At 41.4% G+C, this 55,816-nt stretch carries 68 protein-coding genes (1 of these 68 cut by a window edge); 5 read left to right on the top strand and 63 right to left on the bottom strand.

The features are described 5' to 3' along the window. From purF to BUB93_RS08610, 3 genes are all read right to left on the bottom strand, one after another. On the bottom strand, positions 1 to 1,279 hold the 5' portion of the coding sequence (gene purF / locus BUB93_RS08620) for an amidophosphoribosyltransferase (RefSeq protein ID WP_073271124.1). It extends 119 nt beyond the left edge of the window; only the first 1,279 of its 1,398 coding nucleotides appear in the window; its start codon is at positions 1,277 to 1,279; the stop codon falls past the left edge of the window. A gap of 15 nt (positions 1,280 to 1,294) precedes the next feature. Beyond that, positions 1,295 to 1,996: a phosphoribosylaminoimidazolesuccinocarboxamide synthase gene (purC, locus tag BUB93_RS08615; protein ID WP_073271123.1), complete on the bottom strand. Its 702-nt coding sequence runs from the start codon at positions 1,994 to 1,996 to the stop codon at positions 1,295 to 1,297. A gap of 255 nt (positions 1,997 to 2,251) precedes the next feature. After that, positions 2,252 to 6,019: a phosphoribosylformylglycinamidine synthase gene (locus BUB93_RS08610; protein ID WP_073271122.1), complete on the bottom strand. Its 3,768-nt coding sequence runs from the start codon at positions 6,017 to 6,019 to the stop codon at positions 2,252 to 2,254. 128 nt (positions 6,020 to 6,147) lie between these two features. Between BUB93_RS08610 and BUB93_RS08605 the strand changes: the two genes are divergently transcribed. After that, entirely contained in the window at positions 6,148 to 6,831 is a 684-nt protein-coding gene (locus tag BUB93_RS08605) for an MBL fold metallo-hydrolase (protein WP_084117162.1), read from the top strand. Here BUB93_RS08605 and BUB93_RS08600 read toward each other — a convergent pair. The 12 genes from BUB93_RS08600 to purR form a co-directional block, all read right to left on the bottom strand. Next, complete coding sequence (locus tag BUB93_RS08600; protein ID WP_073271118.1) at positions 6,828 to 7,076, bottom strand: RNA-binding S4 domain-containing protein; 249 nt, start codon at positions 7,074 to 7,076, stop codon at positions 6,828 to 6,830. The genes BUB93_RS08605 and BUB93_RS08600 overlap by 4 nt on opposite strands. Before the next feature lie 53 nt (positions 7,077 to 7,129). Next, complete coding sequence (locus tag BUB93_RS08595; protein ID WP_073271116.1) at positions 7,130 to 7,405, bottom strand: HU family DNA-binding protein; 276 nt, start codon at positions 7,403 to 7,405, stop codon at positions 7,130 to 7,132. Positions 7,406 to 7,485: 80 nt separating this feature from the next. Continuing rightward, on the bottom strand, positions 7,486 to 8,949 hold the full coding sequence (gene yabN / locus BUB93_RS08590; RefSeq protein ID WP_073271114.1) for a bifunctional methyltransferase/pyrophosphohydrolase YabN: 1,464 nt from the start codon (positions 8,947 to 8,949) through the stop codon (positions 7,486 to 7,488). A 1-nt stretch (position 8,950) separates the two neighbouring features. Further along, positions 8,951 to 10,549, bottom strand: coding sequence for a putative polysaccharide biosynthesis protein (locus BUB93_RS08585; protein ID WP_073271112.1), 1,599 nt, complete (start codon positions 10,547 to 10,549; stop codon positions 8,951 to 8,953). Positions 10,550 to 10,671: 122 nt separating this feature from the next. Beyond that, on the bottom strand, positions 10,672 to 11,619 hold the full coding sequence (locus BUB93_RS08580; RefSeq protein WP_073271111.1) for a SurA N-terminal domain-containing protein: 948 nt from the start codon (positions 11,617 to 11,619) through the stop codon (positions 10,672 to 10,674). A gap of 14 nt (positions 11,620 to 11,633) precedes the next feature. Then, on the bottom strand, positions 11,634 to 13,103 hold the full coding sequence (locus BUB93_RS08575) for a SurA N-terminal domain-containing protein (protein ID WP_242945450.1): 1,470 nt from the start codon (positions 13,101 to 13,103) through the stop codon (positions 11,634 to 11,636). 37 nt (positions 13,104 to 13,140) lie between these two features. Continuing rightward, positions 13,141 to 16,638 carry a transcription-repair coupling factor gene (gene mfd / locus BUB93_RS08570; RefSeq protein WP_159432074.1) on the bottom strand — a complete coding sequence of 1,166 codons (3,498 nt, stop codon included), beginning with the start codon at positions 16,636 to 16,638 and terminating at the stop codon, positions 13,141 to 13,143. Positions 16,639 to 16,700: 62 nt separating this feature from the next. Beyond that, positions 16,701 to 17,255, bottom strand: a complete 555-nt coding sequence (gene pth / locus BUB93_RS08565) for an aminoacyl-tRNA hydrolase (protein WP_073271108.1) — start codon at positions 17,253 to 17,255, stop codon at positions 16,701 to 16,703. Between the two features lie 56 nt (positions 17,256 to 17,311). Continuing rightward, positions 17,312 to 18,259: a ribose-phosphate diphosphokinase gene (locus tag BUB93_RS08560; RefSeq protein WP_073271106.1), complete on the bottom strand. Its 948-nt coding sequence runs from the start codon at positions 18,257 to 18,259 to the stop codon at positions 17,312 to 17,314. 34 nt (positions 18,260 to 18,293) lie between these two features. Further along, the gene (gene glmU, locus BUB93_RS08555) at positions 18,294 to 19,652 is read right to left on the bottom strand and encodes a bifunctional UDP-N-acetylglucosamine diphosphorylase/glucosamine-1-phosphate N-acetyltransferase GlmU (RefSeq protein WP_073271104.1); all 1,359 of its coding nucleotides are present in this window, start codon (positions 19,650 to 19,652) and stop codon (positions 18,294 to 18,296) included. A gap of 133 nt (positions 19,653 to 19,785) precedes the next feature. Next, positions 19,786 to 20,082 (bottom strand): septation regulator SpoVG, encoded by a 297-nt coding sequence (gene spoVG, locus BUB93_RS08550; RefSeq protein ID WP_073271102.1) that lies wholly within the window; start codon positions 20,080 to 20,082, stop codon positions 19,786 to 19,788. A gap of 144 nt (positions 20,083 to 20,226) precedes the next feature. Then, positions 20,227 to 21,048 carry a pur operon repressor gene (gene purR / locus BUB93_RS08545; protein ID WP_073271101.1) on the bottom strand — a complete coding sequence of 274 codons (822 nt, stop codon included), beginning with the start codon at positions 21,046 to 21,048 and terminating at the stop codon, positions 20,227 to 20,229. Between the two features lie 231 nt (positions 21,049 to 21,279). Here purR and murC point away from each other — a divergent pair, with 231 nt between their 5' ends. Then, entirely contained in the window at positions 21,280 to 22,701 is a 1,422-nt protein-coding gene (gene murC / locus BUB93_RS08540) for a UDP-N-acetylmuramate--L-alanine ligase (protein ID WP_073271099.1), read from the top strand. Between the two features lie 22 nt (positions 22,702 to 22,723). On the opposite strand, the gene BUB93_RS08535 is transcribed toward murC, so the two are convergent. Beyond that, a complete protein-coding gene (locus BUB93_RS08535; protein WP_073271097.1) occupies positions 22,724 to 23,203 on the bottom strand; it encodes a QueT transporter family protein in 480 nt (159 codons plus the stop codon). Positions 23,204 to 23,392: 189 nt separating this feature from the next. Between BUB93_RS08535 and BUB93_RS08530 the strand changes: the two genes are divergently transcribed. Continuing rightward, a complete protein-coding gene (locus BUB93_RS08530) occupies positions 23,393 to 24,706 on the top strand; it encodes a patatin-like phospholipase family protein (RefSeq protein ID WP_073271095.1) in 1,314 nt (437 codons plus the stop codon). A gap of 63 nt (positions 24,707 to 24,769) precedes the next feature. Here BUB93_RS08530 and BUB93_RS08525 read toward each other — a convergent pair whose 3' ends face one another. Both BUB93_RS08525 and BUB93_RS08520 read right to left on the bottom strand, forming a co-directional pair. Further along, positions 24,770 to 25,276 carry an SEC-C metal-binding domain-containing protein gene (locus BUB93_RS08525; protein ID WP_073271093.1) on the bottom strand — a complete coding sequence of 169 codons (507 nt, stop codon included), beginning with the start codon at positions 25,274 to 25,276 and terminating at the stop codon, positions 24,770 to 24,772. Positions 25,277 to 25,327: 51 nt separating this feature from the next. Then, positions 25,328 to 25,606, bottom strand: a complete 279-nt coding sequence (locus BUB93_RS08520) for an acylphosphatase (RefSeq protein ID WP_073271091.1) — start codon at positions 25,604 to 25,606, stop codon at positions 25,328 to 25,330. Between the two features lie 118 nt (positions 25,607 to 25,724). On the opposite strand from BUB93_RS08520, the gene BUB93_RS08515 reads away from it, so the two are divergent. Then, on the top strand, positions 25,725 to 26,099 hold the full coding sequence (locus BUB93_RS08515; protein ID WP_073271090.1) for a class II SORL domain-containing protein: 375 nt from the start codon (positions 25,725 to 25,727) through the stop codon (positions 26,097 to 26,099). Between the two features lie 31 nt (positions 26,100 to 26,130). Here the strand turns inward: BUB93_RS08515 and BUB93_RS08510 are convergent, their stop codons facing one another. Beyond that, positions 26,131 to 27,369: an MFS transporter gene (locus BUB93_RS08510; RefSeq protein ID WP_073271089.1), complete on the bottom strand. Its 1,239-nt coding sequence runs from the start codon at positions 27,367 to 27,369 to the stop codon at positions 26,131 to 26,133. A 96-nt stretch (positions 27,370 to 27,465) separates the two neighbouring features. On the opposite strand from BUB93_RS08510, the gene BUB93_RS08505 reads away from it, so the two are divergent. Then, positions 27,466 to 28,449, top strand: a complete 984-nt coding sequence (locus BUB93_RS08505; RefSeq protein WP_073271087.1) for a zinc dependent phospholipase C family protein — start codon at positions 27,466 to 27,468, stop codon at positions 28,447 to 28,449. Between the two features lie 39 nt (positions 28,450 to 28,488). Here BUB93_RS08505 and BUB93_RS08500 read toward each other — a convergent pair whose 3' ends face one another. The 44 genes from BUB93_RS08500 to tuf form a co-directional block, all read right to left on the bottom strand. Beyond that, a complete protein-coding gene (locus tag BUB93_RS08500) occupies positions 28,489 to 30,414 on the bottom strand; it encodes an aconitate hydratase (protein WP_073271085.1) in 1,926 nt (641 codons plus the stop codon). 44 nt (positions 30,415 to 30,458) lie between these two features. Continuing rightward, positions 30,459 to 31,784, bottom strand: coding sequence for a beta/alpha barrel domain-containing protein (locus BUB93_RS08495; protein ID WP_084117156.1), 1,326 nt, complete (start codon positions 31,782 to 31,784; stop codon positions 30,459 to 30,461). Between the two features lie 181 nt (positions 31,785 to 31,965). Then, the gene (trpS, locus tag BUB93_RS08490; protein ID WP_073271083.1) at positions 31,966 to 32,967 is read right to left on the bottom strand and encodes a tryptophan--tRNA ligase; all 1,002 of its coding nucleotides are present in this window, start codon (positions 32,965 to 32,967) and stop codon (positions 31,966 to 31,968) included. A 14-nt stretch (positions 32,968 to 32,981) separates the two neighbouring features. Then, positions 32,982 to 33,782, bottom strand: a complete 801-nt coding sequence (murI, locus tag BUB93_RS08485) for a glutamate racemase (protein ID WP_159432073.1) — start codon at positions 33,780 to 33,782, stop codon at positions 32,982 to 32,984. Positions 33,783 to 34,019: 237 nt separating this feature from the next. After that, positions 34,020 to 34,649 carry a class I SAM-dependent methyltransferase gene (locus BUB93_RS08480; RefSeq protein WP_073271080.1) on the bottom strand — a complete coding sequence of 210 codons (630 nt, stop codon included), beginning with the start codon at positions 34,647 to 34,649 and terminating at the stop codon, positions 34,020 to 34,022. A 97-nt stretch (positions 34,650 to 34,746) separates the two neighbouring features. After that, positions 34,747 to 35,139, bottom strand: coding sequence for a 30S ribosomal protein S9 (gene rpsI, locus BUB93_RS08475; RefSeq protein WP_073271078.1), 393 nt, complete (start codon positions 35,137 to 35,139; stop codon positions 34,747 to 34,749). Between the two features lie 21 nt (positions 35,140 to 35,160). Next, complete coding sequence (rplM, locus tag BUB93_RS08470) at positions 35,161 to 35,604, bottom strand: 50S ribosomal protein L13 (RefSeq protein ID WP_073271076.1); 444 nt, start codon at positions 35,602 to 35,604, stop codon at positions 35,161 to 35,163. A gap of 123 nt (positions 35,605 to 35,727) precedes the next feature. Next, the gene (truA, locus tag BUB93_RS08465; RefSeq protein WP_073271073.1) at positions 35,728 to 36,462 is read right to left on the bottom strand and encodes a tRNA pseudouridine(38-40) synthase TruA; all 735 of its coding nucleotides are present in this window, start codon (positions 36,460 to 36,462) and stop codon (positions 35,728 to 35,730) included. Between the two features lie 10 nt (positions 36,463 to 36,472). After that, positions 36,473 to 37,270: an energy-coupling factor transporter transmembrane component T family protein gene (locus BUB93_RS08460; RefSeq protein WP_073271071.1), complete on the bottom strand. Its 798-nt coding sequence runs from the start codon at positions 37,268 to 37,270 to the stop codon at positions 36,473 to 36,475. Next, positions 37,263 to 38,126 (bottom strand): energy-coupling factor transporter ATPase, encoded by an 864-nt coding sequence (locus BUB93_RS08455; protein WP_073271069.1) that lies wholly within the window; start codon positions 38,124 to 38,126, stop codon positions 37,263 to 37,265. Before BUB93_RS08455 ends, BUB93_RS08460 begins: the two co-directional genes overlap by 8 nt. Then, positions 38,117 to 38,950 (bottom strand): energy-coupling factor transporter ATPase, encoded by an 834-nt coding sequence (locus BUB93_RS08450; protein ID WP_073271067.1) that lies wholly within the window; start codon positions 38,948 to 38,950, stop codon positions 38,117 to 38,119. Before BUB93_RS08450 ends, BUB93_RS08455 begins: the two co-directional genes overlap by 10 nt. Before the next feature lie 63 nt (positions 38,951 to 39,013). Further along, entirely contained in the window at positions 39,014 to 39,355 is a 342-nt protein-coding gene (gene rplQ / locus BUB93_RS08445; protein ID WP_073271065.1) for a 50S ribosomal protein L17, read from the bottom strand. 15 nt (positions 39,356 to 39,370) lie between these two features. Then, positions 39,371 to 40,318, bottom strand: a complete 948-nt coding sequence (locus tag BUB93_RS08440) for a DNA-directed RNA polymerase subunit alpha (protein ID WP_073271063.1) — start codon at positions 40,316 to 40,318, stop codon at positions 39,371 to 39,373. A 64-nt stretch (positions 40,319 to 40,382) separates the two neighbouring features. Then, the gene (rpsD, locus tag BUB93_RS08435) at positions 40,383 to 41,009 is read right to left on the bottom strand and encodes a 30S ribosomal protein S4 (RefSeq protein WP_073271062.1); all 627 of its coding nucleotides are present in this window, start codon (positions 41,007 to 41,009) and stop codon (positions 40,383 to 40,385) included. A gap of 27 nt (positions 41,010 to 41,036) precedes the next feature. Then, positions 41,037 to 41,432, bottom strand: a complete 396-nt coding sequence (gene rpsK / locus BUB93_RS08430; protein ID WP_073271061.1) for a 30S ribosomal protein S11 — start codon at positions 41,430 to 41,432, stop codon at positions 41,037 to 41,039. A gap of 21 nt (positions 41,433 to 41,453) precedes the next feature. Then, positions 41,454 to 41,822, bottom strand: a complete 369-nt coding sequence (rpsM, locus tag BUB93_RS08425; protein WP_073271059.1) for a 30S ribosomal protein S13 — start codon at positions 41,820 to 41,822, stop codon at positions 41,454 to 41,456. A gap of 91 nt (positions 41,823 to 41,913) precedes the next feature. Next, positions 41,914 to 42,027 carry a 50S ribosomal protein L36 gene (gene rpmJ / locus BUB93_RS08420; protein ID WP_025434559.1) on the bottom strand — a complete coding sequence of 38 codons (114 nt, stop codon included), beginning with the start codon at positions 42,025 to 42,027 and terminating at the stop codon, positions 41,914 to 41,916. 13 nt (positions 42,028 to 42,040) lie between these two features. Next, positions 42,041 to 42,271, bottom strand: coding sequence for a translation initiation factor IF-1 (gene infA, locus BUB93_RS08415; protein WP_073271057.1), 231 nt, complete (start codon positions 42,269 to 42,271; stop codon positions 42,041 to 42,043). Continuing rightward, positions 42,268 to 42,573, bottom strand: coding sequence for a KOW domain-containing RNA-binding protein (locus BUB93_RS08410; RefSeq protein ID WP_073271055.1), 306 nt, complete (start codon positions 42,571 to 42,573; stop codon positions 42,268 to 42,270). The genes infA and BUB93_RS08410 overlap by 4 nt, the downstream gene beginning before the upstream one ends. A 16-nt stretch (positions 42,574 to 42,589) precedes the next feature. Beyond that, positions 42,590 to 43,339, bottom strand: coding sequence for a type I methionyl aminopeptidase (gene map, locus BUB93_RS08405; protein ID WP_073271053.1), 750 nt, complete (start codon positions 43,337 to 43,339; stop codon positions 42,590 to 42,592). Next, positions 43,336 to 43,989, bottom strand: a complete 654-nt coding sequence (locus BUB93_RS08400; RefSeq protein WP_073271052.1) for an adenylate kinase — start codon at positions 43,987 to 43,989, stop codon at positions 43,336 to 43,338. The genes map and BUB93_RS08400 overlap by 4 nt, the downstream gene beginning before the upstream one ends. Positions 43,990 to 44,012: 23 nt before the next feature. Continuing rightward, positions 44,013 to 45,269, bottom strand: coding sequence for a preprotein translocase subunit SecY (gene secY, locus BUB93_RS08395; protein ID WP_073271051.1), 1,257 nt, complete (start codon positions 45,267 to 45,269; stop codon positions 44,013 to 44,015). A gap of 1 nt (position 45,270) precedes the next feature. Beyond that, a complete protein-coding gene (rplO, locus tag BUB93_RS08390; RefSeq protein WP_073271050.1) occupies positions 45,271 to 45,714 on the bottom strand; it encodes a 50S ribosomal protein L15 in 444 nt (147 codons plus the stop codon). 12 nt (positions 45,715 to 45,726) lie between these two features. After that, entirely contained in the window at positions 45,727 to 45,906 is a 180-nt protein-coding gene (gene rpmD, locus BUB93_RS08385) for a 50S ribosomal protein L30 (protein WP_073271048.1), read from the bottom strand. A 12-nt stretch (positions 45,907 to 45,918) separates the two neighbouring features. Continuing rightward, on the bottom strand, positions 45,919 to 46,425 hold the full coding sequence (gene rpsE, locus BUB93_RS08380) for a 30S ribosomal protein S5 (protein ID WP_073271046.1): 507 nt from the start codon (positions 46,423 to 46,425) through the stop codon (positions 45,919 to 45,921). Between the two features lie 16 nt (positions 46,426 to 46,441). Continuing rightward, complete coding sequence (rplR, locus tag BUB93_RS08375) at positions 46,442 to 46,810, bottom strand: 50S ribosomal protein L18 (RefSeq protein ID WP_073271044.1); 369 nt, start codon at positions 46,808 to 46,810, stop codon at positions 46,442 to 46,444. Positions 46,811 to 46,826: 16 nt separating this feature from the next. Continuing rightward, on the bottom strand, positions 46,827 to 47,363 hold the full coding sequence (rplF, locus tag BUB93_RS08370; protein ID WP_073271042.1) for a 50S ribosomal protein L6: 537 nt from the start codon (positions 47,361 to 47,363) through the stop codon (positions 46,827 to 46,829). A gap of 27 nt (positions 47,364 to 47,390) precedes the next feature. Beyond that, entirely contained in the window at positions 47,391 to 47,789 is a 399-nt protein-coding gene (gene rpsH / locus BUB93_RS08365) for a 30S ribosomal protein S8 (RefSeq protein WP_073271041.1), read from the bottom strand. 30 nt (positions 47,790 to 47,819) lie between these two features. Beyond that, positions 47,820 to 48,005: a type Z 30S ribosomal protein S14 gene (locus tag BUB93_RS08360; RefSeq protein WP_073271040.1), complete on the bottom strand. Its 186-nt coding sequence runs from the start codon at positions 48,003 to 48,005 to the stop codon at positions 47,820 to 47,822. A 15-nt stretch (positions 48,006 to 48,020) separates the two neighbouring features. Beyond that, positions 48,021 to 48,560 carry a 50S ribosomal protein L5 gene (gene rplE / locus BUB93_RS08355; protein ID WP_073271038.1) on the bottom strand — a complete coding sequence of 180 codons (540 nt, stop codon included), beginning with the start codon at positions 48,558 to 48,560 and terminating at the stop codon, positions 48,021 to 48,023. A gap of 20 nt (positions 48,561 to 48,580) precedes the next feature. Then, positions 48,581 to 48,895, bottom strand: coding sequence for a 50S ribosomal protein L24 (gene rplX, locus BUB93_RS08350; protein ID WP_073271154.1), 315 nt, complete (start codon positions 48,893 to 48,895; stop codon positions 48,581 to 48,583). A 27-nt stretch (positions 48,896 to 48,922) separates the two neighbouring features. Next, positions 48,923 to 49,291, bottom strand: coding sequence for a 50S ribosomal protein L14 (gene rplN / locus BUB93_RS08345; RefSeq protein WP_073271036.1), 369 nt, complete (start codon positions 49,289 to 49,291; stop codon positions 48,923 to 48,925). A gap of 25 nt (positions 49,292 to 49,316) precedes the next feature. Continuing rightward, positions 49,317 to 49,571, bottom strand: a complete 255-nt coding sequence (gene rpsQ / locus BUB93_RS08340) for a 30S ribosomal protein S17 (protein ID WP_073271034.1) — start codon at positions 49,569 to 49,571, stop codon at positions 49,317 to 49,319. Between the two features lie 20 nt (positions 49,572 to 49,591). Continuing rightward, positions 49,592 to 49,795, bottom strand: a complete 204-nt coding sequence (rpmC, locus tag BUB93_RS08335) for a 50S ribosomal protein L29 (protein WP_073271032.1) — start codon at positions 49,793 to 49,795, stop codon at positions 49,592 to 49,594. Continuing rightward, a complete protein-coding gene (gene rplP, locus BUB93_RS08330) occupies positions 49,795 to 50,229 on the bottom strand; it encodes a 50S ribosomal protein L16 (protein WP_073271030.1) in 435 nt (144 codons plus the stop codon). Before rplP ends, rpmC begins: the two co-directional genes overlap by 1 nt. Positions 50,230 to 50,246: 17 nt before the next feature. Next, on the bottom strand, positions 50,247 to 50,900 hold the full coding sequence (gene rpsC, locus BUB93_RS08325) for a 30S ribosomal protein S3 (protein WP_073271029.1): 654 nt from the start codon (positions 50,898 to 50,900) through the stop codon (positions 50,247 to 50,249). A 14-nt stretch (positions 50,901 to 50,914) separates the two neighbouring features. Continuing rightward, positions 50,915 to 51,250, bottom strand: a complete 336-nt coding sequence (gene rplV / locus BUB93_RS08320; protein WP_073271027.1) for a 50S ribosomal protein L22 — start codon at positions 51,248 to 51,250, stop codon at positions 50,915 to 50,917. 26 nt (positions 51,251 to 51,276) lie between these two features. Next, the gene (gene rpsS, locus BUB93_RS08315; protein ID WP_073271025.1) at positions 51,277 to 51,555 is read right to left on the bottom strand and encodes a 30S ribosomal protein S19; all 279 of its coding nucleotides are present in this window, start codon (positions 51,553 to 51,555) and stop codon (positions 51,277 to 51,279) included. Positions 51,556 to 51,575: 20 nt separating this feature from the next. Continuing rightward, positions 51,576 to 52,406: a 50S ribosomal protein L2 gene (gene rplB, locus BUB93_RS08310; protein ID WP_073271022.1), complete on the bottom strand. Its 831-nt coding sequence runs from the start codon at positions 52,404 to 52,406 to the stop codon at positions 51,576 to 51,578. 43 nt (positions 52,407 to 52,449) lie between these two features. After that, a complete protein-coding gene (gene rplW / locus BUB93_RS08305; RefSeq protein ID WP_073271020.1) occupies positions 52,450 to 52,740 on the bottom strand; it encodes a 50S ribosomal protein L23 in 291 nt (96 codons plus the stop codon). Beyond that, complete coding sequence (gene rplD / locus BUB93_RS08300; RefSeq protein ID WP_073271019.1) at positions 52,740 to 53,363, bottom strand: 50S ribosomal protein L4; 624 nt, start codon at positions 53,361 to 53,363, stop codon at positions 52,740 to 52,742. The genes rplW and rplD overlap by 1 nt, the downstream gene beginning before the upstream one ends. Before the next feature lie 21 nt (positions 53,364 to 53,384). Continuing rightward, positions 53,385 to 54,014: a 50S ribosomal protein L3 gene (gene rplC, locus BUB93_RS08295; RefSeq protein WP_073271017.1), complete on the bottom strand. Its 630-nt coding sequence runs from the start codon at positions 54,012 to 54,014 to the stop codon at positions 53,385 to 53,387. Between the two features lie 51 nt (positions 54,015 to 54,065). After that, positions 54,066 to 54,374: a 30S ribosomal protein S10 gene (rpsJ, locus tag BUB93_RS08290; protein ID WP_073271015.1), complete on the bottom strand. Its 309-nt coding sequence runs from the start codon at positions 54,372 to 54,374 to the stop codon at positions 54,066 to 54,068. Positions 54,375 to 54,700: 326 nt separating this feature from the next. Further along, positions 54,701 to 55,816 (bottom strand): elongation factor Tu (gene tuf / locus BUB93_RS08285; RefSeq protein ID WP_073271013.1); only part of this gene is annotated, 1,116 nt, incomplete at its 5' end.

Raw genomic sequence — 55,816 nt, 5'->3', positions numbered from 1 at the left:
CCGCTCCTATCATGTCTCTGATTTCCTCTACAGTCTTCATGGCACCCACAAGATGCTTTCTGTACGGGGTGTCGATGCCGAAGTGACAAGTATGGGCTACAGGCGGGCTGCTTACCCTAAAGTGAACCTCAGTAGCTCCAGCCTCTCTTAAAAGTTCAACTAAGTGTTTGGATGTAGTTCCCCTTACTATTGAATCATCGACTATCACGACGCGCTTCCCTTGAACATTCTCTTTAAGGGCATTAAGCTTAAGACGCACTCCCTCTTCCCTAAGCTCTTGGCTAGGCTGGATGAAGGTTCTTCCCGTATACTTGTTTTTTATAAGGCCGATTCCAAAGGGAATCCCCGAAGCTTCCGCAAATCCTATCGCTGCAGGTATGCCCGAATCTGGCACGCCTATTACTACATCTGCATTCACCATACTCTCGGCTGCAAGAATCTTGCCTGCATTATGCCTAGACAGATAAACGCTTATTCCGTCTATTACAGAATCCGGACGAGCAAAGTAGATAAGCTCAAAAATGCAAAGCCTCTTTTTGACCCAGTTGTTTTGGCTATAGCTTTTCACTCCATTTTGATCGATAATTACAATCTCTCCGGGATCTATATCTCTAATCAGCTTTGCCCCAATAGAGTCAAGAGCGCAACTTTCAGATGCGAGTACATATCCTCCGGTTTTAGTCTTTCCAAGACATAATGGCCTTAAACCATGGGGATCTCTAATACCTATAAGCTTATCCTCAGTAGTGATCACAAGAGCATAGGCTCCTTTTATGATTTCCACCATTCTCTTTATAGATTCCACAATTCCGTTTTTCAGTCCTCTAGCAATGAGATTGACTATAACCTCCGAATCGATAGTGGTCTGAAAGACGACGCCATTGTCTTCAAGCATTTCTCTCAATGCTCTTGCATTTACCAAGTTCCCGTTATGAGCAAGGGCGATCTGGCTGTTTTTATAGTTTACGACAAGAGGTTGAGCATTTTCAATGTGGCTCTCCCCTGTAGTAGAGTATCTGACGTGCCCGATTCCGATGTTTCCTTCAAGCTCATTGATGCTGTTGCCTCTGAATATTTCGCTTACCAGGCCCATTCCCTTGTGCTGTTGTATCTTGCCATCTTTGTTAGTGGCTATGCCCGCGCTTTCCTGCCCCCTGTGTTGAAGGGCGTATAATCCATAATAAACAAACTGTGCGCTTTCGATTTCTTTTTCCCTGTTATATATACCGTAAACGCCGCATTCCTCTTCCAATTTATCTTTATCAAATAGATCGATCATCTTTTCCTCCTGGTTTTATTCAATCCTGCTCAGGACTTCACGGTAGGTCTCTTCCACCTTGCCCAAGTCTCTTCTGAACCTATCTTTATCCATCTTTTCGTTTGTTTCCATATCCCATAGTCTGCAAGTGTCAGGTGAAATTTCATCCGCCAGGATTATCTCTCCGTTATGTCTTCCGAACTCTACCTTGAAATCTATAAGGTTTAGCCCTTTCTCCTTGAAGAACTCAACCAAGATTTCGTTGATTTTGAAAGTATATTCCTTTATCTTTTCAAGCTCCTCGGTAGATGCAAGGCCCATCACCCTGGCATGATACTCATTTATGATGGGATCGTGAAAATCGTCGTTCTTATAGCAAAATTCTAGAACCGTCTCGCTTAACTTCGTTCCCTCTTCAATTCCAAGCCTCTTGCTTATGGAACCGGCAGCCACGTTTCTTATTATGACTTCCAGGGGCACGATTTCTACAGCCTTGACCAATTGCTCCGTCTCAGACAAATATTTTACGAAATGTGTAGGGACTCCTTTTTTTTCGATGAGGGTAAATATGACGCTGCTTATTTTGTTGTTTACGACTCCCTTGCCGCTTATCTTTCCTTTTTTCGCACCGTCAAAAGCAGTGGCATCGTCTTTGTACTCGACAACATACAAATCTTTATTGTCAGTTTTGTATACTTTTTTAGCTTTTCCTTCATAGAGCATCTCCAGCTTTTCCATAAAAACTTCCTCCTTAGATTAAACGACGATAAGCCTCTTTTTTACAAGAGACTTATCGTGTTTTATTTAGTCTATCGCCGACTGTTTTATTATCATATGATGATTTATTTTTACAAAAATCCTTTTCGGCATATCTCCACCTCAATGAAATCAAACACCCTAACCGCTGTACTTCACCTTAATAATAGCAAACAGACAGTAATAAATCAAGGTTTTTCCGTACTATTAAAGCAATACTCAAGATAATGTTCGTGATTACCCGAAATATTTAACGCCGGATTCAAAAATCTTTTGATCTTTTTCTCCCGGTATATTCTTATAGAGACCCTCTCCAATACGTTCCGAATGCCCCATCTTCCCCAGCACCCTTCCGTCAGGGCTTGTTATTCCTTCCACAGCCCACTCTGATCCGTTTGGATTGGACAAGCCGTCACTAGCTATATCACCCTTCAAATCCACGTACTGAGTCGCAATCTGACCGTTTTTTTCCAGTTGCTGCAATACTTCCCTGCTAGCCGCAAATCTTCCCTCTCCATGGGATATGGGCACCATATGCATTTGACCCACTTCTACCTGGCTGAACCAGGGCGAAAGGTTTGAAGTTATCTTGGTTGCTGCAATTTTAGAAACGTGACGTCCTATGTGGTTGAATGTAAGCGTCGGGTCCTCTGGAGAAATCTCCCTGATTTCACCATGAGGCAAGAGCCCCAGTTTTATCAGTGCCTGGAATCCGTTGCAAATACCTAGAATCAGGCCATCTCTGTTATTTAGCAGGTTCATGACGCTGTCTTTTACGTAACCGTTTCTGAAAATTGTCGCTATGAACTTTCCAGACCCGTCTGGTTCGTCTCCTGCACTGAACCCCCCTGGGAACATAAGTATCTGGGAATTATCAATCCTTTTGATCAACTCATCAAGGGATTTGTCTATATCAGCGGCCGTCAAGTTCCTGAACACAAATGTATCAACCTGAGCTCCCGCTTTTTCAAAAACCCTCGCAGTGTCGTATTCACAGTTGGTTCCCGGGAATACGGGAATAAGAACTCTTGGTTTTGCAATCTTTGTCCCTGCCTTAGCTACAGGACCTTTGTCCCAGGCAACAGCCTTTATCTCAAGCTCTTTTTCCTCCGTTTCGGGGAAAATATTGGACAAGGGCTTTTTCCAAACTTCAAGCAGCTCCTCAATCTTTACCGATGAACCTTTCAATACAACCTTGCCGCTGTCAACTGTAAATCCAGCACAAATCGCTTTGCTGTCTTCCATGGTTGTTTCAAAGCGAGGCACCGATTCCTTAGGAACCTCTATGAGCATCGCCCCGATATTTAGCTCAAAGATCTTCTCTTCGGCAATGTCGCCAGCAAGCTCAAATCCTATATTGTTTCCAAAGGCCATCTTTCCTATGGCTTCTGCCATTCCGCCTTTTCCCAGAGCTTTTGCAGCTGCTATCACTTTGCCGTCTATCAGATTTTTGATTTTTTTATAAAGTTTTTTAAGCTCCACGAAATCAGGCACTTGTTTATCATCCCTTGCCACCTCTAAGAGGTACACTTTGGAACCTATGTTTTTAAATTCCGGAGTGATTATATTTTCCACCTTGTCGGAGGCAACTGCAAAACTTACAAGCGTGGGTGGAACATCTATTTCGTTGAAGCTTCCGGACATACTGTCCTTGCCGCCGATGGCCGCAAGAGAAAATGACTTTTGCGCCTGATATGCCCCAAGGAGGGCGCTAAAGGGTTTACCCCATCGTATCGGATCCTCACCAAGTCTTTCAAAGTACTCTTGAAAGCTGAACCTTATCTTCTCGACATCTCCACCCATAGCAACCATCTTGGCTACGGATTCAACAACGGAGTACATACCGCCATGAAATGGGCTCCATTTGAAAATTTCAGGTTGATATCCAAAACTCATAAGGCTGCAAGTTGAGGTATCCCCCTTCTCAATGGGGATTTTCCCTACCATGCCTTCAGGGGGCGTTACCATCTTCTTTCCTCCAAAAGGCATAACTACAGTACCCGCTCCAATAGTGGAGTCGAATATTTCAGACAACCCCTGCTGAGAGCAGACATTTAAATCCCTGAAGGTTTGGACAAAATCCTCTTTAAGATTTCCTCCCGAAGCCTTCCTCTTCTCAAAGCAACCTGATTTAACCGGAGATTTTACCAGTACCTTAGCATACTGCTTTGCACCGTTGGAATTCAAGAAGTCACGGCTAAGATCCAAAATCGCCTTGCCTCTCCACTTCATGACCAAGCGGCCAGTATCGGTAACCCTGGCAACTGCAGTGCCCTCAATGTTTTCCTCATTGGCATAATTTAAGAATTTATCAACGTCTTTCTTATCAACTACTACTGCCATTCTTTCCTGAGACTCTGAAATGGCAAGCTCCGTCCCATCAAGACCTTCATATTTTTTTGACACCTTGTCAAGATCTATTTCCAGGCTGTCAGCAAGCTCACCTATAGCAACAGATACTCCTCCGGCACCGAAGTCATTACACCTTTTTATCATCTTTGAAACTTTGGGATTTCTGAACAATCTTTGAATCTTTCTCTCTTCTGGGGGATTACCCTTTTGCACTTCTGCCCCACAGCTTAAAATAGATTCCTCTGTATGAACCTTCGAGGATCCCGTAGCTCCTCCGCAGCCATCCCTTCCCGTTCTTCCGCCGATGAGCAGTATGACATCCCCCACCACCGGCACTTCTCTTACAACATTTTCTTTTGGCGCAGCACCAATAACGGCACCTATTTCCATTCTCTTAGCAACGTAACCTTCGTCGTAAATCTCAGTAACTTGTCCTGTAGCCAAGCCGATTTGATTCCCGTAGGAGCTGAATCCTCTAGCCGCTTCCTTGGAGATTTTTCTTTGGGGCAGCTTCCCGTTCATCGTCTCTTTTATCGGCTTTCTAGGGTCAGCAGCTCCCGTCACTCGCATGGACTGGTATACATAGCTTCTTCCGGACAATGGATCCCTAATTGCCCCTCCCAGACAGGTCGCAGCTCCACCGAAAGGCTCTATTTCAGTAGGGTGGTTATGTGTTTCGTTTTTAAACATTAAAAGCCACTTCTCGTCTTTTCCGTCAATATCCACATCTATGTTCACGCTACAGGCATTGATCTCTTCCGATTGATCGAGATCCTTCAAATTTCCGTTTTTCCTCTCCAGCTTCATGTTGATGACGGCCATGTCCATAAGGGTCACAGGTCTATTTTGATCTCCATAAATCATTTTTCTCGTATCCAGGTAGTCTTTGTAAGCACCCTTCACATCTTCGGAGTATACTCCTTCTTCTATCTCAACATCTGTTATCTCCGTTAAAAAAGTGGTATGTCTGCAGTGATCCGACCAATATGTGTCGATAACCTTAAGCTCTGTTATCGTCGGATTTCTATCCTCGTCTTTTTTATAGTATTCCTGCACGAAAAGTATATCGTCATCGCTCATTGCAAAGCCCTTCTTAGACTTGTACCTAAGCAGCTCTTCTCTGCTTAATTCCACAAAGCCCTCTACCACTTCCACATCGGCGACTTCAACAGACTCGTCCTCAAGGGATTTAGGCATGGAAAGAGAAGCCTCTCTTGAGTCAACAGGGTTTATCAGGTAATCCTTGATGAGATCGAAATCCATCTCAGTTATATCTCCTTTAAGGACAATAAGCTTTGCGACCTTGAGCCTTACATCCTGCCCGTGAGTTATTATCCTGATTCCCTGAGACGCCCAATCTGCCCTTTGATCATACTGTCCAGGCAAATACTCAACAGGAATGACCCTTTCCCCATCTTCGAGGACAAAATCTCCTTCCCATATATCATCGGCATTAGGCTCTGCGAGCACTGTCTTTTTAATCATCTCGAATTGGTCAAAATCCTCAAGGCTTATATCGTATCTATTTATAACCCTCACATCAACCAGGCTTTGAATTTCCAAAGTTTCTTTAAATTCTTTCAATAGATGAAGACCTTCAACATTGAAGCCTTCCTTTTTCTCTACGAATACTCTTCGAATCTCTTTGTTCATGTTCAACCACCTTTTATTTTTTCTATTTACATATTAAATTATGCGAACATTTTTTTCAAGTTTTTTATTAATATCCGTATTTTTATTTCCATGTCCTTTTGATATAATTGTACATGAGGAGGGATATAATGTACATAAGACATTTGGCCCACAGCGGTTTTTTGGTCGTCCACGAAAAGTATGCCTTGCTATTCGACTGTATTGAAGAACCGGACTTAGAAGAGATCAAGGACAAGGACATAGTCTTTTTTGCTAGTCATAGCCACAAGGACCACTTTTCACCCGATATCGCAAGGAAGCTATCTAACTACCATACCACCTACATACTAGGTTATGACATCGAAGACAGAATTTCAACAAATCGGATATGGATCATGAATCCATATGATGAAGTCACACTAGGTGCTTTATACATAAAGGCTTTCGGAAGCACTGACAGGGGCGTTTCCTTTTACCTAAGGCTGGATGGCAAAAGCTATTTCCACAGCGGAGATCTAAACTGGTGGCACTGGAAGAGAATGAAGGAAGACGAGCTTGCTGCAGAGGAATCTGATTTTAAAAACGAACTCGAAAAAATCCGAGGTCTTGAAATCGATTTTGCTTTTGTTCCCGTAGACCCAAGGCTCGAGGAATTCGGCTTGCTTGCCGCCGACTATTTTATAAAAACCCTTTCACCAGAGCATCTAGTACCCATGCATTCCTTTGGAGATTACGGCTACTACAATGACCTCGATAAGAAAATTTCACTTAACGATACCGTATTGTTGACTCCGTCAGGGAAAAATCAGATTATATTTAAAGAGCAGCCTTAAGGCTGCTCTTTAACTTTGTACATATTTTGGGCTTCTTCCTTTTTAACATGTTCAGTCAGGCTCTCCACAACAACAGTCATTGTTCTCGCACCCAATGTGATGGCGATTTCGTCACCGACCTTAATATCCGTTCCGGCTTTTGCCGCATTTCCATTGACCGTTATCTTTCCTTTGTCACAAGCTTCTTTTGCAAGAGTCCTGCGCTTGATAAGCCTGCTGGTTTTTAGATATTTATCAAGTCTCATATGTCACCTCAATTTTTTAAAAAAAAACGGGACTATAAAGTCCCGAAGAAAAATTACTTGTTAATTGAATCTTTTAAAGCTTTTCCCGCTTTAAATCCTGGTGCTTTGGAAGCAGGAATTATCAATTCTTCCATAGTCTTCGGATTTCTTCCTTTTCTTTCAGCTCTTTCTCTAACGTCAAAGGTTCCAAAACCTACCAAGGATACTTTATCTCCTTTTTGCAACTCTTCGGTCACAACATCGATAAATGCATTCAACGCCTTTTCGCAGTCTTTTTTAGCAATATCCGTCTTTTCAGTCATTGCAGCAATTAATTCAGCTTTGTTCATTTTTCACCCTCCTGATTTCTTATAATAAATTTATAATTGAGATATTTTCTTGGAAATCAAGAAAATATTTATCCCTTCATTCAAAGCCCTTTTTCCTTGGCATCTTTCCAGTAGAAGTCAAGCTCATCTAGGCTCAACTCCTTCATGAGCATCCCTTTCTTTGAAACCTGAGCTTCAACGTGCTTGTACCTTCGAATAAATTTGTCAGTCGCCCCCTGCAGAGACTCTCTGAAGTCCACTTTGGCCAGTCTCAAAACATTGATCACGGCAAACAATAGATCTCCTGACTCTTCATCGATTTTTTTCTTGTCATCTTCAAGAAGCGCCTTTTCAAGTTCTTCCGCTTCTTCTCTGACCTTTGCAAGAGCATCTGTAGGATCTTCCCAGTCAAAGCCTGTTAGAGACGCTTTTTTTTGAGCCTTCTCAGCCCTCAGATACACCGGAAAGCTATTGGGGAGATTGTCCATTTGTTCAGACACCTTCTCATATCCCTTTTCCTCCCGCTTTATCTTTTCCCAAACTTCCATAGAAAATTCTTCTCTGCTTTCGTTGCCAAAAACGTGGGGATGCCTGTTGACAAGCTTTGCATTTATGGACTCCACAACTTCACCCAGGTCAAAGAGATGTTCTTCTTTTGCAATCTGACTTACAAATACGACCTGCAGCAACAAATCACCCAACTCTTCGCAGATATCATCGATATCATCCCGTTCTATGGCATCAACCACTTCATAGGCTTCTTCGATGATATACTTTCTCAGAGAAGCGAATGTCTGCTCTCTGTCCCAGGGACAACCATCTTCGCTCCTAAGTCTTTCCATGGTTTCAAGCAGCAATTCCATGCTCCTTGGATTTTTCGCCTTTTCAGGAGGTATATAGAGACTCGTCAGGTAGTCGATATCTTCAGATCTATCGATTTCATAAAGCTTGACCTTTTCAATCTTTTCACCTATTATCCCTGCCTTGTGAACGAGGAAAACTTCCTTGTCTTGGGGATAATGACTATCCATCAAAAACAACTTTAACTCGGAGGCCACAAAATTATTGTATACTTGAGTTACGATGATGCCGGAATGAGTTTCAAATGCTTTGGCATTTATGGAAAGTGCATCCACGACATAAAGGCCGTATATAGGGTCTATGCGAAGCGACGCCGCCATGGAATCCAGGAAACTCAAGGCCGACACTACTTTAACCTCGACTTTGTCTTGTTCATTATCTAACATTTCAAGGAGTATTTCAACACTTTTTTCAGCAAAGCAAGGATGCCCAGGCACCGCATACACCGTTTGATGGTTATTTACGCAGACATTTGACAATTCAACAGCTATAGCTTTGTAAACTTCTTCGAAGCTGTCACATTTTTCATAGAAGCTGTCAAAGGTTTCGAATTTTACCCCTTCCCCAGCAAGCTCTTCGGCGGCTGGATGCTTTACAGTCCTTAGATAAAGGTTTTTGCTGTTTTTGATTATTTTATATGTTTCAAGGGTCATTTGCCCTAGACCTCCGGGCCCTAGACCGACTATGTAGATAGTATTTTTCATGTTAACCCTTTCTAACCAGTTTCCCCAAAAATTTTCTCAACCTGTTGCGGCCAGGAAACATCTCTAGTTCTTCTTCCGTTAGGCCTTTTATAGATATAAGGCTGACCATATATATTATTATACATAAAAAAATAGAAATTAAAACCGAAAAGGCGTTATTTAACCAATTATTGAGGAAATCATAGGCCAAAATTCCGAAAAAACCCATAAACGCCGATGCCGCAACAGGTTTTAACACTGTTTGGACAGGGTTTATCCTTACGTTCGTATACTTCCTTACACTCTTGTAATTGAGAGCTCCAATCACAAAATAGGCAGACATATTGCTTATTACCAGGCCGTAAATATTAATTTCCGGGATGGATACAAAGATGAAGTTAAACACTAAATTCACAAAGAGCCCCGGTATCAAATGCTTTAGAGGCAATGTGAACTTGTCCATTCCCTGAAGGATACTCTGTAGCGTATTGGCAAACATAATCAAAACGGTACTAAAAGCAAAGTAATTCAGTATGCCTCCTCCGAACGCGCTATTGGGAAAAAGCAGAGCGAATATCTCCTCGGAAAATACAGAAAGTCCCACAGCACAAGGCAAAGCTATTAATAGAATCATCCTAAGACCCAGTTCTGTCTTGTGCTTTATAGCGGCCTTGTTTTTCAGAACAAAGGACTCGCTGATGGAAGGCACCAGAGTTATGGACATCGCAGTGCTGAAGGTCAAGGGAACGTTTATCATCGTCTGGGCAAGTCCATAATCACCAAACATCATTGTAGCCTGTCTAAGATCAAATCCTGCCTTTGCCAGCCTTGAAACGTACGTAAATGAATTTACGATTCCAAACAGAGATACCACCGCAGAAGTCAGTGTAACAGGTATCGCTATCTGCAGCAGCCTCTTTACGAGCTTTCTGTTGGATTCCTTCGCAAACCTGCCGCTGCTTTTTTCCACTTTCTTTCGGAAATCCTTTATGAATAAATACCAGGCAAATATCAAAAACAAAAATGCCGCCACTGCTCCAAACAAAGCTCCCGAAGAGGCACCTCCTGCACCTTCGGCATATCCGAAATTATTCGTAAGATAAATGCAGAGCCCTATCCCAAGCAGCACCCTTGCAAATGCCTCTATTATCTGAGATATTGCTGTAGGCGTCATCATCTGCATGCCTTGAAAAAAACCTCTAAATCCTGAAAGCAAGGACACAAAGAAAGGGGCAAAAGCAAGTCCAAGGAGAGCATAATAAGTACCCTCGTCCCACCCCGCTATTTTAATTATGAAGTTTGCGCCCAAAAACAGGGTCAACGACGCTACACTCCCCACTATGAGCATGAAAAGCATAGATATCTTAAAAACATTCATTACTCCCAAATAATTTTTGACAGAAGCTCTTTCTGCTATCATCTTTGATATCGCCACAGGAACTCCTATTATCGAAATGGTCAGCATCAGGTTGTAGATATTATAGGAATTATAATACAATCCATAACCGAAACTGTCTAGAATCCTACCTATAGGTATTTTAAAAAACAGTCCCAGGAGCTTTGCGATGATACCTCCTATAGCAATTATCCCAGCACCTCTTATATAAGAACTACGACTCATGTTTTTCCTCCAAAAACGCCATAAGCGCCTGTTTAATGTACTTCCCGATAAAACATTTTACTTCTTATGGGACTCTTTGTAAAGAAAAGGTTGAAAAACCGGAGATTTTATCTCCGGTTTCTTTAAAGTTTGTCGTAATAAACTTCAATTTCATATGATTCTTTCTCCTGAAGGAAAAATTCCTCATATGCTTCGTTTCTCTTTAAGGATAGCACCCGCTCGTATACAGTGCTCTCAACTTCTTCAAACGCTGCAGGCTCCATATCATCCCTTGAGTAGACGTAACCCAGGTAATACAGACCTTCGGATTCAACAAGTCCGGTAAAATCCCCTATGCCTGCATCGAATAGTTCCTCCGCGAAATCTTCCGCCATATCTGTAAAGTACAAAGGTCCGAAGTCATCCGCATAAAGAACATTTTTATCTTCCCTGTAAGCCTCGATGGCTTCGTCCATGCTCATTTCATCGCTTTCAAGCTTCGCCTGCACTTCCTCGCCGGTATTGCTTGCGGTAAACACAAAGCCTTTTGCATGCACAGTGGAGTAGTTGTATACCCGGATATTTTCTTCATAGTGCCGGTAGGCTTCCTCTTCAGATGCCTCAACGCCTTCCGTGACCCTTTCGTAAAGGGCGTATATCATTTGATTGTCTGCAGAAAGCTTCTTTACAAAATCCTCGAAATCATTTCTGTCGATTCTGTATTCATCTAGGAGCTTTTGGTAATCATCTTCTCCGTAGCTTTCCAATACCATCTCAAGCAATGATTCCGCCTCCTGCAAGGCTTGTTCCTCGTCAATTTCGATGCCTAGTTTTCCAGCGCTTTCCACAAGGACTGCTCCCTCCACCATATTGTCGAGGATATTCTTCTTTAGGGTTTCAAGGCCTTCACCCGACTGAGGCATCTCAGCTTGAGATAAGTCGTAGCTAATTTTAGTTAGTAACATGTATTGATCAAAGGAATCTTTTGATATCTCATTTTCGCCAATTCTCGCATAGACACTAGGCTCTGACTGACAGCCGGAGATGATAAATGCTGCAAGAATTATAATGGTCAACAAGGTTTTTTTCATACTTCCTCCACTTATTATAATCTCGAGGGATAAGTCTTAACCTTATACTCCTCCTTAAGCTCTTCAAGATAAGTCAAAAATGGATCTTTAACCTCTTCTTTGCTTATATCCGCATCTTCCATAGCCCGATCCTTGAGAGACATATACTCATCCGTTACTTTGCCCGCAATCAGGATTTGTCTTATTTCATCGGTTTTATCTTCCAAGGTAGGGATTTCAACCTCGTTTTTGTCATATACGTAAATAATGTGATAGCCATACTGGCTTTTAACCGGCTCTTGTATTACCTCCCCTTTGCCAAGGGCAAATGCTGCATCTGCAAATTCGGTAACCATCTGGTTATGAGTGAATTCCCCAAGATCAGATGCCTCTCTTACATTTTCATCATCCTGGGCTTTTTCAAAAGCTTCTTCAAAGCTTTCAGCGTCACTGATTGAATCCATCAATTCCCGAGCGTAAGATTCAGACTCTGTCAAAATGTGTTTTGCGGAAATGCTGCTTGTGTCGTAGCTTGATTTTTTATCTTCATAGTACTCGCTTATTTCATCCGACGTAACGACAATACCCGTTTCCAGCTGCTTCTGAAGCTTTTCTATGTGGACTATCCTGACTGCCTCTTCTTTCAATAATCTATTGTAGTCATCCAAGCTTAGGTAGTAGTCCGATAAAAATCCTTCCAAGGCCTCCTGATCGAAGTATGTGGCAAAATAAGCCTCCAGGTTTTCCACCTCTTTGCCAATCTCATCTTCAGTAACCTCCACCCCTTCATCTAAAGCCTTCTTATACATGACCCTGGATTCGGATATCTTGCTGAGAAGCTCATCATAGATAAATGTGAGGCTTTCCTGGTCCGAAGGCAGACCTGAGCCCATACTGACATAATAATCGAATTCCAGCTTGGAAAGGTGATAGTAAAACTCGTCCTTCAGGATCTCTTGGCCATCCAAAGTCATAACCACTTTTGACAGCTCTTCTTCTTTATTTTCGTTGAGTTCGCTGTTGAAGTTTTCAATCGCGGCATTTGCATACCTTATATCCTCAAGATAGGATCTGAAAAACTCCTCGAAAGACTCCTCGTCCATGTGGTTCTCTGCGAGAAAAGAGCCGTACCCATCTTCTCCCATTGTTTCTAAAAAGCTGTCTAAATAGTTTCCGGTCTCATCGTCAAGTCCTTCCGAATCTATTTCCAGCTCTAACTCCAATGCTTTGTTTTTTAGAACTCTGATTTCCGAAATGGTATTTAAGATATCTTCCTTTAAAAGGTCTAGATCGTCCCCTTCCGGCAAGGTATAACTGTTTAATTCATAAACCATCTTATGATAAGTAAGGTAGCTGTTAAACTCCCTTTTCAATATCTCCTCATCTTTCAGTTCAATTACTACTCTTTCCATATCTTTTTCTGTATCCACCTGTATCAGACCGCATCCCGCTGTCGCCAAAATCATTAGGGCAGCCAGTAAAACCACAATAATCTTTTTACCCATTTTCAAATTATCCTCTCCTCGTTTGTCATACCACTTATTATATCGGATGAGCGCCATTTTTTAAACGCTGAATTTTATTTAGCAAATTTCCGATCATGGCTATATTCTTCCGGCCATCCTTCATGCTCTTCAGCATCAGGGTCATCTGAATTTCGCCAGGATTAAATTTTAACTTATCAGTCTTAATTATTTCTTTAATCTCCATAGGAGACAAGTAGTGGTCCTCATCGAAAACAACCTTTATGTTATCGCTTATCTCTTTAATGGAAATGATGCCCAAAGCGGATGCGGTGTTCTTGACAAGAGCAATATTCATGAGATTCATGACACTATAGGGGATGTCACCGTATCTATCAATGACCTCTTCTTGTATCTCATCCATATCCCGGATAGAATCTATGCCGGCGATCTTTTTGTATAATTCGTACTTTTGCTTTTCGCTTTTAATGTAAGATCCGGGGATGTAAGCATCTGCCTTCAGCTCTACGGCAGTCTGCACCTTTACCTCTCTTGTCTCCCCTTTAAGCTGACTAACAGCGTCTTCGAGCAACCTACAATACATATCATAACCTACAGAGAGCAAATGCCCGGACTGTTGAGGCCCCAAAATGTTACCTGCGCCACGAATTTCCAAGTCCCGCATCGCAATTTTAAAGCCCGATCCAAAATCAGTGAAGTCTTTGATGGCCTTTAATCTTTTCTCAGCGACTTCGTTTAAGGTCTTGTCCTTCTTATAGGTAATGTACGCAAATGACAGTCTGTCGCTTCTTCCAACACGGCCTCTTAACTGATAAAGCTGAGATAAGCCCATTTGATCGGCATTTTCGATTATCATCGTATTGGCTCTTCCTATGTCCAGCCCGGATTCAATGATGGTGGTGCATACGAGCACGTCAAACTCGTGGTCTATAAAGTCCATCATGACGTTTTCCAGCTTGGTTTCTCCCATCTGTCCATGAGCCACTTCTACTCTTGCCTTTGGAACCATCTCAGAAATCTTTGATCCTATCCCCTCTATCCCTTTAACTCGATTGTACACGTAGTAAACTTGACCGCCTCGGGCGATCTCTCTTTCCACCGCATCCTTGATAATAACCTCGTTGTATTCCATTACGTAGGTTTGCACCGGCGTTCTGTTGTGGGGCGGCTCATCGATGATGCTCATATCCCTAGCCCCTATCAAAGACATATGCAGGGTTCTCGGTATAGGGGTTGCAGTCAGCGTCATTACATCTATATTGCTCTTGAGGGCCTTTATCTTTTCCTTGTGCTTCACTCCGAATCTTTGCTCTTCGTCGATGACCAAAAGCCCCAAGTCATCAACAACCACATCTTTAGAAAGCAGCCTGTGGGTTCCTATGACTATATCCACCCTTTTTTTCCTTATATCTTTGATGATTTGTTCCTGCTGGGTTTTGGTCCTGAACCTGGACAACATCTCAATTCTTATCGGGTAGTCCGAAAATCGCTGTACGAAGTTGTTAAAATGCTGCTGCGCCAATACCGTCGTGGGCACCAGCACCGCTACTTGCTTACTGTCCATCACTGCCTTAAATGCCGCCCTTATAGCTACTTCGGTCTTACCATACCCTACATCGCCGCAAATCAACCTGTCCATGGGTGTATCTGATTCCATGTCCCTTTTGACATCGGATATAGCTTTAAGCTGATCTTCTGTCTCCTCATAGGGAAATTTCTCTTCAAACTCCTTGATCCACTCATTGTCTCCGGGGTATCTATGCCCTTTAACGCTCATTCTTGTAGCATAGATTTCCATCAGTTCTCTGGCCAGTTCCTCAACGGACTTCTTGGCATTGCCCTTTACTTTTTTCCACTCCTGGCTATCCAGGCGGTTAAGCTTAGGCTCCTTGTCTCCAAAGCTCATATACACCTGTATTGCCTCCATCTGGTCTACGGGTATATAGAGCTTGTCGCCTTTTGCATATTTCAGATGTAAAAAATCCTTTTTAATCCCCTCAATGGGAATCTGTTCGATGCCCATGTAAACACCTATTCCGTGGGTGTCGTGAACAATGTAATCTCCTAGCTTAAGCTGAGTAAAGGTTTCAATTTTTTTGCCCTTTTTCCTCTTCGCCTTTTTCTTCCTGGTCTCTTTTTTGAAAATCTCGCTGTATGTAAGCCATACTGATTTATCATTATAAAGTTCAAACCCCGTCTTAATTGAAGAGCGGAGCATATTGACGCTGCCATGATCAGGCTCAAAATCCTTTTGGCTTGTACTAAAGCCTATCTGATATCCATTTAGCATCTCCTTAAGAGCATCAAGTTGATCTTTTGTTTCGTAGGTAACATACACGTGATAATCCTTCGCGAACCAATCAGTTATTTGATCTGCCAAAGCTCCTATCTTACCGTAAAAAGAGTATATCTCCCTGGAAGATGCATCGATTTCGACATCTACGGGAAATCTTCCGAAGCTCTTGTGCAGCTTTTGAAATTCGATGCTCTTGAAACCCTCCAATATTTTCATGACCTCATCCGGCTTGTGCAGCACCTCGATACTCTTAGGTATTGCCTCCCCTTTTCCCAATAGGTTTGAAAATTCTTCTTCAGTCCGGCTTCTTATTTCGTCGATGATTTCCGCAAAGGAACCGGCATCGTCTAGGTAAATCCTGTCTTCTTTGTGGAACCAACCGGTAAGATCGGTCAGCACTTCCTCATGCCACGGAATTATGGACTGGATATTTTTATACGTTCCTGTCTTTATCTTCTCCATGAGCTCGCGGAAATTCGCCTTGCTCTCTTTGTCGTGAAGCGCCTTTTTCAAATATTCTTCCATGAACTCGACGCAATCTTTAGCCAGCTTGTCCTTTATTTCCTTAGGAAAAAAGATCTCCCCGGCGGGAGTTATCCTCATTCCTTCGACTTTTTCCACCGATTTTTGGTCCTGCACGTCAAATATCCGAATGGAATCTATTTCATCGTCAAAAAACTCCACTCTGAAAGGCCTTGGATTTACAGGATCGAAGATATCCACGATACCGCCTCTGGCCGCAAATTCACCGCTTTTTTCTACCTGCTCGACTCTTTCATAACCTAAGGCTTCAAGTGTTTCCAGGAAGCTTTCCACCTCTATCCTTTCTTCCACCTTAAATGAAATCCTCGATTTTTTAAAAGCTTCCTTTGTCATCATTTTTTTCATCAGAGATTCCGGGGTTGTGACTATCAGCTTCCCTCTCTTATGGGCCATCTCATTTAAAACAACCAGTCTTTCATCGCTTATCTCACTGCTTCGATTTTCAAGAAACAAGAAATGATACGGTTCCGGCGGCAAATAAAAAGCTTTATCCTTAGAGATACTGTTGATAAACTCCGTATATTGCCTTGCCTTCATTTCATTTGGGCATATAAACAGATGATTTCTCTTATCGTGAGATAAAGCCGCCATGATAAGAGATTTTACGGAGTCTTCGCAGTTGTATACCCCTATTCTTTTTATGCCTTCTTTGTAATGTTTATGGAGAGTTTTTATAGTCGTTGTGTTTTTTACGGTGTTTAAAATTTGATCCTTCAAAATTATCCCTCCACGACGCATCGGCCCGGACCTAAATCCGGGCGGTATAGTCATTATTATATTTATCTGTTATAGAGGTTCATCGCCGCATGGACATCCTTCTCCACATAGGATTCCACAGCTTTCGCAGCCTCTACAACGGCTTTTTTCATAAGTTCCTTTTCTTCACCTGAGAACCTCCCTAGAACATAGGCAGCCAAATCCCCAAATTCAGGTTTCCCAATACCGATTCTGAGTCGGGGAATGTCGTCACTTTGCACATGATTTATTATTGAGCGCATCCCATTGTGTGTCCCTGCGCTTCCTTTTGGCCTAAGCCTTATCTTGCCGGGTTCCAAATCTATGTCGTCGTAGGCCACAAGCAGATCCTCCGTGTCCAGACCATAATAGTCCATGATTTCCTTGACGCACTCTCCGCTTAGGTTCATATAGGTCTGCGGCTTGACTAACAGCACTTTTTCTCCTGCATGCCTAAACTCTCCCATCAACGCCCTATGCTTTGATTTAAAGGACACCTTGTGCTTGTCCCCCAGGTAATCTATAAGCTCAAAGCCTATATTGTGCCTGGTTAGGTCATATTTTCTTTCCGGGTTTCCCAGCCCTATTATCACTTTCATATCTTCACCAACTTCAAACAGAAATTAAGAGACAAGAAGCCTTGTCTCTTAAGTATTTAGTCAAACAATGAGCTTAGAGATTCTCCATTGTGAACTCTTTCAATTGCATTTGCGAAAATCGGTCCTGCCGACAAAATCTTGTATTTGTCCAAACATTTTTCCTTTGGGATGTCGATAGTGTTAAGAGCAACGAGTTCCTTAATGGCAGACTGCTCTATCCTTTCCACCGCAGGGCCTGACAATACAGCATGGGTACATGCCGCATAAACATTTTTCGCCCCCATTTTAGCCAATGCGTTGGCTCCGTTGCAGATTGTTCCCGCAGTATCTATCATGTCATCAGCCAGTATGCAATTTTTATCCTTTATATCGCCAATTATATTCATAACCTCTGATACGTTGGCTTTCGGCCTTCTTTTATCGATAATGGCCAGTGGTGCTTCTAAAAGCTCAGCGAGTTTTCTAGATCTAGGCACGCTGCCAGCATCTGGGGATACCACAACCATGTCTTCCATGTTCAAGGACCTATAATACTCAGCGATTATGGGCAGCCCTAGCATGTGATCCACAGGCATATCGAAAAATCCTTGAATCTGGGTTGCATGAAGATCCATTGTTATTACCCTGTCAGCACCCGCAACCGTTATAAGATCAGCAACAAGTTTGGCCGTTATGGGGTCCCTGGACTTTGCTTTTCTGTCCTGCCTTCCATACCCGTAATAAGGGATGACTGCATTGATTCTTCCTGCTGAAGCTCTCTTCATTGCGTCTATGATGATCAAAAGCTCCATCAAGTTTCTGTTTACCGGATAAGACGTGGACTGAATTACAAATACGTCCGATCCCCTGACAGTTTCGTTGACATTTACCGAGATTTCACCATCGCTGAAGGCTCCAACTGTAGAGTCTGTCAAAGGTATGCCAAGTATATCAGCAATCTCCTTTGCCAGTTGAATGTTGGAATTCCCAGCGATGATCTTCATTTCTTGAAACTTACCATCCATTTATTCTTTCTCCTCCTAAATTATATCTATGTGGCTATTTATTTAATAAATAGCCTTCTTTATTTACCTGCCTGCAACGCGCTATGGCCAAGCTATCTTCGGGAACGGTATCCGTTATTGTGGAGCCTGCCGCTATGTATGAGCCCCGCTTAACTGTAACGGGAGCTATAAGGTTAGTATTACAGCCTATGAAAGCATCGTCCTCCACTACCGTAAGATGCTTTTTCTTTCCGTCATAGTTTACAAACACGACGCCACAGCCCAGATTTACATTTTCCCCTACGATACCGTCTCCGACGTAAGTCAAGTGGGACGCCTTTGATCCATCTCCGAATTTCACGTTTTTAAATTCAACAAAATCCCCAATCTTGGCGTTTTTTCCGATTTCACATCCCGGCCTGACATATGCATAAGGCCCTATCTTGGTGTGGTCTCCAACTTTGCTTTCAGCCAACGTAGAGCTTTGTATTCTGACGCCGTCTCCTATGATGCAATCGAGAATTTTGGTATTTTCCAATATCTCACACCCCGAGCCTATACGAGTAGCACCTTCTATTATGCACCCGGGATAAACCACTGTGTCGCTGCCTATTATAACTTCTTCATGTATATATGTGCTTTCAGGATCTATAAACGTAACGCCGTTGTCCATATGCTTTTCATTTATGATCCTTCTCATTATTTTTTCAACCTGCGCGAGCTCTACCCTGGAGTTAACAGCCTTTATGTCTTCTTCATCCGTCGTCCATGTGCCGGTTTTCAAGCCAGCATCGTTCATGATCTCGATGACATCCGTTAGATAGTACTCTCCTTGGGCGTTGTCGTTGTCAAGTTTTTCCAAGGCCATGATAAGGTCATCGCTTTTAAAGCAGTACATGCCGGAGTTTATCTCATTTACCTGCAGCTCTTCTGATGTTGCGTCCTTTTGCTCAACAATTTTTTTCAAGTTTCCTGTTCCATCTTTTATGATCCTGCCGTATCCCTGGGGGTTATCCATCGCCGCGGCAAGAACTGTGGCGCTTCTCTTCCCTTCTTCGTGGCTTTTGATTAGCTCAGACAAGGTCACACCGCTTATTAGAGGGGCGTCTCCTACCAGTACCAATACGTTCGTATCGTCATTTGGAAGATTGTCCGCTGCGATCATCACAGCATGTCCCGTCCCCAGCTGTTTGTCTTGGCTGATATATTTTATTTGTTCTCCAAGAGCCTCTTTAATAAGCTCTTTTTTGTGGCCTACGATTGCGTATATTTGATCTGCCCGTGCTTTCCGGCAGCTATCTATAACATGCTGAATCATATATTTGCCCGCAACCTTGTGAAGCACCTTTGGAATTTCAGATTTCATCCTAGTGCCTTTTCCTGCGGCTAAAATCAATGCTATTGTATTTCCCATTGCACGCACCTCCATAAAAGTTCATAGTACTCGCATTATTATTATATTCTTTAATTTGGTTTTTGTATACATCAAATTACCCTGAAAAACAGGTAAATAAAAAAAGGGATTGCTCAATCCCTTTATTCTATGATTATTCTAAAATTTCACTCTCTTCATCAATGTCATCTTGTTCTTCTAAAACTGCTGTGTATTTTTCAAGAACCGAATCCTGGATTTGAGTTCTGGTATCCATGTTGATTGGATGAGCTATGTCCTTGAATTCTCCGTCCGGAGTCTTTCTGCTTGGCATTGCAATGAACAAACCGTTCTGTCCCTCGATGATTTTAATATCGTGAACGACAAACTGATCGTCAAAGGTCACTGATACAATCGCTTTCATCTTGCCTTCCTTTGAGATCTTTCTAACTCTTACATCTGTGATTTGCATCTTTTTAGCCTCCCCCTTAGTTATAAGACATTGATAGACATTGATACTGTTGTATTATCTATTATATAGGAAATTTCCTTTTTTTTTTAGTACTTTTTTAAAAAAAATTAGTTTTTTTTAATTTTCATCCTTCTTTACCTATGTTTATTTCTTTATTCTGTCAAATGGATAAATATTTACCTCTCCATCCATTGGGTCGAGTCTTTCTATCATCAACAATGGGTGAAATTTCTCCACCAATTTCTTCTCGGGATCTTTCATGGCAAGCAACACCGATATTCCTTTTACCTCTGCTTCAAATTCCATCATCATGTTGACGATTCCCATCGCCGTCCCTCCCCCCTTCATGAAGTCATCGACTACTACGACTTTGGCTCCCTTTTTCATGGCCCTCTTTGAAAGAGACATAGTGCTTATTTTCGAACTGCTTCCCGATACGTAATTTATGGTAACCGTGGTTCCCTCAGTGACCTTGCTTTGCCTTCTTACTATGACAAGTGGAAGGTTCAAGTATTTAGCAGTCATCAAAGCCACCGGTATGCCCTTGGTCTCCATTGTAACGACGTAATCAATCTTTTCGTGAAGATATCTGCTTGCGATTATCCTTCCCAGCTTGTCTACTATATCCGGCATGTAAATAATATCCGTATAGTACAAGAATCCTCCTGGAATTATCCGCTCTTTGTCCATGAGCTTTCTGCAAACTTCTTCAAGAAACATTTCAGTGTCTTCTATCGACATGACAGGCACATACTTTACTCCGCCGGCGGCACCCGCGACGGTTTCAATTTTCCCCATTTCCAGATTTTCTATTATTTTCTTCACTACAAGGACATCTTCACTGATGCTCGATTTTGCTGCAGAAAATTTCTCGCTGAAGAAATTATAAGTTATAACCTTATTAGGATTGTCTGCCAATATCTTGATGATAGCTCCAATCCTTTCGTTTCGTTTATATTTTTCCAATTTTGCACCTCTTATATATCGATTTGTCGCATTAATAAAACACGAATATTAACACTTACATTTTTAATTTTATTCATATTTACCCTAAAATTCAACGTATATTTAACATTTTTCAAATATTGATTTATTTTCATACTCAAAGATTAAAATCACCACCTATGTGTTATAATATTTTCAGATGTAAAATACAATCAAACATCCACTATTAGAAAACAAGCGAGGTAAATTAATTTGAAGCGAGAACTCGAAAAAATCCTTTCAATACATTTAGACAGAGTCCATTTTGTAGGCATAGGAGGCTCTAGCATGAGCGGCCTTGCGTCCATACTCATAGAAAACGGCATAAATGCGACCGGCTCGGACATGCAAAGCTCATCTTATACTGACAAGCTCTTATCCTCAGGCGCAAAGGTCTCCATTGGTCATAGCGCTGAAAACATAGATGACGACTGCAGCCTGATTGTCTACACAGCAGCCATCGACAGCGAGAATCCAGAACTAAAAAAAGCGCAAGAACTGGGAATCCCCATGCTTGAAAGAAGCGAATTTTTGGGGATAATGACTGAAGCCTTCGGCAAGACCATCGCAGTTGCGGGAACCCACGGAAAAACGACCACATCTTCTCTCATCGCATCAATATTCTATTTGTCTGGACTCGACCCTACAGTCAGCGTAGGTGGAGTTGTTCCAGCACTACAGGGCAACTACAGAGTGGGAAAAAGCGATTATTTCGTAACAGAAGCCTGTGAATATGTGGACAGTTTTCTGAGATCGAGACACAAAATCGGCATAATATTAAACATCGAGCTAGATCATGTGGACTACTTCAAAAACTTAGACCAGGTGAAAGATTCCTTTAAAAAATTCGCGAGTATTATCCCTAAGGATGGATATCTAATCGCAAACGGAGACAGCAAAGACATCCTCGATATTTGCCACGCCCTAGAGTGCACAGTCGTTACAACCGGTCTAAATGAAAACAACGAATACCAAGCGACAAACATTTCCTATGACGCCAACGGCAAGCCATCTTTTGACGTATATAAAAAAGGAGTTCTTTTACACAGATTCACCCTTTCTATTCCCGGCGAGCATAACGTTATGAACTCACTTGCGGCGATTGCCTGCGCAGATATCTGCGGCATTCCTGCAAAGATGCTTTCGGAGAGCCTAAAAACCTTCACTGGCGCTGGAAGGCGATTTGAGTTTAGAGGTCGAATAAACGACATCACCGTAGTAGAGGATTACGCCCACCATCCTACGGAACTGAAGGTTACTATAGACGCATGCAGGAATTACGACGCTGACCGCTTGATAGTAGTATTCCAACCCCATACCTTTTCAAGAACCCACCACTTCTTTGACGAGCTTACCGGTGCACTTAAAGACGCGGACTATGTAATAGTCAGCGACATCTATGCAGCAAGAGAAAAAAACAAATGGGGCATAAAAAACGGTGAACTTGCAGATGCCTTGAATAAAGACCATCAAACTTCAGCGATCCATATCAGTGATTTTGATGAAATTTCAAATCATGTAACCTCAATGGCTAAACCTGGAGATTTCATCCTGGTAGCAGGAGCCGGAACGATAAACAAGGTAGCCTATGACATAGCGGAAAAGCTAACTAAGAGATTCTCGGAAAACCCATAAAAATAAAACACCTCGAGGTGTTTTATTTTTTTATGAGACTTTTTAATTTGTCGTTTCTGTCTATGAATAAGAGCAAAGGATATCCGATGCCGTATACCGCGATTGTCTGGCCTAATCCCACCCATAGCACTGAAGGCAAGTAAGGTATTCCAAAAGCCTTATAAAGCACATAGGGGATTACCAATGCGTTTAATATAACAGATGGCAAAGGCACCAATTTTTTGTTTTTGATCTTTGATGCCATCCAAGCGGCTATTAGGGTAGTGAGGCTTCCCAATACCACATCAAGCATTCCTAATGGGCTTCCAAAGAAGTTTGCCAAAAGGCATCCGGCAAACAACCCGGGAATGGCAGCAGTAGTAAAGTATGGCAACACTGTAAGAGCTTCAGAAAACCTTACCTGCATCCCTCCATAACTTAAAAAGGGAAGCATCAAAGTCAACGTAGCGTAAAGCGCGGCGATGATGCTCGCTTTCATCAAGAAATTCGTTTTGTTATTCATTTTTTCCTCCGTAGTTTTTTTTATTGACAGGATATTGCGAACTGTCACGATTTACTATTATACGACAGTTCTAGATGTTTCTCAATCTATTTTTCATCATTTCCTTATTAATCACCCAAGTGTCTAATCTGCTCGTCTATGATATAATGTAATAAATTCAATTAAACGCTTTCAGGAGAGTGGTGGATCATGGAATACGGTTTGGTTTTAAGCGGCGGTGGAGCCAAGGGGTCTTTTGAGATCGGTGTTTGGAAAGCCCTTAGAGAAATGGACATTAAAATCAGCGCTGTTGCCGGAACCTCAGTCGGCGCATTAAACGGAGCGATCATAGCACAAAACGACTTTGATTTTGCACTCGAATTTTGGTCAAACTTATCTATGGACCAGGTCTTTGCCTTCAATCAAAAGATTACCGACAAATACATATCCGAATGGTCTCGCCAGGATTGGAACACCTTTGCTACTTCCTTCAAAGATTATGTTTTTGATGGAGGCCTTGACGTCACGCCGCTGAAAAACAATCTAAAAAAACACATCGATGAAGACCGTATTCGCAACTCACCGATAAAGCTAGGTCTCGTCACTGTTTCCCTTAGCGATTTAAAACCCCTTGAGCTTATGATAGATGACATACCAAAGGGCAAACTCATAGATTATCTTTTGGCCAGTGCCGCCTTTCCCGCTTTCAAAAAACACGAAATAGACGGAAAGACTTACATAGATGGAGCAGTTTACGACAATTTCCCCATAGACCTTCTTGCCGACAGGGGATACAAAAACCTTATAGCCGTCGAATTGCCTTCTCCGCCAGGGTTTAAACTGCGAAAGAAAAGAGATGATTTGAACATCATCAACATTACAAATTCCGAGTATCTGGGTTTGATTTTAGAATTTGATCCTGAACTTATGAAAAAAAACATCCAGATGGGTTATCTGGACACTCTAAAGAAATTTAAAGTTGTAAAAGGCAAAAACTACTATATCGACGTCACAAGAGACAACGAAAGTTTTTTGCGCTTCCAACAAAGACTTGGCTTTCCCATACCAGGAGACGACGGGATGAAGCTGCCTCTGCTTTTAGGCCGGGAGCAGCTTTTGGGAAAGGAGGAAGCTTACGATGAAATCAAAAAGCTTCTTGGATATACTTCCTTCAGAAACCAGGACCCCTGCCTTAGCATGCTGGAGATAACAGCTAAAAACCTCGACATCCCAAGGCTTAAGAAGTATACAACTGATGAACTTACAAAAGAAATTTTCAAAGCCGTGAACGCCTTGATAGATGAAAATCTGTCTCTAATAAAAAATCACCGTAATATCTTGAATGTTTTCAAAGAGAGCGATGAGGATATAAGCCCTATGGACAGTCTTCGTTTTTTAACCTACTACATGTATTTCTTGAGCCTTAACGTAAACTCTAAGTTCCCTTTGGGCAAGCTCATAAACCGCTTTACCCCAGAAGTAAGTCTATCTATCCTCACTCTTCTTTACTTGACAAACAGATAGCATGAAAATGAAAAAGAAGCGCCTGCATCGAATTAAATTCCGGCAGGCGCTCGCTTATGTTGTCTACTTTGCTTTTCCGCAGCATTTTTTGTATTTTTTCCCGCTGCCACAAGGACATGGCTCATTTCTGCCCACCTTGTTCTCATTTACCACAGTCTTTGACCTATTATAATCCCTTTGGATACCAGCTCTTTCCTCCGCAGACAATACGCCTTCCCACTGGGGAAGCTCATACAGCCAGGGTGCAGGTACAGCCAACATGTTCCAATATAGCTTTTTAAAGTCAATGACAAGCGAAACTTCGTCTTCTTCAGTGAAATCTTCCAGGGAATTCGAACTCTCAATGCTATCGTTTATTCCGTCTAAAAATCCCATGAAATACGGAAGGCTCACTTCGTATTCATTTGCCAGCTCTTTGATTGCTCCTTTTATTTCCTTTTGATTAGCGCCGAGGATTTTCTCGTAAATAGTCTGTTCCTGCTCACAAAAATCATTCCAAAACTCCTGCTGCGCTTCCTCCGATTTGCTGGATTCTTCAATAATGCTCTGCCATTTTTCGTATAAGGCCATCTCATTACCTCCTAGTTTACTAAAAGGAATTATACATTAATTTCTAGGCCATTACAATAAAATCACGTCAAAATCTTTTTCTTTTTCCACTGGTTCGATTTCCCGAGCTCTTATATTCTCCACTTTCGCAAAACGATTAGGTCCTTCATAGAGCTTTTCTATAAACTCATCTATGGCTTCATCCTCGCCCTGAGCATTTATTTCCACGGTAGAATCGTAATTGTTTTTGACGTCTCCTGTCAAACCGTACCTAATAGCAAGCTCCTTTGTAAACCATCTGAACCCAACCCCTTGCACTCTTCCCTCAACTATAAGCCTGACTCTTTTCATCCATTTTCACCTCAAGGCTTATTATACCCAATTTTATAAGCTTTATTAATCTGTTTATTCATTATTTGTCTGGGTATAATAAAAATTGTGATAAGAAAAGATAAAAGGAGTGTATACTATGTCAAATTTAACTGCAACCGTCCAAAGCGGCGACTGGAAAAGCGAAAAACACGTTCCTGTAATCAAAGCACCTGAAAGCGTAAAGAAGGACGAGTCTTTTATCGTGACTGCTGTCGTTGGCGAAGAAATCGCTCATCCAAATACATTTGAACATTACATCAAATGGATAAAGGTATTTTTCAAGCCTGAGAGCGGAAAATTCCCAGTAGAAGTAGCTTCAGTCGACTTTGACGCTCACGGTGAATCCGGTATTCTTACCGACTTTTGTGCCAATGTGAGCATCAAGATACAAGAATCGGGAGAGCTCATGGCTATGAGCTACTGCAATATCCACGGCCTATGGGAAAATAGCGTACCTGTCAAATGTGAATAAAAAATCGGGGCCTTCGCTTGGCCCCGATTTTTCATTTTACTCTTTCCGGGTATTTTGGGAGCCTCAAAATCATTACAAGTCCAATCCCGAACAAGACTACGAGGCTGAGCACAGCCTTTCTTATATCCCCCGTTGCCAGCGTTATCGTTCCCACAAGAATAGGACCCATTATTGCTGCAAACTTTCCCAGTATGTTGTAGAACCCAAAAAATTCATTCGAATTCTTCTTTGGAACTATTTTTGCAAAATAAGACCTGCTAAGGGCCTGTATCCCTCCTTGTGCAGATGCTATCATGAATCCCAAAAATGCAAAATCCCATATTGTTTCCATTCTGTAAGCCAAGATGCACACAATAAAGTATGTCAAGATTCCAAATATTATCATATTTCTAGCACTAAATCTCACAGCCAGCATACCGTAAAGAATAGCACAGGGGAATGCTACAATTTGTGTCATTAATAGGGCTATCATAAGTCCAGTGGTATCAAGTCCTATCTGCTCCCCGAAAACGGCGGCATTTCTTATGATTGTATCTACTCCATCGATATAGAAAAAATACGCACCGAGGAAAATCGCTATCGTCCTGTATTTTCTGATGTTTTTTATGGTATTTAAGATTCTCAAAAAACTGTTCTTTAATGGCCTTGGTTCGGGTTCTATAAAGTGGACCTGCCTGACATTTTTTATCATAGGCAATGTGAAAAGCCCCCACCACAAGCTAGTTATGGCAAAGGATATCTTCGTCATCAATAAAACGTCAAGGCCCGAAAAGTTTATCAGGAATATGCATAGTACGAAAGGAACTACACTGCTGATATACCCAAATGCAAAACCGTTCGACGATACCTTGTCCATGTTTTCATCCTCTGAAACATCCACTAAAAAGGCATCGTAAAAGATATTCGACCCTGCAAAGCCTACTACTGTCACCACGTAAAAAATCATCAGAAACTGCCAGTTCGATTCCGGTACCACCGCCAAAAATCCTGTAAAAGCAATTCCAAGCAATGAAAAAAACGCAAAAAACCGCTTTTTAAAATTCTTATAATCCGCTATCGTACCCAGAATCGGACTTAGCACTACGATTAAAAATGTTGCAAATGCATTCCCATAATTCCACCAAGCTGTAGCAGATGCTCCGCTTGCACCCGCCTGCGAAGCCATCCCGGTAAAATAAATGGGAAATATTGCAGTTGTGATAATTATGGAGTAGGCGGAGTTTCCGCAGTCGTAAAGTATCCAGCTGATTTCTTCCTTAGTCAGTTTCATGTCCTCACCTCTAGAATTTTATATCTATATTTTATCAATAATACCTTCTTTGTAAAATTAATTTTATGTTATCATTAAGAAAAGGAGGTGCGGATCATGTCTGATGCCATAAACCACTATTTATGTGGAAAAGAAATTTTAGACAAGCTTTTGGAAAAAAACACTGTTTTTGCCGTAAACCGGGATGTTTTCAACTTGGGAACCCAGGGACCAGATATATTCTTTTACTACAACGTCCTGGCAAAGCCTGAGGAGAGAATAAACTATGGCTCTCTAATCCATCAAAACAAGGTAGACGACTTTTTTTACTCTTCCATTACAAAGATTTCTTCTATGAGTGACGGAAGAGATAAATCGATACTCAAATCATACCTTTTGGGTTTGATTGCCCACCATGCTCTTGACGTTGCCACTCATCCATTTATTTTCTACAGAAGCGGCAAGCACTTAATATCGCGCCCAGAAACTAAGGCTTTGAAATACAATCACAAGAAATACGAGGTCTTCCTCGATATCGCTTTTTACAACAATCGCTACTCTAAAAAAGCCTGTAGATTTCCAATTGGAAATTTATTTAAAGTATCTTCTGGCGAAAAAAATATTATAGGACTTTTTTACAAGGATATGTTCCAGGAAGTCTTTAATATTAAGATAAGGGATAATTCCGTTGCATCCAGTATCCACAGAACAGAGCTCCTAACCAGCATTTTGAATGATCCTACCGGAATTAAAAAGCTGTCATTTGGTTTTTTCGAAATACTCTTCGGAAGCTATGGTAAATTTTCAAATGCCTTTTACCCGGTAAGTTCCCCTGACGACATAAAAATATTAAATCTTAATAATGAGATATGGCATCACCCCAGTGACAAAACCCTTTCTTTCCGTTATTCGTACAACCAACTCTTCGATGCTGCCGTCAAAGATGGGGTCCGCAAATTTTTGTTCGTGATTCCTCTATTGACAAACCCTGCTCCTCCTAAATTGGACTCGGTTAAGTCTTATTTTAAAAACGCTAGCTACGAAACAGGCCTCGACTGTAATGGAGACAACTCAATTCGATATTTTGATCCTGTAATATAATTAAGGCGGCACTTCGTAGAAGTGCCGCCTTAAAATCTTTTACTTGACTTTCATATAGTTAATCAACCCGCCATTTTTAAGGATTTCAATCTGTCTGTCTGTTACATCGACCTTAACCGGGATTTCGATGCCTTTAGCTGCATCTTTCAAGGTAAGCTCTTTTCTTTCTACTCCTTTGATGACATTTTCGATTGTTATATTATCCATCAACTCTATTTTATCGTAATCTTCTTCATTTACAAATATCATCGGCAATATACCATTGTTTATTAGGTTATTTTTATGTATCCTCGCAAAAGATTTTGCCGCAACGCCTTTTATCCCTAAGTACAGAGGCGCCAAAGCAGCGTGCTCTCTACTTGAGCCCTGTCCGTAATTGTGTCCAGCGACGATCAGCCCTCCCTGGTTGTCTTTAGCTCTCTGTGGGAAGTCTGGGTCACAGGGAGTCAAACAGTAATCTGAAAGGTAGGGAATGTTTGATCTATAGGGCAGAAGCTTAGCATTTGAAGGCATTATATGGTCAGTGGTTATATTGTCTTCCACCTTGATAAGGACGTTTTTTTCAATTTTATCCTTAAGAACTGATGTTTTAGGGAAAGGTTTGATGTTCGGTCCCTTGACTACTTCCACCTTTTCACACTCCATGGCAGGAGCAACGATCAAATTATCATTGATTTTAAACTCCGCCGGAACTTCGATATCCAGAGCTTTCGCAGTTATGCTGGAAACAGGATCGGTTATCTTTCCCGTTATAGCAGAAACTGCAGCGGTCTCTGGGCTTACGATGTAAACATCAGCATCTATGGTACCACTTCTGCCTTTGAAGTTTCTGTTGAAGGTTCTCAAGGAAACCCCTCTGGTGTTTGGCGATTGTCCCATGCCTATGCACGGTCCGCAGCCACATTCCAGGATTCTAGCTCCTGAGTCTATAAGCTTTGCCAAGCCTCCATTTTCAGCAAGCATGTTAAGCACCTGCTTGGATCCTGGTGAAATCACCAATGAAACATTTTCTGCAACTGTTTTTCCCTCAAGGATGTTTGCTACCTTCATTAAATCAAGATAAGATGAATTGGTACAGCTCCCGATGGCGATTTGATCAACTTTTGTCCCTTCCAGTTCCTTAATTACTTTAACATTGTCAGGACTGTGAGGGCAAGCTGCCATAGCACCAAGCTTATCCAGATCTATCACTATTTCCATATCGTATTTCGCCTCTGCATCAGCTGATATTGCTTTGAAGTCTTCTTCCCTTCCCTGGCTCTTTAAGAATTCAAGTGTTATTTCATCAGAGGGGAATACAGATGTTGTTGCTCCAAGTTCAGCTCCCATATTTGTTATGGTCGCCCTTTCCGGCACAGTAAGGTTTTTTACCCCTTCACCCACATATTCAAATACCCTGTTGATTCCACCTTTTACAGTGCATCTCTTTAGCACTTCCAAAATTATATCCTTTGATGCAACTCCAGGTTTTAGTTTTCCTCTCAGGTCAACCTTTACTATTTCAGGCATGGTTATGTAATACTCTCCCCCAGCCATGGCTACGGCAACATCAAGTCCTCCGGCTCCTATGGCAAGCATACCAAGGCCTCCCCCTGTCGGAGTATGGCTATCCGAACCTAGAAGCGTTTGTCCCGGCACACCGAATCTTTCTATATTAACCTGGTGACAAATTCCATTACCTGGCTTTGAGTAGTATACTCCATGTTTCTTTGCGACTGTTTGAATATAGATATGATCGTCCATATTCTCAGGGCCCGTCTGAAGCATGTTATGATCGATATAGGCTACAGACCTCTTCGTCTTTACCCTTGGCACTTCCATCGCCTCAAATTGCAGGTATGCCATTGTGCCTGTAGAATCCTGGGTAAGCGTCTGATCTATTCTGATCCCTATTTCGTCTCCTCTTGTCATCTCTCCCACAACCAAATGATTTTTGATGATTTTTTCAGTAATTGTATAAGCCATTAACCACATCTCCTATCTAAATTTAGTTTCATTTCAACAACTTTCTATTTATGCCTACCCAAAAATGCAGCAAGCTCCTCGTCTGATATGGAAGTTGTTCTTCCTCTTTCATATTGCTCATCCACCCAGGTTTTTATTTTCAGTACCAATGGGTCTTTTTTGCCCACCTTGTCATCTTCGACAAACGAACAATAGTTATTTATCCATGCCGCTATCCCGGCAAGACCGGAAGCCTGATTCACCTTGATGACCACTGGCCTATTCAATATCTTCTTGGTGTCAAAGGAATTGTATATGGCCTCGTACTTCATTATTCCATCAGCATGGACTCCCGCCTTAGTCATATTAAAGTCGTCACCGACAAAAGGTCTTTTTACATCGATAAAGTAGTTGAACTCATTTTCAAAAAAGTCCCTAAGCTCATTTATCATGGTCAGGTTGATCTTCTTGTCATCTTTCAATTGACAGTACTCTACGAGCATCCCTTCAAGGGGACAATTTCCCGTTCTTTCACCTATACCGAATATTGTGGTGTTAACGGCTGCCGCTCCGTAAAGCCATGCGGTGGTGGCATTTGTGACTACGTTGTGATAATCGTTGTGCCCATGCCATTCCAGAGCTTCAGAAGGCACGCCTCCTTGATTTTTGATTTCCTGTATCATTTCCGGTATGCTTCTCGGCAAATCCACTCCTTGATATGGCACTCCCAGACCTAGTGTATCGCATAACCTTATTTTTATTTGGACTCCTGCTTCTTTACCAAGCTCCTGTATGTTTTTAATCAGAGGCAATACGAAGCCGTAGAAATCCGCCCTTGTTATATCTTCCAAGTGGCACCTTGGCAAGATGCCCTGCTCCAACGCTTGTTTAATTATGCCTAAATACTTTTCCATGCAACTTGACCTATTTAACTTCAGTTTTTTGAAGATATGATAATCAGAACAAGACATCAATAGTCCGGTTTCTTTGATTCCCATGCTTTTTACCAATTCAAAGTCATTTGCATTTGCTCTTATCCATGAAGTGATTTTTGGAAAATCATATCCTTTCTCCATGCATTTGTAGACAGCTTGCCGATCTTTTTCCGAATAAAGAAAAAACTCCGAAGTACGGATCAATCCTGTACCGTTGTCTATCTGATGAAGATAATCAAAAAGCCTTGAGATCTGTTCTACTGTAAATGCAGACATCGACTGCTGACCGTCCCGAAAAGTAGTGTCAGTTATCCATATCTCTTCAGGTATATCCATATCTATGGTTTTGCCATTAAATTTTATTTTCGGAATCTCTGTATAAGGAAAATAATTTTCATACAGGTTAGGTTCGTCAACGTCAACTGCGTTGAATTCGTAAATCTTTTTTTCAATCATTTGAATTCCTCTCTTTCAAAACCGCTATGTTAATAATTATTCATTAATTCTGTATTTATATGTGTAAACTCACATTTAGATGCATATATATACGTTAATATTTAATTTGAGTAAACTACATTTTATCACAACCAACAAATAGCTTCAACCGGTTTTGAAAGTTTGAATTTGGTAATACAGACTAAAGGGAGTAGAGGCCTACTTTCTTTTTCACCTTGCTCAAGGTTTTAAATGCGGCTCTTTGAGTTTTTTCGGTACTTTTCTTAATTATCTCCTCCACATAGGCCTTGTCTTCACTCAACATTTCAAAGCGCTTCTGTATAGGCTGCAGAGAATCAGCAACTGCCTCCCCAACAGCTATTTTGAAATCTCCATACCCTTTTCCTTCAAATTCTCTTTCTATCTCTGAAAAATCCTTGTCGGTCGCGCAGCTATAGATTTCCATCAAGTTTGATACTCCCGGTTTTTCAACCCTGTCGAACCTGACTTGAGAATCCGAGTCGGTAACCGCCCTTTTGAACTTTTTGATTATGATATCCTTGCTGTCTCTCAGGGTAATAAATGAGTTTGAGTTTTCATCAGATTTTGACATCTTTTTACTCGGTTCCTGCAGACTCATTATTCTAGCCCCTTTTTCCCCTATATACGGATCCGGTACCTTGAATGTCGGTGAATACAGATTGTTGAATCTGTTTGCTATATCCCTTGTCAACTCGAGATGCTGTTTCTGATCCTCGCCAACAGGCACTAGATCTGTCTGATAAAGCAATATATCCGAAGCCATCAGGACTGGATATCCATAGAGGCCTACTCTGATATTTTCACCCTGCTTTTGCGATTTATCCTTGAACTGAGTCATTCTTCCTAGCTCTCCCATATAAGAGTAGCAGTTTAAGATCCACGCAAGCTCTGCATGGGCGCTAACATGTGACTGGAAGTAAATAGCTACTTTTTCCGGATCCAACCCTGCTGCAAGGAGGGTTATAAATGACTCATAGCTATTTTTTCTTAAATCCTTGGGAACCTGAGGCACTGTCAAGGCATGAAGGTCCACTACACAAAAATAACAGCTGTAGTCTTCCTGAAGGTCTACCCAGTTTTTTATTGCTCCGAAGTAATTCCCTATTGTAAATGAACCCGAAGGTTGTATTCCGCTGTATAACGTCTTCTTTTGACTTTCCACATTTACGTCTCCTCTCACTTCTCTATATCTTCATCTTCATCCAGCAAGCTTATTTTTTCCAGATCATAATTGTCGATTTCAAGCCTATCCAAAGACTCTTTAAACTCATTGATCCTGGCAGTGGTGTATATCTCTATGTTTTTTGCCTTGGTCGGATTTAGCAAGTCATTGGACTCGAGATAATCCTTTAGCATCTGCACCTGCTTATTCGCAGGATTTATGAGCTTAAGCCCTGGATATAACTCTGCAATCTCATTTTCTATTATGGGAAAATGGCTGCATCCCATTATAAGCTCTGTAATATCGCCTTTTTCCAAGATTGGATCTATACACTCATGTATGTGCTTATTAAGCAAATATTTGTGCTTTAATTGATCATTAATGACCTGTGGCAATTTTCTGCTGTCGTTCGACACAAAGCTTCTTCTTCTGTCAATTTGTTTTAAAGTCCTGTCATAGACACCACTTTTCACGGTAGCCACTGTAGCTATGAGGCCTATGCTTTTCGCATCGCTGCTTTCCACAGCCGCCATGCACCCGGCTTCTATTATTCCAAATACAGGCACGTTGTGAGCAAGCTTTTCTATTTGGGAGGAAACAGTATTGCAGGCTAGCAATATTGCCTTTACTTTTTTCCCCTCCAAAAATTCTATTATCTTGTTTGCCAAAAACACTATCTCTTCTTCGCTTCTGTTTCCATAAGGCATTCTTTTTGAATCCCCAAAATAGATTACATCTTCACCGGGCAATAATTTGGTTATCTCCCTGACAACCGTCAAACCGCCTACTCCCGAATCCATTACTCCTATTGGCAAAGATTTCCCCGACAAATCAATCATCTCATTTCTGTTATCTTAAATTTAAATATATTTCACTCAAATCGTCATCATATAATTTTACCATAAAAACAGGTTCGCTTGCAGCCGTTTTGCTGTTTTTTAACGGGTTTTGGGGAAGCCATAGCTGCCATAAATCCTAGCAAGGGAAAAATCATCATCAATAGAATGATTTCATTTATACCTTGCTTTGATGTAGTTCATCTTCTCCCCTTGTCAAATGGCATTTTTATGTTTTTTCCTACATACCGCCACCATCAGATAATATTTCTTTCCTTCCAAAGGCAGTTCTATGTCAGAGTCTCTTTGGTGATACATCTCTACTTCGTCAAATATGGACAATACCTCCATGAACTCTTCCTCTTTGTATTGATAGGCATGATATGGATTCTTGCAGGGTTGATCTTTTCCCCTGCCAAAAGGCGTCGAGATAATCGCCACTCCTCCGGGTTTGAGCAGCTCATAAAGATTTTTAACGAACACCTCGTCTCCTTCAAAGTGTTCAATCGTCTCAAAACTTACTATCGAGTCGAAGCTTCCAAGCTCTTCTTTAAGTTTAAGGCTAAGAGCATCCGCAACCCTGTAGGTAACATTGTCGAAGGTGTAGTTCTCCCTAGCATACTCCACGGCTATCTCATCAATATCCGCGCCTACTATCTCTTTTATAGCCCCTCTCTTACTTCCCTCCAAAAGAAGTTCGCTTCCATAGCCAGCACCACAGGCTATATCCAACACTCTTCCACTTACAAAGGTGGCTGCAAATTTATATCTTTCTAGATGCTCGATGAGCATCCCATTTTTAGGATTCATCTGCTTTGGTATTACCCTTTCCTGAGTCAAGTCCATTTAAAATCACCTTCTATTTCAATATATTTACATCTATTAAAAAAACCGCCAGGATTTCCCTGGCGGTTTAATATACTCATCGTACGCAAAGAAGATATTATCTCTTTGAGAATTGAGATGCTTTTCTTGCCTTTTTAAGACCGTATTTCTTTCTTTCCTTCATTCTTGAGTCTCTTGTCAAGAATCCGGCTTTTTTCAAGTCGCCTCTCATGTTTTCATCTGCTTTGATAAGCGCTCTTGCGATTCCATGTCTGATTGCTCCTGCTTGTCCTGTGAATCCTCCACCGTGAACATTTACTACAATATCAAATTTGTCGTTAGAATCGGTTAGAGTCAACGGCTGTTTTGCAATAACCTTCAAGGTTTCCATTCCAAAGTAGTCGTTTAAGTCTTTTTTATTTACAGTAAACTTACCGTTTCCAGGCAAAAGTCTAACTCTGGCGACAGATTTTTTTCTTCTTCCAGTTCCTAGGTATTGTATCTTTGACATATTATTTCCTCCTCCCCTTTTCTAAACGTTCAGTTCCAAAACTTCCGGCTTCTGTGCCGCGTGCGGATGCTCGCTGCCTTTGTATACCTTAAGTTTTTTGAACATTTGTCTTCCCAGAATATTGTGAGGAAGCATTCCTTTTACAGCTTTCTCAATAACAAATTCAGGTTTTTCTGCCAAAAGTTTTCTGTAAGACATCTCTTTCATGCCGCCTATGTAGCCGCTGTGTCTTCTGTACATCTTTTGGTCCAATTTCTTTCCTGTAAGTACGATTTTCTCAGCGTTGATTACAATAACAAAGTCTCCTGTATCAACGTGTGGTGTATAGATAGGTTTATTTTTACCGCGAAGAATTTTCGCAACTTCGCTGGCTAATCGTCCCAATGTCTTGCCGTCAGCGTCAACAACGAACCATTTTCTTTCTACTTCGCCGCTTTTGGCCATAACTGTAGATCTTGCGTTCATATTACATCCTCCATTCAACTTAAATAATCTTTATAAATTAACCGATCCGGGGCTAGTGGATCAGATAACGTGCCAACGTATATTTTATAATATCCTAGCTTCAATGTCAACAAATCCATAACATTAATATAAAACTTTTTTCAGATACAGACCTTGAGGGGGAGCGGTAGGACCAGCCAAAGATCTGTTTTTGGCAACAAGGATTTTTGGAATGACCTCAGCCTTTAGCTTACCTCTTCCCACTTCGATTAATGTCCCAATTATTATCCTGACCATATTGTATAAAAACCCGTCTCCTTCAATTTGGAATATCAGTTCCCGGCCAACAATTTCAGTCTCTAATCGGTTTACTGTTCTTACCTTGTCCTCAACTTTGCTCTTTGCTGAAGAAAAGGCCGTGAAATCGTGGGTCCCCTTAAAAAAAGCCATTGCCTTTTCTATTTCTCCCATATCTAATGAATCTTTGACATGCCAGTACCTGTTTCTATTCAAGGCGCTTGGAAATTGACCCGTCAATACTTTGTATTCATATATCTTGCCTACGGCGTGATACCTGCTGTGAAACTCCTCAGGTCTCTCGGCAGCTCCTATTACCCTAATGTCTGGCGGGAGATGGGTATTAAGGGCCAACGGAACCCTATCTATAGGGATTTTGCTCTCAGTATAAAAGTTAGCCGATTGTTCCCATGCATGTACCCCTGCATCAGTCCTCCCTGAACCTGTTATTTTCTGAGTGTCCCTCATCACTTTCCCTAATGAATTCAATATCTTTTCCTGCACGCTTATGCCATTTACTTGCTTCTGCCATCCGCAATAGTCTGTCCCATCGTATTCAATGAGTATCTGTATGTTTCTCATTCAAATTCTCCTAAATCCATCTCGTAGCAAAAATTATGGCCATAATGCCCAATGTAGCTCCATAGGCGAATAAATCCCGCTTTTGATATTTCAGCTCATTAAGCCTTGTTCTATTGTGTCCCCCTCTGTAACACCTAGCTTCCATGGCTATTGCTAGTTCGTCAGCTCTCCTAAAGGCGCTCACAAAAAGAGGCACCAGAATCGGTATCAAATTCTTTGCACGCTGAACTAAATTGCCGTTTTCCAAGTCTGCTCCACGTGCCTTTTGGGCTTTCATTATCCTGTCGGTCTCCTCCATCAAAGTTGGTATAAACCTCAAAGCAATGGTCATCATCATCGCAAGCTCGTGGGAGTATTTTTTTACTACAGGCACGCCCTTTAGAGAATATTCTATCCCATCTGTCAAGGCTATAGGTGATGTGGTGAGAGTCATTATCGAGGTTCCAGTTACTAGGAATATTAGCCTCAATGCCATGAAAGCTGCAATCTCAATTCCCTCTTCTGTTATTGTCAGCCGCCAAAGCTCCACCCTTGGTGTCCCTGGAGTCATGAACAGATTGATCATGACCGTTATCAGTATTATGAACACCAGTCCTTTTATTCCTCTTAGGATGTAACCTACAGGAATTTTCGAAGCGAATGTGATTCCCAAAAGCAATGCAAGTGCCGCCACATAGCCGTAAAAGTTGTTGATGGTAAATAGAGCGATTATATACAAAAATGTAAAGTGTATCTTTGTTCTTGGGTCAAGTTTGTGGATGAACGAATTCGTAGGATAATACTGACCTATGGTTACGTCCTTAAGCATCTTTTCTTCTCCTCATCATCCTTATAATTTCTTCTCTCGCCTGTTGTACTGTATAGACATTTGGGTTTACCAACGGGTCCATTTCATTTAATTTTCTCATCAAGTACGTGACCTGTGGTACCGCAAGACCTATTTTCTCCAAAAGCTCAACTTGGGAAAAAACATTCTCCGGAGTATCAAAAATCTTTATCTTCCCATCGCACATTACCATTATCTTTTCGACATGTTTGGCTATGTCCTCCATGCTGTGGGACACAAGGATTACCGTTATATGTTCCCTGTCATGGAGCTCTTTTATAACATTTAAAATATCCTCCCTGCCTTTTGGGTCAAGTCCGGCAGTGGGTTCGTCTAGAATAAGTATCTCAGGTTTCATCGCGAGGACCCCGGCGATAGCTACCCGCCGCATTTGGCCGCCACTTAGTTCAAATGGCGATTTTTTTCTTATGCTCTCATAATCGAGTCCTACTGTGATAATGGCCTCTTTCACCCTTGCCTTTATTTCCTTCTCATCCAACTTGAGATTCTCCGGACCAAAAGCAACGTCCTTTTCAACGCTCTCCTCAAAAAGCTGATGCTCCGGATACTGAAATACCAATCCAACCTTTTGCCTTACCGATTTCGAATTAGTAGACTTGTCGTTTATATCAACTCCATCGATAATAATCTGCCCTGAGGTCGGTTTTAATAAAACATTGAGGTGCTGAATAAAGGTAGACTTCCCTGAGCCCGTATGGCCAATCAATCCAATAAAGCTACCTTTCTCAATGACGGCATTTATCTGACTCAATGCAATTGATTCAAAGGGAGATCCTTGAGAATATATATGTGATAAATCTTTTATTTCTATTGCCATAACAGATTCACCATCTCTTCCACAGTCAGCACTCCCCATCCCATTGACATGTTTTCATCCCTAAGGCTATATGCCAGTTCAGTTATCTGAGGAACGTCCAGGCTCAATTCTTTAAGTTTTTCCACTTGGCACAAAACCTCTCTGGGAGTCCCTTCCATGGCTATTTTACCTTCGTCCATGACTATTATCCTGTCGGCATCGACTACTTCATCCATGTAGTGGGTTATATGGAGTATCGTTATGTTTTCATCTTTGTTAAGTCTTTTTATCGTGTCTATGACTTCTTTTCTTCCAGAAGGATCGAGCATTGCCGTAGGCTCATCCAATATTATGCATTTTGGCTTCATGGCCAGTATTCCGGCAATGGCAATACGCTGTTTCTGCCCTCCTGAAAGCTGATGGGGCTTTTTGTTTTTGTAAGCTCCCATTTCCACCGTTTTTAATGCTTCATCGACTCTTTTGCGTATTTCCTTTGGGTCCACTCCAAGATTCTCCGGACCAAAAGCTACTTCCTCTTCAACCATTGTAGCGACTAGCTGGTTGTCCGGATTTTGAAAGACCATCCCTGCACTCTGCCTTATATCCCATATACGGCTATGATCATTTGTATTTATCCCCGCTACCCAAACTTCTCCAGATGTTGGAAACAAAATGCCATTGATCAGTTTTGAAAGAGTGGATTTACCCGAACCATTGTGTCCTATGATTCCGATAAATTCACCCTCTTTTACGGAAAAACTCACATCCTCAATGGCCATCGTGCCTTCGCCTTCGTGTTTTTCATAAATATAACCAACATTTTTAAATTCAATCATTTTTTCCATAAATGCCTCGTTCCCGATTAAAATGGACAAAAGGGATTAAACATTTGTTTAATCCCACAGTCATTATACCAATTCGATCAAAGCCGCTTCAGCAGCGTCTCCTCTTCTTTGTCCAAGTTTGTATATTCTAGTGTACCCACCGTTTCTTTCCTTGTACTTCGGTGCGATTTCATCAAAAAGCTTCGCTACAACCGCTTCGCTGTTGATATAAGCCAAAGCTTGTCTTCTTGCATGAAGATCTCCTCTTTTGCCCAGTGTGATCATTTTCTCAGCAATCTTTCCGGTTTCCTTAGCTCTGGTAATTGTAGTTTCAAGTTTCCCGTTATCCAGTAGGGCGGTAACCAGATTTCTTAGCATCGCTTTTCTCTGATCTGTGGGACGTCCCAGTTTTCTATAACCAGCCATCGTTATCCCTCCTTCTTACTCGTCGCTTTGTCTCAAGCCAAGGCCAATCTCGCCTAGCTTGTACTTTATTTCATTTAACGATTTTTTACCGAGGTTTCTGACTTTCATCATGTCTTCCTCTGATTTTTGTGTCAGCTCTTCAACAGTATTTATGTTTGCCCTTCTTAGACAATTGCTGGATCTGACAGACAGTTCCAACTCTTCTATGGACATCTCAAGCATTTTTTCCTTTTTGTTTTCTTCCTTTTCAACCATAATTTCAACAGTGCTTACATGGTCTGTAAGATCTATGAAAAGTCTCAAATGCTCGTTAAGTATTTTTGCTGATAGGGATATGGCCTCTTCAGGAGTAATCGTACCATCGGTCCAAAGCTCAATGGTCAATTTATCGAAATCAGTGACTTGACCTACACGGGTATCTTCAACTGAATAGTTTACTTTCCTTACGGTAGTAAAAGAAGAATCCACTGGAATAGTTCCGATAGGTTGTTCTTTTGATTTGTTCCTCTCCGCAGAAACATATCCTCGCCCTTTTTCAAGGACGATTTCCATGTTCAGCTCAGCGCCTTCGCTCAAGTATGCTATGTGCATGTCCGGATTTAAAATATCTACATCCGCATCAGCAACAATATCTCCTGCTGTAACCTCGCCTTCGCCTTTAGCCTCGATTCTGACTGTCTTTGCCTCGTCGCAGTAAAGCTTAGATGCGAGACCCTTAAGGTTAAGTATGATTTCCACCACATCTTCCTTGACACCAGGAACAGTGGCGAACTCATGGAGGACGCCGTCGATTTTAACGCTGGTTACTGCAACTCCCGGCAAAGAAGAAAGCATGATTCTTCTTAAAGAATTCCCCAGTGTTATTCCGTAGCCCCTCTCTAGGGGTTCTACGACAAATTTGCCGTATTTGTTGTCCTCAGACAGCTCTATGATCTCAATTCTCGGTTTCTCTATTTCTATCATACATAAACCCTCCCATTTAATATTTTGTTCCGTGGAATTTTGAGGGTAACTAATCTATCAATGTCTATCTTGAATAAAGCTCAACGATCAAGTGATCTTCAATGTTAAGATCAATATCGTCTCTTGCAGGTAATGCAATAACCTTACCCTCGAGCTTTTCAAAATCTGCTTCCAACCATTTCGGAGTTACTTTGCTGGAAGTTGATTCCACGATTGCCTTGAACTTATCAGATTTTCTGCTTTTCTCGACAACCTGAACCAAATCTCCTTCGCTTACCTGGTAAGAGGGGATATTGACTTTCTTGCCGTTTACTGAGTAATGTCCGTGCAATACAAGCTGTCTAGCCTCTTTTCTTGAAGCTGCAAGTCCAAGCCTATATACCACATTGTCAAGTCTCAACTCCAACAATTGCAATAAGTTATCGCCGGTGATTCCTTGTTTCTTAGCTGCCATTTCAAAATATTTTCTGAACTGCTTTTCCATGATTCCGTATATTCTTTTCGCCTTTTGTTTTTCTCTAAGCTGAATACCGTATTCTGAAAGCTTTGTTCTTCTTTGTCCGTGCTGTCCCGGAGCAAATGCTCTTTTTTCCATAGTGCACTTGTTGCTGTAGCACTTGTCTCCTTTTAAGTAAAGCTTCATATCTTCTCTTCTGCATAATCTGCAGGATGCTTCCGTATATCTTGCCATTAGTTTATAACACCTCCCAATCTTTAACTATACTCTTCTTCTTTTCGGTGGTCTACATCCATTGTGGGGAATTGGAGTGACATCCTTGATTGATGTAATCTCCATGCCAGCAGCCTGCAATGATCTAATCGCCGCTTCCCTTCCTGAACCAGGACCTTTTACGAATACTTCAATTATCTTTAAACCGTGCTCTTTAGCTACCTTTGCAGCTTCTTCCGCCGCCATTTGAGCTGCGAAAGGAGTGCTTTTTCTAGAACCTTTAAATCCCAAGCCGCCTGCGCTGGCCCATGAAATAGCGTTTCCAGAAACATCGGTAATGGTCACGATTGTATTATTGAACGTCGACTGAATATGAGCTTGTCCTCGCTCGATATTCTTTTTGATTTTCTTTTTTCTACTTCTAACAACTTTTTTAGCTGCCATACCTGATTTCCCTCCTAACTACTATTTTTTCTTTCTGCTTACAGTTCTCTTAGGACCTTTTCTAGTTCTAGCATTGGTCTTAGTCTTTTGTCCTCTTACTGGAAGACCTTTTCTGTGTCTTAACCCTCTGTAGCTTCCAATCTCGATAAGTCTCTTGATGTTAAGGTTGACTTCTCTTCTCAAGTCACCCTCAACAGTGAAATCTCCATCGATGACAGATCTAAGCTGGTTTACCTCTGACTCAGTAAGATCCTTGATTCTTGTATCTGGATTGATACCCGTTTTGGTCAATATTTGTTGTGCACTGGTAAGTCCTATACCATATATATAAGTCAAACCAACTTCAACTCTTTTATCTCTTGGTAAGTCAACACCGGCGATTCTGGCCATTAAATGTTACACCTCCTGTTTTATTTGTGTAATTTATTATTAAGAACATAGCAGTATCCCATAGATACTCAGCCGCAACTACATTCATGTTTTAACCTTGCTTTTGCTTGTGTTTTGGGTTTTCGCAGATTACCATAACTCTGCCTTTTCTTTTGATGATTTTGCACTTTTCGCAAATAGGTTTTACAGATGGTCTTACTTTCATCTCTATTCCTCCTTTATCCCTTTTTTCCTTTACCACGCCAAATAATTCTGCCGCGAGTCAAGTCATAAGGTGATAATTCTACAATTACTTTGTCTCCAGGCAGTATACGGATGTAGTTCATCCTTAATTTACCGGAAATGTGGGCAAGGATTTTGTGTCCATTTTCCAGCTCAACCTGAAACATCGTATTAGGCATAGCCTCAAGAACCGTACCTTCGACTTCAATAACATCCTGCTTGGTCATTTCACAACCTCCTGTTCTCCAATAAGGCAATCTTTTTTATATCTGTCCAAACCTCTTCTGATTTCAGCATTTGTTACCTTAAGACTTTTTGTCAGTTTATCGCTTATATCTTCAATAACATAACTAGTTTTCGCAAGATGTTTTATTTTCTTTCTTTTGCTTTTTTCAATTCTTCTCAAATCTCCATCAGCAACGCTTGCAAACCCCGTTTCTTCGGTTTTTAAAACAACCAAAAAGTTGCCTTTATCCCTGCCTGCTATTGAGCGAACGACCTGACCCAACTTTAAATTTTCCTCTTCCATTTCACACCTCGAACAACTACTCTATTGTAAGAATTTCCGGCGGCCCTTCTGGGCTTATGGCAATCGTATGCTCATAATGAGCTGAGTACTTTCCATCCAGCGTAACCACCGTCCAATTATCCTCAAGAGTCTTTACCTTGTACGTGCCCACATTTACCATGGGTTCTATGGCAAGAGCCATTCCCGGCGCAAGCCTCGGACCTCTGTTTGGAATTCCAAAATTGGGTACGGGGGGATCTTCGTGCATATCCCTTCCTATACCGTGTCCAACGTAATCTACAACTACTGAAAACCCGTTCTCTTCAACGGTCTTTTGTATTCGGCTTGATATGTCAGATAATCTGTTGCCTTTTACTGCATATTCAATGCCATCGTAGAAGCTTTGTCTGGTGACGCTTATCAGCTTCTTGGCCTCTTCGCTTATGGAACCTACTCCATAAGTTTTAGCGCTGTCACCATAGAAACCATTTAATATGGCTCCTACGTCGACGCTGATAATGTCCCCTTCCTGCAAAACCCTCTCCGACGGTATTCCATGAACAACCTGTTCATTAATGGATGTGCAGATGGATGCAGGAAATCCATGATAACCCTTGAACGCAGGTTTGGCCCCGGCCCTAAGTATAAACTCTTCTGCCAGCCTGTCCAGTTCCATTGTAGTGATTCCAGGTTTGATGTGCTTTGCCATCTCTCTATGAACTCCTGCTACAATCTTACCCGCTTTTTTCATCAACTGAATTTCTTCCGGTGACTTTACGATGATCATTCTTTTGCTCCCTGAAGAGCTTTCTTAATGTCTTCAAAAACTCGGTCAATATCTTGCTGACCATTTATATCCACCAACAAACCTCTTCCCTTGTAATACTCAATCAAAGGTTGCGTTTGCTCGTTATAAACCTGCAGTCTTTTGGACACTGTTTCCTCAACGTCGTCTGCCCTTTGATAAAGTTCGCCTTCGCACAGATCGCAAACGCCCTCTTTTTTCGCAGGATTGAAGCTAACGTGATATGTAGCACCACATGACTTGCAGATTCTTCTGCCCGTTATTCTTTGAAGCAGCAAATCTTGATCCACTTCGATGTTTAATACGGCGTCCAGTTCGATTTTCATGCTCCCAAGCTCTTTTTCCAAAGCTTCGGCCTGGAAAACTGTTCTTGGGAAACCATCCAACATGAACCCTTCTTCGCAGTCTTTCTCAAGCAATCTGTCTTTTACCAGATCCACTACGAGTTCATCAGGCACCAATAAGCCTTTATCCATAAACTCTTTGGCTTTCAGGCCTAATGGCGTGTTTTCCTTCAAGTTTTTTCTGAATATATCTCCGGTGGATATATGGGGAATCTTGTAAGCCTCAACTATGTTTGCAGCCTGAGTTCCCTTTCCAGCACCCGGAGGTCCTAATAAGATTATTCTCAAATCGCTCATCTCCAATGTAATATTTACTTCAAAAATCCGTTGTAGTGTCTCATCATCATCTGAGACTCCAACTGTTTTATGGATTCGATGGCAACACCAACTACTATCAGTAGACTGGTTCCGCCGAACTGAAGGTTTACATTCATAACATTACCCAAAATAATGGGAACCGTAGCAACTGCCGCAAGGAAAATACCTCCAAACAAAGTGAGTTTGGTGACAGACTTGTTTATGTAGTCTGTAGTAGGCCTTCCAGGTCTTATCCCCGGTATGAAACCGCCGTTTTTCTTTAAATTGTTGGCAATATCAATAGGGTTGAAGGTAATCGCTGTGTAAAAGAATGTAAATGCTATTATCAAAGAGATGTATAAAATCGTCGTTACTGTAGTTCCCCATCCGAAGTATCTCACTATCCAGTTAGCTACTCCTGAATTCGGGAAAAAGTTTGCCAGTGTCGCCGGGAACATCGTAATTGAGCTGGCAAATATAACCGGGATAACTCCCGACATGTTTACCTTCAAAGGTATGTGGGTGCTTTGTCCACCGTACATTTTTCTTCCGACGACTCTTTTTGAGTATTGCACCGGAATCCTTCTTTGACCTTCCTGTACGGCTATTACAAATACTATAACCAACAGTGCAAAGAGGAAGAACAGCACCAGGCTGAATATATTCAAAGTTCCTACCTGGACGTACTCCCAAAGACCTTTCAATGCGAAAGGCAATCTTGAGATAATGCTGACAAATATTATCAACGAAATGCCATTTCCAATTCCGTTTTCCGTTATCTGCTCACCTAGCCACATCAAAAACGCCGTTCCCGCTGTTACAGTCAGGATTGCCAAGGTTATAGTAAACCAAGTTCTCTCGGTCATGATCTGCTGGAATGTAAGCGTCATTCCCAAGGCTTGAACCAAGGCCAATACCACCGTTAGATACCTGGTATACTGGGCCAGTTTTTTTCGTCCATCTTCACCTTCTTTTGAGAGTCTTTCAAGTGCCGGTATGGCAAATGTCAAAAGATTCATAATGATCGAAGCGTTGATATATGGGGTGATGCTCATTGCAAAAATGGTAAAATTGCTGAAGTTTCCTCCTGCAAATATGTCGTAGAAACCCAACATGCCTCCATCTTGTATATATTGAGCCAATATGGCTGTATCAATATAGGGAACCGATATGAAGCTACCTAATCGATAAATAAAAAGCATCAATAATGTGAAAATGATTTTTTTTCTTAAATCGGGTATTCTCCATGCATCCCGTAAGGTAGAGAGCATATTAGATCACCTCTACCTTTCCTCCGGCCGTTACGATCTTCTCTTCAGCAGATTTGCTGATTTTGTTCGCTTTTACCGTTAAAGATACGTTTAGATCTCCGTTTCCTAGCACCTTGATGCCGGTTAAAGATTTTTTTACCAATCCCGCTTCTATTAATAGCTCGGGAGTTACTTCGGTGTTTTCAGTAAAAACATTTAAATCTTCCACATTTACGATTGCATACTCTTTTTTGAATCTAGCGTTGGAAAATCCTCTTTTAGGAAGTCTTCTTGCCAAAGGCATTTGACCACCCTCAAATCCGATTCTTACTCCACCGCCTGATCTTGATTTCTGTCCATCCTGACCACGTCCGGCAGTCTTTCCTTGTCCTGTGGCAGTACCTCTACCTTTTCTTTTCTTCTTACCGGTAGAACCATCTGCAGGTCTTAGCTCATGTAATTTCATCTGTACACCTCCTTATACTTCTTCTACTTCCAGCATAAAGTCAATCTTATTTATCATACCTCTAATTTGAGGTGTATCTTCCTTGATAACAGTCTGACCGATTTTCTTTAGCCCCAAGGCCTCGACTGTAGCTATTTGCTTGTCCAGTCTGCCTATTTTGCTTTTCTTTAAAGTAATCTTTAAATTTGGCAAGGATACTCCCTCCTATCCTAGAATTTCTTCTATTGTTTTTCCTCTTAGTTTGGCTACTTGTTCAACAGTAGTAAGACGTGCAAGTCCTTCCATTGTTGCGTTTACCATGTTTCTTGCATTGTTTGTTCCCAAAGACTTGGTTCGGATGTCTCTTACACCGGCAAGCTCGAGCACCGCTCTTACTGGTCCGCCTGCAATAACTCCGGTACCTTCTCCAGCAGGCTTTAAAAGTACATTTCCCGCTCCGAAATGTCCGACAACTTCATGTGGGATTGTAGTATTTGACAATGGAATCTTAATTAAATTCTTTTTAGCATCTTCTATTCCTTTTCTGATTGCCTCAGGAATTTCGATCGCTTTGCCAACACCTGCTCCTACATGGCCATTTTCGTCTCCTACGATAACTAAACAGCTAAATCTAAAGTTACGGCCACCCTTTACAACTTTTGTTACTCTGTTTATAGATACGACCTTTTCTTTCAGGTCAAGTTTGCTAGCATCAATCATTTCTCGCTGCATGGATTAACCTCCTTTTCTAAAACTTCAATCCGGCTTCTCTTGCGCCTTCAGCCAGTTCTTTAATTTTACCATGGTAAATGTATCCTCCACGGTCAAAGACTACGGTGTCGATGCCTTTGGAAATTGCTTTTTCTCCAATTGCCTTTCCGACCATCTTAGCCGCTTCTTTCGTTCTTGTAGAAGAGAGTTTCTCCTTAAGATCTTTATCTAGCGTGGAAGCGCTGACCAATGTTGTTCCGTTGGAATCATCGATGATTTGCGCATATATGTTTGAATTGCTTCTATATACATTCAGTCTTGGTCTTTCAGACGTTCCGTTAATTTTAAATCTCATTCTCTTATGTCTGTTTTTTCTGATTTTGTTTTTAACGGGCTTTTTTATCATTTGGATTCACTCCTTTCTACTTACCTGTTTTTCCTTCTTTACGTCTAATTTTTTCATCAGCGTATTTGATTCCTTTGCCTTTGTATGGCTCAGGCTGTCGCTTCTTTCTGATATTCGCAGCGTGCTCTCCTACTCTTTCTTTGTCGATGCCTCTTACGATTATCTTGTTTGTTCCTTCAACTTCTGTTTCTATGCCAGCTGGGTCTTCCATCTCTACAGGATGAGAGTATCCCAGGTTTAAAGTTAATTTCTTGCCTTGCTTTGCCGCTCTGTATCCAACTCCGTTGATTTCAAGTCTTTTTTCAAAGCCTGCGCTTACGCCTACAACCATATTGTTGACTAAGGCTCTCGTAAGACCATGAAGTGCTCTATGCTCTTTTTTATCAGACGGTCTCGTTACGATAACTTGTCCGTCTACTTCTTCGATCGCTATATCACTGTTAAAGCTCTTTTTAAGCTCGCCCTTAGGTCCTTTTACAGTTACATCGCTTCCGTCAACAGTTATAGTTACTCCCGCGGGAATAGCAACAGGCATTTTTCCGATTCTAGACATTCTAACACCTCCTATTATGATGTTTTGTTACCAAACGTAACAAAGCACCTCTCCGCCTACTCCAACTTTTCTTGCCGCTTTATCTGTTACAACACCTTTTGATGTTGAGATAATCGCAATACCCAGTCCGTTAAGCACTTTTGGGATTTCATTCTTGTTTGTATATACTCTAAGGCCCGGCTTTGAAATTCTCTTTATGCCAGTGATAACCTTTTGCTTGTTTTCTCCGTATTTCAGGGCGATCTTGATCATTCCCTGCTTGTCGTCCTCCGTATATACAACGTTTTTAACAAATCCTTCCTCTAACAAAATCTTGGCTATTGCCTTCTTTTCGTTAGAAGCTGGAATTTCTACATATTCATGTTTAGCATCATTTGCATTACGGATTCTTGTAAGCATATCTGCTATAGGATCGGTCATTACCATTATTGTGTACCTCCTTCCACAAAATCAATCTTACCAGCTTGCTTTTTTAACGCCTGGTATTTCGCCTTTATAGGCCATTTCTCTGAAGCATATCCTGCAAATTCCGAATTTTCTCAAGTACGCATGAGGTCTTCCGCAAATTCGGCATCTATTATAAGCTCTTGTAGAATATTTAGGTGTTCTTTGCTGCTTTTCCACCATAGCTTTTTTTGCCATTTATATTCCTCCTTATTATCGATTGAAAGGCATTCCCATCAAGCTTAAAAGTTCTAAAGCTTCTTCATCAGTCTTTGCAGTCGTTACAAAAATGATGTCCATACCTCTTATCTGTTCTACTTTATCGTACTCAATCTCCGGGAACATAAGTTGTTCCTTCACGCCCATCGAGTAGTTTCCTCTTCCATCAAAAGACTTTGCAGATACTCCTCTGAAGTCTCTAACTCTAGGAAGGGCGATATTGAATAATTTATCTGTAAACTCATACATTCTATCAGCTCTTAAAGTAACTTTGGCTCCTACATTCATACCTTCTCTTAGTTTAAAGTTCGATACGGATTTTTTCGCCTTGGTTATTATAGGCTTTTGCCCTGAGATGATGCCCAAGTCACTGACTGCAGCTTCAATAAGCTTTGCATTGTCTTTTGCATCTCCAAGTCCCATGTTAATTACAACTTTATCAAGTTTAGGCACTTCCATGATGTTGTCGTACTTGAACTTCTCCATCATTGCCGGAATTACCTCATTTTTATATTTGTCCTTTAATCTTGGCATCTAGTTTACCTCCTTCCCTACTACTTGTTAAATGTTTCTCCGCACTTTTTGCAGTATCGAACCTTGCTTCCGTCTTCTAGGAATTTAACTCCGGTTCTTACTCCTTTTTTGCATTTTTCACAATATAACAACACATTCGAAGCGTGAATTTTGCCTTCCTGCTTAATGATACCGCCTTGCTGTACTTTCTGGGAAGGTTTCATATGCTTTGTCATCATGTTGATTCCTTCTACGATCACTCTGTTTTCCTTTGGGTAAACTGCAATTATCTTTCCTGATTCACCCTTGAATTTTCCTGAGTTAACCATAACAACGTCGTCTTTTTTAACATGCATTTTCTTTCTCAAATAAGCCACCTCCTCTTAAAGTACTTCCGGTGCCAGGGATAGAATTTTCATAAATTTATGCTCTCTCAACTCTCGAGCAACAGGTCCGAAAATACGTGTTCCTCTTGGCTGTTTGTCATCTTTTATAACTACGGCAGCATTTTGATCGAACTTAATATAGCTTCCGTCTTCTCTTCTAATACTCTTTACCGTTCTAACCACTACAGCTTTGACAACGTCTCCTTTTTTGACAACTCCACCTGGTGTTGCAGCTTTTACAGAGCAGACGATAATGTCGCCGACAGTAGCATATCTTTTTCCAGAACCGCCGAGAACTCTAATGCACAACAATTCTTTAGCACCTGTGTTATCGGCAACTTTAAGCCTGCTTTCTTGTTGTATCATCTGTTTTGCCTCCTTTCAAACACTATTAAAGTGCCTTTTCTACTATCTCAACTAATCTCCATCTTTTATCTTTACTTAAAGGTCTAGTCTCCATGATTTTCACAACATCACCCATGTTGCACTGGTTTTGTTCGTCATGAGCCTTAAATTTCGTGGTTTTTTTAACCCTTTTATTGTAAAGAGGATGTCTTACAAAAGTTTCAACAGCAACAACGATCGTTTTATCCATCTTGTCACTCACTACTTTTCCGACTCTTGTCTTTCTTTGCGCTCTTTCCACAAAAGTACCCTCCTTTTTCCTTAAGCTTCTATAGCTTTTAATTCTCTTTCATTAAGAATCGTTTTGATCCTTGCATACGTTCTTTTCACTTCTCTGATTCTCATTGGATTCTCCAATTGACCAGTGGCAAGTTGGAAACGAAGGTTGAACAACTCTTCCTTGAGTTCACTAAGTTTAGTTTCCAATTCCTGTGTACTTAAATCTCTTATCTCTTTAGCTTTCATTAGGATTCACCACCCACTTCTTCGAAATCTTTACGGGTAACAAATTTTGTCTTGATAGGCAGCTTGTGCATCGCAAGTCTCATGGCCTCTCTAGCCAATTCTTCGGAAACTCCCGCAATTTCAAACATGATTCTGCCTGGCTTAACAACGGCTACCCAGTATTCTGGCGAACCTTTACCGGAACCCATCCTGGTTTCTGCCGGTTTTTGGGTTACTGGCTTGTCTGGGAATATTTTTATCCAGACCTTCCCGCCTCTTTTGATATATCTTGTCATAGCGATACGAGCCGCTTCTATTTGATTTGATGTAATCCAGCCCGGTTCTAGGGCTTGAATTGCAAAGTCACCATAACTGATAGTATTTCCTCTGGTTGCCTTGCCTTTCATTCTACCTCTATGAACTCTTCTACGTTTAACTCTTTTAGGCATTAACATTATGGTTTCCTCCTTCCTTAGTTCTTCTTATCTTCTTTTTTTTCAGGAAGAACTTCTCCTTTATTGATCCAAACTTTGACACCGATTTTCCCATAAGTGGTGTTTGCTTCCGCAAATCCGTAATCAATGTCTGCTCTCAGTGTTTGAAGAGGTACATTCCCTTCGCTGTAATGTTCTGTTCTCGCCATCTCAGCTCCGTTAAGTCTTCCTGCTACGCAGGTTTTTATGCCTTGGGCGCCGCTTCTTAAAGCTCTCGTTATAGACTGCTTCATCGCACGTCTGAAAGAAACCCTTCTTTCAAGCTGTGAAGCGATGTTTTCAGCTACTAATTGAGCGTTAGCATCGATGTTCTTGACCTCTACGATGTTTATGAATACATTCTTTGTTGTAAGCTTGGCTATCTGATTCTTAAGTGCTTCGATTCCTGAACCACCTTTTCCAATCACCATACCCGGCTTAGCTGTGTGAATGTGTATCCTTATTCTGTTTGCATATCTTTCGATTTCTATGCTAGAGATCCCCGCTGTGTATTGGTTCTTCTTGATAAATTTTCTGATTTTATCGTCTTCGATAAGAAAATCTGCAAAATCTTTGTCTTTTGCATACCATCTTGCATTCCAGTCCTTGATTACTCCAACTCTTAATCCGTGCGGATTGACTTTTTGACCCACTAACTATCCCCTCCTTACTCTTTTTCTTTAAGTACTACAGATATGTGACTGCTTCTTTTTTTGATTAATGCCGCTCTTCCCATTGAACCCGCTCTGAATCTTTTCATCGTAGGTCCCTGGTTAGCATATATCTCAGATACAACTAGTTTACCTGGATCCATTTCATAGTTGTTTTCTGCATTGGCTGCAGCAGACTTTATTACTTTCTCTACCACTCTTGCTGATTTATTCGGTATTACCGATAATATGTTAATGGCTTCTCCAATGCGTTTTCCTCTTACAAGGTCAACAACCAGTTTTGCTTTTCTAGGCGATACTCTTACGTATCTAGCGCTTGCTTTAGCTTCCACTTAATTTAACCTCCTTCCAAAACTTCTTATTTCTTGCCAGAAGTCTTTTCTCCCGCATGACCTCTAAATGTTCTTGTAGGAGCAAATTCTCCAAGCTTGTGTCCAACCATATCCTCTGAAAGATATACGGGAACATGCTTTCTTCCGTCGTGTACTGCTATGGTATGACCTACCATTTGAGGGAAAATCGTCGAGCTACGAGACCAGGTTTTAATAACCTTTTTCTCGTTGTTTTTGTTCATCTCTTCAACTCTTTTTAAGAGTCTTTCTTCCACGTAAGGTCCTTTTTTCAATGATCTGCTCATTTAATTACCTCCTTTCAGAACTATTTCTTTCTTTTTCTTACAATGTATTTGTCCGAGCTTTTGTTTTTCTTTCTGGTTTTGTATCCTAAAGCCGGCTTGCCCCATGGTGTAGATGGTCCCGGTCTTCCGATAGGCGCTCTACCTTCACCACCACCATGTGGGTGATCGTTGGGGTTCATTACAGATCCTCTTACAGTAGGTCTGATTCCCATGTGCCTTTTTCTTCCCGCTTTACCGATTCTTACGTTTGAGTGGTCCATGTTTCCAACTTGTCCTATAGTCGCTCTACATTCAAGTCTAACCATTCTCATCTCACCAGATGGCAATCTAAGTATGGCATAGTTGTTTTCCTTTGCCATCAACTGGGCGTAAGCTCCTGCCGACCTTGCCATTTGTCCGCCTTTTCCAGCCTTAAGTTCTATGTTGTGCACGATAGTACCTACAGGTATGTTCGCAAGAGGCAGCGCGTTTCCTACTTTAATGTCTGCATTTACTCCAGACTCTACGTAGTCACCATCTTTCAAGTTCAAAGGTGATATGATGTATCTTTTTTCTCCGTCTGCATAAAATAGCAATGCGATATTCGCGCTTCTATTTGGATCATACTCAATACCGGCAACCTTTGCCTTGATACCATCTTTATTTCTTTTAAAATCTATGATTCTATATTTTCTTTTTTCTCCGCCGCCTTTGTGACGAACAGTGATTTTTCCGTTTGCATTTCTTCCTGCCGTATTTTTCAACGGTTGTAAAAGAGATTTCTCAGGCGTGCTTTTTGTGACTTCTTCAAAAGTGTTCACGCTCATGTTTCTTCTACCTGCGGAAGTTGGTTTGTATACCTTAATACCCATTTCACTTTACCTCCTTTTTACGTCGAGACGATTTGCACTAAGATTAGATTCCTTCGAAAAATTCAATTCCCTTGCTGTCAGGAGCAAGTTTTACGATTGCTTTTTTCCAGTTTGCTCTTCTTCCCGCATATCGGCCCATTCTTTTTATCTTGCCGATTCTATTCATTGTATAGACTTTTTCTACCTTTACTCCGAAAATCTTTTCAACAGCATCCTTGATTTGGATTTTATTTGCATCTTTTTTGACTTTGAATGTGTATTTATTCTCACTCATGTCATCCATGCTTTTTTCAGTAACGATAGGCTTCAAAATTATATCTTGAGGGCTAAGCATTATGCGTACACCTCCTCTATTTTCTCTACTGAATCCTTTGTAGCAACCAAAAAGTCATAGTTTAAAAGATCATATACGTTAATGGTTTCTACAGTGGCTGTTTTCACTCCCGGAAGATTCCTCGCCGATTTATAAACATTCTCGTCAATGCTTCCCATAAGGATAAGAGCTTTTTTTCCGGCTTTTATGTTTTCAAGCACAGTTGCCATTTCCTTTGTTTTTGGAGTTTCCATACTTAACGCATCCAATACCAATAGCTCGTTTTCTGCAACTTTCGCCGATAAAACGGATTTTATCGCCAGTCTGTTCATCTTCTTGTTAACCTTCTGGCTGTAGTCTCTTGGCTTTGGAGCAAAAATGACACCGCCACCCTTCCAAAGGGGCGATCTGATGGAACCAGCTCTCGCTCGACCTGTTCCCTTTTGTCTCCACGGCTTCCTTCCACCGCCTCGAACTTCAGAACGAGTTTTTGTAGACTGAGTCCCTTGTCTCTTGTTGGCAAGTTGAGCTACTACGACCTGGTGCACTACCGCTTCGTTTGGCTCAATGCCGAATATATCGTCTTTCAAAGCTATTTCTTCTACTTTTTCACCTTTTACGTTAATTACATCAATTTTAGGCATTTGTTATCCTCCTTTCCGATATTACTTTTTCACCGTTTGCTTAATAGTTACCAAACTGCCTCTGATTCCCGGAACCGCACCTTTAACCAACAATAGGTTTCTGTCTGCGTCAACTTTTACAACTTCTAGGTTTTGCACAGTCACAGTTACATTACCCATTTGTCCGGGAAGCTTTTTGCCCTTGAATACTCTTGAAGGACTTGAAGAAGCGCCCATTGATCCTGGGGATCTATGATATTTGGAACCGTGTTTCATCGGTCCTCTTGATTGATTGTGTCTTTTGATTACGCCGGCAAATCCTTTACCCTTCGAAGTTCCGCTCACATCGATCTTGTCTCCGTCAGCAAAAACAGCAGCAGTAACATCTTGCCCTACCTGATATTCAGATGCATTGTCTACTCTGAATTCCTTTAAAACTTTCTTGTATTCAAGCTCGTTCTTGTCAAAATGTCCTTTCATTGGACTGTTGACCTTCTTCTCCTTGATTTGTCCATAACCAAGCTGAATGCTATTGTAACCATCTGTTTCTTCGCTTTTAACCTGCACAATTTTGCAAGGCCCTGCTTCTACAACAGTTACCGGAATCAGTTTTCCGCTTTCGTCGAAAATCTGAGTCATGCCTACCTTTTTTCCAATAATAACTTTCTCCATTGTTGCACCTCCTAATAATTAGCGGATTGCCTTATGCAATCATAATCTCCATTACAGTTTGATTTCGATGTCTACACCAGCCGGCAAGTCGAGTCGCATAAGCGCGTCCACAGTCTTTGGCGTCGGGTTTAGGATGTCGATCAATCTCTTATGGGTTCTCATCTCAAATTGTTCTCTAGAATCTTTGTATTTGTGAACCGCCCTAAGGATCGTGATGATTTCCTTTTCTGTTGGAAGCGGCACAGGTCCTGAAACCCCTGCTCCAGTTCTCTTTGCGGTTTCAACAATTTTTTTAGCCGATTGATCCAATACCTTGTGATCATAAGCTTTAAGTCTGATTCTGATCTTTTGTTTTGCCATACCTAAATTTCCCTCCTTACATTTTCTTAGGTACGACCAGGTACCTTCGAACACTCTTCCGGGTGTTCCGTATTTTTTTAAAATACACTTTGGTATCTGTCGCCCGATTTGCAATCTGGACATACTCCGAGAAAATTTCCTCATGGGATAAGCAACCTTCCTCTTCATCGCATAAAGTCACAGCTTAAATATTATACCCCATATTTCAAGTAATCTCAATAGATTTGCATTTTTTTGTTGCTGTTTTTTTGTTTTTTTGATGTTTTTTTGTGGGTTCCTTAGCTAATATAAGGGCGCCCTATGGGCGCCCCTCATAATTCCATGGATTACTCCATGATTTCTGCTACTACTCCGGCTCCTACTGTTCTTCCACCTTCTCTGATAGCAAATCTTAGTCCTTCTTCTACCGCGATTGGCGTGATCAGTTGAATCTCCATTGTAATGTTATCTCCAGGCATTACCATCTCTACGCCTTCTCCAAGCTCGATGATTCCTGTTACGTCTGTAGTTCTAAAGTAGAACTGTGGTCTGTATCCGTTGAAGAATGGAGTGTGTCTTCCACCCTCTTCTTTTGTAAGTACATAAACTTCAGCTTTGAATTTTGTGTGTGGGTTGATTGTTCCAGGCTTTGCCAGTACTTGACCTCTTTCGATCTCGCTTCTGTCAACTCCTCTTAAAAGCGCTCCGATGTTGTCTCCGGCTACCGCTTGATCTAGAAGCTTTCTGAACATCTCAACTCCTGTTACTACTACTTTTCTTCTCTCTTCGCTAAGTCCGATGATCTCTACTTCCTCACCAACCTTAACAACTCCTCTTTCGACTCTTCCTGTTGCTACAGTTCCTCTACCAGTGATTGAGAATACGTCCTCTACTGGCATCAAGAATGGCTTGTCTGTGTCTCTTACAGGCTCAGGTATATATTCGTCTACTGCTTTCATAAGCTCTACTACCTTTTCAGCCCACTCGCCTTCAGGATCTTCCAATGCTTTAAGGGCGCTTCCCACAACGATTGGAGTATCATCTCCAGGGAATTCGTACTCGTTAAGTAGCTCTCTTACTTCCATTTCTACTAGCTCTAATAGCTCTTCGTCATCTACCATGTCTGCTTTGTTAAGGAATACTACGATATATGGTACCCCTACCTGTCTTGAAAGAAGGATGTGCTCTCTTGTCTGAGGCATTGGGCCGTCAGCCGCGCTTACTACCAAGATAGCTCCGTCCATCTGTGCTGCTCCTGTAATCATGTTCTTTACGTAATCCGCATGTCCCGGGCAGTCTACGTGTGCATAATGTCTCGCGTCTGTCTCGTACTCAACGTGTGCTGTAGAAATCGTGATTCCTCTTTCTCTTTCTTCTGGCGCTTTGTCGATGTTGTCGAATGCTACCGCTGCACCTGTTCCATACTTCTTGTTCATTACTGTTGTTATCGCTGCTGTCAACGT

The organism is Alkalibacter saccharofermentans DSM 14828, assembly GCF_900128885.1.
Lineage (GTDB): Bacteria > Bacillota > Clostridia > Eubacteriales > Alkalibacteraceae > Alkalibacter > Alkalibacter saccharofermentans.
Note: the sequence above shows the minus strand (reverse complement) of the source record. Positions and strands in the feature narration are given on the sequence as shown.

Excerpts from the sequence above, each read along its gene's own strand:
- rplF (WP_073271042.1), bottom strand. The coding sequence starts at position 47,363 with ATGTCTAGAATCGGAAAAATGCCTGTTGCTATTCCCGCGGGAGTAACT.
- BUB93_RS08585 (WP_073271112.1), bottom strand. The coding sequence starts at position 10,549 with ATGAGTCGTAGTTCTTATATAAGAGGTGCTGGGATAATTGCTATAGGA.
- pth (WP_073271108.1), bottom strand. The coding sequence starts at position 17,255 with ATGAAAGTGATAATAGGGCTGGGAAACCCGGAAAGAAAATATGACCTA.
- BUB93_RS08440 (WP_073271063.1), bottom strand. The coding sequence starts at position 40,318 with ATGATAGAAATAGAGAAACCGAGAATTGAGATCATAGAGCTGTCTGAG.
- BUB93_RS08580 (WP_073271111.1), bottom strand. The coding sequence starts at position 11,619 with ATGAAAAAAACCTTGTTGACCATTATAATTCTTGCAGCATTTATCATC.
- BUB93_RS08595 (WP_073271116.1), bottom strand. The coding sequence starts at position 7,405 with ATGAACAAAGCTGAATTAATTGCTGCAATGACTGAAAAGACGGATATT.
- rplQ (WP_073271065.1), bottom strand. The coding sequence starts at position 39,355 with ATGGCTGGTTATAGAAAACTGGGACGTCCCACAGATCAGAGAAAAGCG.
- rplB (WP_073271022.1), bottom strand. The coding sequence starts at position 52,406 with ATGGGTATTAAGGTATACAAACCAACTTCCGCAGGTAGAAGAAACATG.
- rpsI (WP_073271078.1), bottom strand. The coding sequence starts at position 35,139 with ATGTCAAAGATACAATACCTAGGAACTGGAAGAAGAAAAAAATCTGTC.
- rplO (WP_073271050.1), bottom strand. The coding sequence starts at position 45,714 with ATGAAATTACATGAGCTAAGACCTGCAGATGGTTCTACCGGTAAGAAG.
- secY (WP_073271051.1), bottom strand. The coding sequence starts at position 45,269 with ATGCTCTCTACCTTACGGGATGCATGGAGAATACCCGATTTAAGAAAA.
- yabN (WP_073271114.1), bottom strand. The coding sequence starts at position 8,949 with ATGAAAAATACTATCTACATAGTCGGTCTAGGGCCCGGAGGTCTAGGG.
- BUB93_RS08500 (WP_073271085.1), bottom strand. The coding sequence starts at position 30,414 with ATGGCTTATACAATTACTGAAAAAATCATCAAAAATCATTTGGTTGTG.
- BUB93_RS08610 (WP_073271122.1), bottom strand. The coding sequence starts at position 6,019 with ATGAACAAAGAGATTCGAAGAGTATTCGTAGAGAAAAAGGAAGGCTTC.
- purC (WP_073271123.1), bottom strand. The coding sequence starts at position 1,996 with ATGGAAAAGCTGGAGATGCTCTATGAAGGAAAAGCTAAAAAAGTATAC.
- rpmC (WP_073271032.1), bottom strand. The coding sequence starts at position 49,795 with ATGAAAGCTAAAGAGATAAGAGATTTAAGTACACAGGAATTGGAAACT.
- BUB93_RS08495 (WP_084117156.1), bottom strand. The coding sequence starts at position 31,784 with ATGATTGAAAAAAAGATTTACGAATTCAACGCAGTTGACGTTGACGAA.
- rplR (WP_073271044.1), bottom strand. The coding sequence starts at position 46,810 with ATGATAAAAAAGCCCGTTAAAAACAAAATCAGAAAAAACAGACATAAG.
- rplM (WP_073271076.1), bottom strand. The coding sequence starts at position 35,604 with ATGAACGCAAGATCTACAGTTATGGCCAAAAGCGGCGAAGTAGAAAGA.
- rplD (WP_073271019.1), bottom strand. The coding sequence starts at position 53,363 with ATGCCTAAAATTGATGTAATTAACGTAAAAGGTGAAAAAGTAGAAGAA.
- glmU (WP_073271104.1), bottom strand. The coding sequence starts at position 19,652 with ATGGGAAATACAATAGCATTGATTTTAGCCGCAGGAAAAGGCACTAGG.
- BUB93_RS08525 (WP_073271093.1), bottom strand. The coding sequence starts at position 25,276 with ATGGCCTTATACGAAAAATGGCAGAGCATTATTGAAGAATCCAGCAAA.
- BUB93_RS08605 (WP_084117162.1), top strand. The coding sequence starts at position 6,148 with ATGTACATAAGACATTTGGCCCACAGCGGTTTTTTGGTCGTCCACGAA.
- rplN (WP_073271036.1), bottom strand. The coding sequence starts at position 49,291 with ATGATACAACAAGAAAGCAGGCTTAAAGTTGCCGATAACACAGGTGCT.
- BUB93_RS08530 (WP_073271095.1), top strand. The coding sequence starts at position 23,393 with ATGGAATACGGTTTGGTTTTAAGCGGCGGTGGAGCCAAGGGGTCTTTT.
- rplW (WP_073271020.1), bottom strand. The coding sequence starts at position 52,740 with ATGCTTAGCCCTCAAGATATAATTTTGAAGCCTATCGTTACTGAAAAA.
- map (WP_073271053.1), bottom strand. The coding sequence starts at position 43,339 with ATGATCATCGTAAAGTCACCGGAAGAAATTCAGTTGATGAAAAAAGCG.
- BUB93_RS08505 (WP_073271087.1), top strand. The coding sequence starts at position 27,466 with ATGTCTGATGCCATAAACCACTATTTATGTGGAAAAGAAATTTTAGAC.
- BUB93_RS08360 (WP_073271040.1), bottom strand. The coding sequence starts at position 48,005 with ATGGCAAAAAAAGCTATGGTGGAAAAGCAGCAAAGAACACCTAAATAT.
- truA (WP_073271073.1), bottom strand. The coding sequence starts at position 36,462 with ATGAGAAACATACAGATACTCATTGAATACGATGGGACAGACTATTGC.
- BUB93_RS08515 (WP_073271090.1), top strand. The coding sequence starts at position 25,725 with ATGTCAAATTTAACTGCAACCGTCCAAAGCGGCGACTGGAAAAGCGAA.
- BUB93_RS08560 (WP_073271106.1), bottom strand. The coding sequence starts at position 18,259 with ATGGATGGTAAGTTTCAAGAAATGAAGATCATCGCTGGGAATTCCAAC.
- rplE (WP_073271038.1), bottom strand. The coding sequence starts at position 48,560 with ATGCCAAGATTAAAGGACAAATATAAAAATGAGGTAATTCCGGCAATG.
- BUB93_RS08450 (WP_073271067.1), bottom strand. The coding sequence starts at position 38,950 with ATGGAAAAAATGATTGAATTTAAAAATGTTGGTTATATTTATGAAAAA.
- rplX (WP_073271154.1), bottom strand. The coding sequence starts at position 48,895 with ATGCATGTTAAAAAAGACGACGTTGTTATGGTTAACTCAGGAAAATTC.
- BUB93_RS08600 (WP_073271118.1), bottom strand. The coding sequence starts at position 7,076 with ATGAGACTTGATAAATATCTAAAAACCAGCAGGCTTATCAAGCGCAGG.
- BUB93_RS08510 (WP_073271089.1), bottom strand. The coding sequence starts at position 27,369 with ATGAAACTGACTAAGGAAGAAATCAGCTGGATACTTTACGACTGCGGA.
- rpsJ (WP_073271015.1), bottom strand. The coding sequence starts at position 54,374 with ATGGCAAAACAAAAGATCAGAATCAGACTTAAAGCTTATGATCACAAG.
- rpsD (WP_073271062.1), bottom strand. The coding sequence starts at position 41,009 with ATGGCAAGATATACGGAAGCATCCTGCAGATTATGCAGAAGAGAAGAT.
- BUB93_RS08460 (WP_073271071.1), bottom strand. The coding sequence starts at position 37,270 with ATGCTTAAGGACGTAACCATAGGTCAGTATTATCCTACGAATTCGTTC.
- rpsE (WP_073271046.1), bottom strand. The coding sequence starts at position 46,425 with ATGCAGCGAGAAATGATTGATGCTAGCAAACTTGACCTGAAAGAAAAG.
- rplC (WP_073271017.1), bottom strand. The coding sequence starts at position 54,014 with ATGGAGAAAGTTATTATTGGAAAAAAGGTAGGCATGACTCAGATTTTC.
- rpsM (WP_073271059.1), bottom strand. The coding sequence starts at position 41,822 with ATGGCCAGAATCGCCGGTGTTGACTTACCAAGAGATAAAAGAGTTGAA.
- BUB93_RS08455 (WP_073271069.1), bottom strand. The coding sequence starts at position 38,126 with ATGGCAATAGAAATAAAAGATTTATCACATATATATTCTCAAGGATCT.
- rplP (WP_073271030.1), bottom strand. The coding sequence starts at position 50,229 with ATGTTAATGCCTAAAAGAGTTAAACGTAGAAGAGTTCATAGAGGTAGA.
- rpsS (WP_073271025.1), bottom strand. The coding sequence starts at position 51,555 with ATGAGCAGATCATTGAAAAAAGGACCTTACGTGGAAGAAAGACTCTTA.
- BUB93_RS08410 (WP_073271055.1), bottom strand. The coding sequence starts at position 42,573 with ATGGAAGAGGAAAATTTAAAGTTGGGTCAGGTCGTTCGCTCAATAGCA.
- BUB93_RS08480 (WP_073271080.1), bottom strand. The coding sequence starts at position 34,649 with ATGGACTTGACTCAGGAAAGGGTAATACCAAAGCAGATGAATCCTAAA.
- rpmJ (WP_025434559.1), bottom strand. The coding sequence starts at position 42,027 with ATGAAAGTAAGACCATCTGTAAAACCTATTTGCGAAAAGTGCAAAATC.
- spoVG (WP_073271102.1), bottom strand. The coding sequence starts at position 20,082 with ATGCAAATCACAGATGTAAGAGTTAGAAAGATCTCAAAGGAAGGCAAG.
- BUB93_RS08575 (WP_242945450.1), bottom strand. The coding sequence starts at position 13,103 with ATGGGTAAAAAGATTATTGTGGTTTTACTGGCTGCCCTAATGATTTTG.
- rpsK (WP_073271061.1), bottom strand. The coding sequence starts at position 41,432 with ATGGCAGCTAAAAAAGTTGTTAGAAGTAGAAAAAAGAAAATCAAAAAG.
- infA (WP_073271057.1), bottom strand. The coding sequence starts at position 42,271 with ATGACCAAGCAGGATGTTATTGAAGTCGAAGGTACGGTTCTTGAGGCT.
- BUB93_RS08535 (WP_073271097.1), bottom strand. The coding sequence starts at position 23,203 with ATGAATAACAAAACGAATTTCTTGATGAAAGCGAGCATCATCGCCGCG.
- rpsH (WP_073271041.1), bottom strand. The coding sequence starts at position 47,789 with ATGGTAATGACCGATCCTATAGCAGATATGCTTACAAGAATCCGTAAT.
- BUB93_RS08520 (WP_073271091.1), bottom strand. The coding sequence starts at position 25,606 with ATGAAAAGAGTCAGGCTTATAGTTGAGGGAAGAGTGCAAGGGGTTGGG.